Consider the following 57671-nt stretch of genomic DNA (forward strand, 5'->3'; position numbering starts at 1 on the left):
GATGATTATTTTCTCGGGCCGCGGATTTCAACCATGCGGTCGCGCTGGGCCAGTTTATCGAGAATACCGTTAACGTACTTATGGCCGTCGGTGGCACCAAAGGTTTTTGCCAGTTCAACGGACTCATTAATCACAACTTTGTATGGTACGTCGAGACGATGCACCATTTCGTAAGCACCAAGGCGAAGAATCGCCAGCTCAACAGGGGTTAACTCGTCGAGGCGCCGATCCAGCAGCTTTTCAATTTTGGCGTCCAGCTCGGATTTTTCGCGTGGCACTCCATGCAGGATATCGTGGAAATATTCCAGATCCACTTTGCTCATATCGTTATCGGTACGGAATTCGGCTTCAATAGCGGCCAAATTAGCACCAGCCAGTTGCCATTGGTAAATGGCCTGAACGGCAAACCGTCGCGCTTTACGACGAGCGGCCGGGCTGGATTTTTTGCCACCCTGCTGAGGGTTACCGGGAGTGCGTGACATCGGGCTTACGCCTCCAGAGCTTGAATCAGATTAACCATTTCAAAAGCAGACATCGCTGCTTCTTCGCCTTTGTTGCCGGCTTTGGTACCTGAACGCTCGATGGCCTGTTCGATGGAATCAACCGTCAGTACACCAAACGCAACCGGAATACCGGACTGCAGAGAAATCTGCCCCAGACCTTTGGTGCATTCTGCTGATACGTATTCAAAGTGTGGCGTACCGCCACGGATAACCGCACCCAGAGCAATAATCGCGTCGTACTTACCGCTGTCAGCAACTTTTTTGGTAGCCAGTGGAATTTCCATCGCTCCCGGTACCCGGATAACGGTGATGTTTTCTGGTTCTACGCCGTGGCGGGTTAAGGAATCAACCGCACCTTCCAGCAGGCTTTCAACCACAAAGGCATTCCAGCGGCCAACAACAATGGCGTATTTACCGTCGTTTGGCGTTAAATCGCCTTCGATAATATGTAAGCTCATAGTTTTTCTCTCGTATAAAAGTTCAGGTTTTTAAACGCTTGTCTGTGTTATTCGCCGTAGGGCAAATATTCTTCAATTTCCAGGTCAAAACCCGACAAACCGCTGTAACGGGTTTCGCTGCTTAACAGACGCATTTTTTTAATTCCCAGCTCACGCAGAATCTGTGAGCCGGTACCAATGGTTAAAAATGCACCTGAGCTGTCGGTGTTCGGGCTGCGTGGTGGCCGTACCCGGCCAAAATGCTGATCCAGACTGTCGCAGATATCTTCTCCCTGACCGGCGGATAACAGCACCAGCACGCCGTTGCCTTCTTCAGCAATGCGCGCCATCGCTTTGGTGGATGACCAGCTTTCAGAACCCTGTTGCCGTACACCTAACACATCACGCAGCGCGCTGGTGTTTTGTACCCGTACCAGGGTGGCCTGTTCTTCGCGGATGTCACCCATGGTCAGTGCCAGATGAGTTTCGTTCTGGATATTATCGCGGAAGGTGTGCAGCTGAAATTCACCGAACTCTGTGTGTACCGCTTCTTTGCTGGTCAGCTCCACGGTTTTTTCATTGGCGATGCGGTAATGAATCAGGTCGGCGATGGTACCGATTTTAATGCCGTGTTTTTCGGCAAAAATTTCCAGATCCGGACGGCGTGCCATGGTGCCATCCGCATTCATCACTTCAACGATGGCGGCCGACGGAATCAGACCAGCCAGACGTGATAAATCACAACCGGCTTCGGTGTGGCCGGCGCGACTTAACACACCACCCGGACGGGCGCGCAGCGGGAAGATATGACCAGGCTGAACGATATCGTCCGGTTTGCTGTTCGGGTCGACGGCAACACGGATGGTTTGCGCCCGGTCGGCAGCCGAGATACCCGTGGTCACACCTTCTGCGGCTTCAATGGATACCGTAAACGGAGTGGAGAATTTAGCACCGTTACCACTGACCATTGCCGGCAGGCCGAGGAAGTCACAGCGCTCACCGGTTAATGTCAGGCAGATCAGGCCACGTGCTTCGGTGGCCATAAAGTTAATGATCTCAGGGGTGACTTTTTCCGCAGCAACAATAATGTCGCCTTCGTTTTCACGGTCTTCGTCATCCATCAGGATAACCATTTTACCGTCGCGGATATCTTCAATAATGTCTTCGATCTTATTCAGGGGCATGGTGCTCACCTATTTCCAGAAACCGTTTTTCGCCAGGAAAGCCTGGTCGATGCTACTTGCTGTAGCCTGTGTTTTGCCACTGTGGTCAGCGTGGGATTGCCCGCCGTGCAGCAGCTGCTCTAAATAGCGTGCGATAATATCAACTTCCAGGTGGACTTTCTGGCCAACCTGAGCGGAATGCAGTGTTGTTTCGGCCGCGGTGTGCGGCACGATATTCAGTTCAAAACCTTCGCTGGTCAGGGCGTTGGCCGTCAGGCTGACACCATCGACCGTGATCGAGCCTTTTGCCGCAATGTACTTTTGCAGAGAGGCCGGCGGCGCAATTACAAACCGCACCGAACGGGCGTCGGCCTGACGTTGCTTAATGGTGCCGAGGCCATCGACATGGCCGGTGACAATATGGCCTCCCATGCGGGTGGTAGGCAACATGGCTTTTTCCAGATTGACCCGGGTGCCTTTGCTCCAGCTGCCGATCTGAGTATGGGCCAGGGACTCACGCGATACATCGGCGACAAAACCGTCGCCGGGCAGTTCAACGACGGTCAGACACACGCCGTTGGTAGCAATGCTGTCGCCTAAGCGTACGTCACTCAGGTCGAGCGCCGCGGTATGAATACGCAGGCGGATATCACCTTGCTGGTTGTCTACGGAAGTCACACTTCCGACGGCTTCAATAATTCCGGTAAACATTCAGGCCTCTTTCGCCGCAGTCGGGTTGTGCTCAGGCGTCAGGGTCAGGCGCAGGTCGTTGCCGACCATCCGCACGTCCTGCCATTGCCAGCGCAGCTGTTGCTGCATCTGACTGAAATTCAGTTGCAGCAGCGGCCGCGCATCGCTGCCCAGCAGCGTCGGTGCGCAATACAACACCAGTTCGTTCAGTTGTTGCTGTGCGGCAAATGCTCCTGCCAGCCGGGCGCCACTTTCGACCAGTACTTCATTATGGCCCTGCTCCGCCAGATAGCGTAACAGCGCGGTCAGATCGACCTGGCCACTGTTGCTGGCCGGTGCCTGCCAATAGCGCAGTGCGCCACTGTTGGCTGGTCGTTGGGGGGGCTGTTCGGGTTCCTTCAGGGTGGCAACCAGAATATCGCCGGCCTGTTGCAGCAGCTTGGCCGTTGCCGGTAAACGGTTGCGGCTGTCGATCACCACCCGCAGCGGCTGGCGCCATAAGTGTGATGGTTGTTCGATACCGGTTTCAGCCGGACGTACTGTCATTGATGGATCGTCGATTAATACCGAATCAACACCGGTAATGATCACACAGCTGCGCGCGCGTAAACGCTGAACATCACGGCGCGCCTGAGGACCGGTGATCCACTGACTTTCACCACTGGCCATGGCGGTACGGCCATCCAGGCTGTGGGCCAGTTTGGCGCGGACATAGGGCAGACCAGTGCGCATACGTTGCATAAAACCAACATTAATGGCTTCCGCTTCGTCTGTCAGGCAGGCTTCAGTCACGTCGATACCGGCATCACGCAACATCTGGTAACCCCGGCCAGCAACCAGCGGGTTCGGGTCGCGGATGGCGCCTACTACCCGGGTGATACCGGCGTCGATTAAGCCCTGGGCACAAGGCGGGGTGCGGCCAAAATGAGAGCAGGGTTCGAGGGTGACATAAGCGGTTGCGCCGCGAGCCCGGTCGCCGGCTGCGCGTAAGGCATTCACCTCCGCATGGCCTTCACCGGCTTTCTGGTGCCAGCCTTCGCCAACAATGGTGCCGTTGTTGACCAGCACACAGCCCACTCTGGGGTTCGGGCTGGTGGAATACAGGCCGCGGCGTGCCAGCTGCAGTGCGCGGCTCATATAACCGGCATCGGTCATTCGCCATCTCCCTGCTGAGAGGAGTTGGCCATACGTTCAATTTCGGCCTGAAACTCCGACACATCCTGAAAACTGCGGTAAACCGAGGCGAAGCGTACGTAAGCCACCTGATCAAGCTGGTTCAGTTCAGTCATCACACATTCACCCAGAATGCGGCTGTCGATTTCGCGTTCGCCTTTGGTGCGTAATACGTGTTTGATGCGGGAGATAGCGGATTCAACATCCTCGACGCTGACCGGGCGTTTTTCCAGTGCGCGCTGGATGCCGGAGCGGAGTTTGTCTTCGTTAAAGGGTTCCCGTGTACCGTCTTGTTTAACGATACGGGGCATCAGTAATTCTGCGCTTTCGAACGTGGTAAACCGTTCGCCACAACTGATGCATTCGCGACGGCGCCGGGTTTGTTCGCCGTCTGCTATCAGGCGTGAATCAATCACTTTGGTATCGGGGTGAGAGCAAAACGGACAACGCATAACTGATAAAGAGCTGTTTAAACATCCCGGCCCGACATGGGCATGGGCAAAAGTTGCGCGATTTTACTGTATTTAACCCTTGTTAGCCAGCGATTCGCGGCTTTCAGGCCGGTTCCGGCAGAAAGTGCTGATTGAGAATATCGGCCAGCGCCGGGGTCGCCTGGCAATACTGATCGATGTTGCCCCAGTCGCGGAAGCTGCTGAGACAAAAACCACCACGGATATCATTGAAATAGATACAGCGGCGACCGAAGACAGCCACCACCCAGAAGCCACAACCTTCATCGCCCCAGGGGTGTTGTTGCCATAGCTCTGGCTGTTCCAGGCGCACTTGTTGCCAGATCCGGCGGCCATCGTCATCCATCTTCTGCTGCGCCTGTTGCAATAACAGCAGCAGGGAAGATTCCCGTATCGGTGTCCATTGTGGTGTTGTCATCGATATCCGAACCTGTGCAGGGCGTTAAAACCACGTCATTGTGTGACAGCGGTATGACAGCCTGATGACAACGGCTGATGCTGTACGGAGAACGGATAAAAAAACAGGCCTGCCGTAAAACGGCAGACCTGTTCGAGGTGTGACTGCTGACTGACGTTATGGCCCTGGCAGAGGTAGGCCATAACGCCGGGTATTAACCGTTAACGTCGTTAAAGGTTTGCAGCAGTTCTTCTTCGGGCTCAGCCGTCGCCAGACTGACCCCAACAATCGCGATGGTCGCGAAAATAAAGCCGGGTACAATTTCGTACAGGTCAAACAGTTCGAACATATCACCGCTCAGCTGTTTCCAGACCACCACAGTGATACCACCAACCAGAATACCGGCCAGACAGCCATAGCGGTTCATGCGTGACCAGAACAGTGACAGAATCACAGCCGGACCAAAGGCGGCACCAAAGCCTGCCCAGGCATAAGACACCAGGCCCAGTACTGAACTGTCCGGATTAAGCGCCAGTGCCCAGGCGATTACCGCAATACCGGCAACGGCAAAACGGCCAATTTTCACCAGCAGCGCGTCGTCGGCTTCTTTGTTGAACAGTTCTTTGTAGATGTCTTCGGTCAGTGCGGAAGACGATACCAGCAGCTGAGAATCCGCGGTGGACATAATTGCTGCCAGAATAGCAGCCAGCAGGATACCGGCGACCAGTGGGTGGAACAGGGCCTGTACCAGATCCATAAACACGGTTTCGGAATCGGCCAGTGGTGTGTCGAAATAACCAATACCGGCAACACCCACCAGGAACGCACCCACCAGACCAATCAGAGTCCAGCTGACGGCGATACGGCGGGCCTGGGGAATATCTGCGCGGCTTTTGATGGCTTTAAAACGTGCCAGGATATGAGGCTGACCAAAATAACCCAGACCCCAGGCCGCCAGTGACACAATACCCATCCAGCCTAAGGTGCTGCCGTCGGCTTTGGAAAAGGCATCCAGTAATTCCGGATTTTTTGCCAGCAGCAGTTCGTTCGGACCGGAACCAACGGCGCTGAAGGCGGCAATCGGTACAATGACCAGTGCAGCAGCCATTAACAGGCCCTGTACCAGGTCGGTCCAGGAAACGGCCAGAAAGCCGCCGAAGAAGGTATAAGACACGACCGCAATGGTGCCAATGGTAACGGCCATGGTGTAATCCAGGCCGAAGACGGTTTCGAATAATTTACCGCCTGCTACCAGGCCAGAGCTGGTATAGAACAGGAAGAACAGCAGGATAAAGACGGCGGAAATCGAACGGATCAGGACTTTATCGTTAAAGCGGTTGCTGAAGTATTGCGGCAGCGTCAGGCTGTTGCCGGCCGCTTCGGAATAGTCGCGCAGACGAGGTGCGACAACCAGCCAGTTGAGGTAAGTACCCAACAGCAGGCCACCACCCAGCCAGGAGGCTTCCCAGCCCGCGGCGTAGGCATAACCCGGCATACCGAGTAACAGCCAGCCGGACATGTCGGAAGCACCGGCGGATAATGCCGATGGCCAGGCACCGAGTGAGCGGCCACCCAGAATATAGTCAGAAAGGTCGTTGGTTTTACGGTATGCCCAGACACCAATCCAGAGCATGGCTCCGAGATAGGCGATAAAGGTAATCAGCGTCGATACATTGATACTCATGCTGCGCTCCTGAAATTGTCGTTTTTATTGGGTCGTTTCTTATAGTAGTAGAGCCGGTTACCCGGCTCATATTGGTTGGCGCCATGCTGACGCCGGATTGCAACGGAAGGTCAGTCTTCCGAATTCAGTGACAGCAGGGTGGCGTTACCACCAACCGCTGTGGTGTTAATAGTGCGCACCCGTTCTGTCGCGAAACGCTTGAGGTAGTTCGGGCCACCGGCTTTCGGGCCGGTACCAGACAAACCACGTCCGCCAAATGGCTGAACACCGACCACCGCACCGATCTGGTTGCGGTTAATGTAGCAGTTACCGACCCGAACGCGACTTTCGATATAGGCGGCGGTCGCTTCGTTACGGCTGTGAATCCCCAGAGTCAGGCCATAACCCGTGCCATTGATGGCGCTGATCAGGTTGTCCAGTTCGTTCGCTTTGTAACGTAAAACGTGTAATACCGGGCCGAATTGTTCGCGGCCCAGATCGGCAATATCCGAGATTTCGATAGCAACCGGGGCGACAAACTGACCATGAGCACAGCTGTCCGGCAGTTTGGCTTCGGCTAATACGCGGCCAGCTGCACGCCAGCGTTCGATGTGATTAACCAGCCCACTGCGTGCCCGTTCATCAATCACCGGGCCACAATCACAGCTGTATTGTTGCGGATCACCCATTTCCACCCGTTGCAGTGCGCCGTCGATCAGTTCAATGATGCGGTCGGCGATGTCGTCCTGCACACACAGTACCCGCAGAGCGGAACAACGCTGACCGGCAGACGCAAACGCAGAGTCCATGACATCGGCAACCACCTGTTCCGGCAGAGCGGTGGAGTCAACGATCATGGCATTCTGACCACCGGTTTCGGCGATAAAGGTAGCCAGTGCACCTTCGCGGGCAGCCAGAGTACGGTTGATATGTTGTGCCGTCTCGGTGGAGCCGGTGAAGGCAATGCCGGTAATCCGGCTATCCGGAACCAGTGCATTACCAATCGTGGCACCGGCGCCACACAGCAGCTGAACGACGTTGCCCGGTACACCTGCCTGGTGCAGCAGTTGTACGGCACGGCCGGCAATCAGCGAGGTCGATTCAGCCGGCTTGGCCAATACCGTATTACCGGCAACCAGAGCGGCCACCACCTGACCGATAAAGATCGCCAGCGGGAAGTTCCACGGGCTGATACACAGGAAGACGCCACGGCCTTCGTAATAATGTTCGTTACTTTCACCCGTTGGCCCAGGCAGCCGGGTTGGCAGTTGCATGTTGTCGCGCGCCTGCTGGGCGTAATAGCGGCAGAAGTCTACGGCTTCACGGATTTCGTCGATGCTGTCCTGCAGGGTTTTACCGGCTTCGCGGGCACACAGGGCCATCAGCTCGTCGGTGTGTTGTTCCATCAGCTCGGCCATGCGCTCAAGGCAAGCCGCCCGTTCAACAATCGGGGTACGGTTCCAGTCAAACCAGGCGGCATCGGCGATATCCAGTGCCTGAGTGGCCTGTTCAGCGGTTGCCCAGGTGACTTCACCCACGGTCTGACGCTGGTCGTAAGGGCTGAGCACCGGATGGACATCGCCACCGGCTACGGCTTTGCCGCCAATCAGGGGTTGTTGTTGCCATTGAGTGTCGTCAAAGGCACGGATGCTGCTGAGCAGGGGGGTGCGTTCGAAAGCCACGGCTAAGTTGTATCCTTGAGAGTTTTGCCGGTCGCTGAACAGTTCTGCAGAACGCGGAATTTTCGGGTTGCGGAATACTGCATGGCGGCTGGCCATCGCCACCGGAGATTGTACCAGCTCGGATACCGGGGTATCGGCATCCACCAGGCGGTGCACAAATGAAGAGTTGGCACCGTTTTCCAGCAGCCGGCGTACCAGATAAGGCAGCAGATCTTTATGCGCACCCACCGGGGCGTAGATACGGACATCGATCCGCTCTTCGCTCAGCAGGCGGTCGTACAACGCGTCGCCCATGCCGTGTAAGCGCTGGAATTCGAAGGCCCGGCCCGGATTCAGCTGCGCCAGTTCGGCAACGCTGGCCACGGTGTGGGCATTGTGGGTGGCGAACTGTGGATAAATATTGCCACGGGTTTGATCCGACAACAGATAACGGGCACACACCAGATAAGAAACATCGGAGTTTTCTTTGCGGGTAAAGACCGGGTAATCGGCCAGACCCAGCTGCTGCGCGTGTTTGATCTCGCTGTCCCAGTAGGCGCCTTTCACCAGCCGAATCGGAATTTCGTCACCCTGTTCTGCTGCCAGAGCGTTGAGGAATCCGAGTACCGCGGTGGCGCGTTTGGAATAGGCCTGAACCACCAGACCAAACTTGTCCCAGCCGCGGGCTGCCGGGCTCTGGTAAACCTGCTTAAACAGGCGCAGTGACAGTTCCAGACGGTCGGCTTCTTCGGCATCGATGGTCAGTGCGATATCGTGCTGGCGGGCTTCTTCCACCAGGCTGATCACCCGGGCACCCAGTTCTGCCATCACCTGATGCTGGTGGGATTCTTCGTAACGTGGGTGCAGAGCGGATAATTTGATCGAAATGCTGGGCGCCGGTTTGTCATCGCGCCACTGGGATTTGCTGTTGGCCAGCGTCCGTAACGCATCGCGGTAAGCGATAAAATAGCGTTCGGCATCGGCGTCGGTAAACGCCGCTTCACCCAGCATATCGAAGGAATAGGTATATCCTTTGGCACGGTAGTTTTTACTGTTTTTGATCGCTTCATCAATGCTGCGACCTAATACAAACTGCTTGCCCATGATTTTCATCGCCTGGTTCATGGCGGCACGGATCACAGGTTCGCCGGCGCGCTGAATCAGGCCCGACAATAAATTGCCCGGTGAGGTTTCACGGTTGGAAATACCGGTCACTTTACCGGTTAACATCAGACCCCAGGTTGAGGCGTTAACCAACAGGGAATCGGAACGACCCATGTGTTCGTCCCAGGCGGCAGCGGATAATTTATCGCGGATTAAAGCGTCGGCGGTTTCGGCATCCGGCACCCGCATCAGCGCTTCGGCCAGACACATCAGGATGACGCCTTCTTCATTATCCAGGCTGTATTCCTGCAGCAGTTTATCCACCGCGTGGGCAACGTCGCCTTCGGCACGAATGGCTTCAACCATCTGACGCGCGCGCATTTCGCTTTTATGGCGATGATCGGCATCGGGTTCGGCCAGGGTGACCAGTTGGGCCAGATAAGCATCTTCATCAACGGCGTATTGTTGTTCAATCGCCTGATACCAGTCCTCAGGACTGAGCTTTGCCTCGTCTGAGAACAGCACGGCTACATCAAAATCGCTCATCGCGCGCTCCTGTTTTTGTTGTTTGGGTGGCTTTTACCACCGTGAAGTTTCGGATAATGAGATAAAGGTACGCGTTCGGCAGGGTCAAAACTTGTGGAAAAATCCGGGGCTTTTGTCAAAAACTCCGGCATTTGGCAAAAATAACCCGACCTTTACGACCTTGGTCGCAAATACCACTTCTGTTGATAAAAGACGGCTTTATTTACCGGGGCGCTGCCTGATTGTTATTGATGGATTAAAAATTAGTGTTGTTGATACTGTTGTTATTATTGGGCGACGGGTATTTACGACTGTTGCCGCAACTGGCCGGGTGACATATTAAAGCGGGCTTTAATGGCGTGATTCAGCGCACTCTGATTAGCGAAGCCGGTTTCAGCGGCGACAGCACCAATGGTCATCGAAGAGTTCTGCAGCAGCCAGGCGGCCTGTTGTACCCGTTGCTGTAAAATGTACTGGTACGGCGTCATCCCGGTTAACTGGCGAAAACGCAAATGAAACTGACTGCTGCTCATATGGCAGGCGTTGGCCAGCTCCTCAACGCTGAGCTTCTCCGTCAGCCGGTTGGCAATCAGCTGATCGAGCAGGGCCAGATCAATCCGCCCGGCGGCACTCTGTTGCGGGTCCTGGTAGGGGGCTACCCGGTGGAACAGGCTGTGTAATAACAAACCACTGACGTGCTGTTGCAGCTGTACATCGTGTGGCCGCTGACTCAGCTCATGCGCCAGGCTACGCACCAGCGTGATCAGGTTATCGTCGAGATCGATAAAGCGTGGCTGGGCAAACAGCTGATCGAATAAACCGGCGTCGATCAGATGATTGGAACCATCATGGCTGCTGACGTCGATGATCACCACCGCGTTGTCACTGTCACCATGAAACGAGTGTTCGCAGTTGCCCGGTAACAGGCAGCCGTGCCCCGGGCCAAAACGCTGTTGCTGGCGCGGCGGCAGTTCAAACCAGACCTCACCGTGCAGGCCAAGCACCACCTGATGATGGTGATGATGATGGCGATGCGGCTGTGCATCTAACGACTGTACCCGGCTGGCACCGATGGTCCACATGTGAAATCCCGAAGTTACTGTCCTTTAACACTAAGGCTTGTTGCGTCTTTTTGCCATTCGGGAAACTACGCAGGTTGTATATATCTGAATGATAATGCCGTTACCTTGACCGAGTGCTGTGCGGCCATTAAAGTGCCTGCCATCCGACACTTCTGCTTTCAAGGACGATAGAGCTGTTGTTATGGCCGAACTTATTTCCCCCGCGATGCTGGCATGGCGTCATTTACCCCAATTAGAAGATCCCTTCTTTGTGCGCTCACAGGTTGAGGCAGCCGCCAACCATCACCAGGCTGGTGTTCAGAGTTACAATCGTCACTCGGTATCTAACTTCAGTGACTGGTTAAGGCAGAGCGGTGTCAGCACGGAAGAACTCTCGCAATATGTGTTACGCAGCCTGGAACAGGGCGAGGCATTTTATGTTCATACTATTAACGAGAAACCGATCCGCCCCTTAGTGTTCTGGCAAGAGAGTGAGGAGACTCAGGCGTCAGACAGCTTTTATGGTTACAACGGTCACTGGCAGGTGTATAGCTATGTTAAACCGGCGATCCGCAATAAACTGCAGTTTCTGCTGCAGACTCTGCGTCCACCTAAACCCGTTGTGGTGCGTAAAGCAGCTCCATCGGCGGTTCAGAAGAATCCGGCAGCACAGCCGAAGGTAAAAGAAAGACATCAGTTCGTTGTCAACATCGAAGCAGCCAAAGGTTGTGAGCTACCCGCAGAAGTGCCTGTGACTCTGGTGGTGCTGAACACCAATAAAGAACGGGTTCCTGTTAAACAGATCAACGACTTAATCTGGAATAGCGAAAGCCGGGTATTCCGGGCTGAGCAGGGTGACAGTTTTGAAGCTTTTGTTATCCGCGAGCGGCAGAAAGACGTTCGTAAAGACCTGAACGATAATAAAAACCTTAAAGCGTCGGTTGCTGCCGATCTGATTGCTCCTTTAAGTATCAGTAATACCTATACCCGTAATGATGACGTGATTGTGCATGAAGTTACCTATGAAGTGCCTAATCATTATCTGGAGATAGAACTGGTTGATGAGGATGATATTCCAGAGGCCTTTGCCCGTTATCAGGTGTTTGATCTGAATGACGAGCTGTATGCCGAAGGGGAGCTGGATGATCAGGGACGGGCCAGAGTAGAAGGGATTGATGAGCTGGAGGCGCAGGTTTTCTTTCCCGGGTTTGATGGGGCCGGTGTAATGACAGAGCAGGAGGCTCAGCAAGCATGAAAACGCATACAGTCCGGCAGGGAGAATGCATGATGACGATTGCTCGTCAGTATGGTTTTTCCGATTGGCGGATAATATATGATACACCAGAAAATGAATCTTTCAGGAAACTGAGGACTAACCCCCATTGTTTATTACCGGGTGATAAAGTTCATATTCCTGATAAAGACAAGTACCGTAAAACGGCGCAAACGAATAAAAAACATAAATACGTTCTTAAAAACCGTAAAAACTATCTTTCTGTCAGGTTAGTTGATCGTAAATTGAATCCGCTCGCTGATATCCCATATAACATTTCTTTTTTTGATGATGGAAATAAGGATGCGATCACTACGGAAGAAAACCAGACAACGGATAGCGATGGTTTTATACAAAAAAAAATACCTGCTAAAACAACAAAAGCCGTCGTAAGCTATTTTCCATATAAGAATCAACCGTCTTTAGTGCGGTATCTGACGTTGAAATTGTCGGAGCTTGACCCTGTTGATGAAGAGAGCGGAAAGCGGGAAAGAATGAGGCAGTTAGGATTTCCGGTTGAGAGAACTGTTGCATCCGATATGAATCGGTACTCAGGGCAAATCAACAATATTAGTGAAAGATTTTCATTGGCAGGCAGTAAAGACGTCGAAGATTTTCTGGAAAATCCAAATTTATAACTGTCATATATAGTATTAAAGGAACTGATATGTCCAGCTCTCTGGAAGAAATAATACGGAATTTTGAATATTATCGTAAGAAAATTGCATTTTATGACGTGTTGATAAAAACAGCTGAAACTCAGCTCGAAGAAAGAAAAGAAGAATATGGTGATAATGATATTCTGCGTCAGCGTTACATAAAAATTGTTGATAACAACAAGCATCGGTTGAATTTTTATAAGAAAACACTGGAAAAAATGAATGATATTACCAAAAATGGTGATTATCCACTGGAGGAGCTTTGTTCATATCAATATATTGAAAGTTCAGATCTGGAATACCAGCTGGAAGAATTTACACGTGAGCTTCAAAAAACCGCGTATATTGGTAATGGCAGTTCACCTGACTGGAAGCAATTACAGCAGGAGGACATACCGGCGACAGAAAAAGACAAAGGATGGTTCAAAAAATTTCTGAAGCCGATGGCTATTGGGGAATATAATCGGATTCATATGGTGTCGCAGCTATCAGATCCATCGGATAATCTGGAGATCCTCGCAGGGAGTTGTCATATTGCTGTCGAACAGCTGAGTACCCGGGTCAGATTTGTATACGACGACAATCCTGATGAGCCAGTGGCAGATACCTATATCCTTTATTGGATGTATGGAGAAGACAAACTTCAGGATCAATTGGCTACTGCAGAAATTGATCTGGATTTTTTCCAGAAAACAAAAACAATGCTACCACTTGGCATTGGTCTGACTGATGAATATGGCTATCTCATTCAGTCGCTGGAAATTGCTGATTTAGAAAAAAAGTTTCATGATATCGATATTGATAATGCAACCATCGAAATTAAGCCGAATAAAATATATGGTGGATGGGATATACGGAGCATTGCGAAAGATCTGGGGTTCTTTGATCTTAAATCAGGTAATCTGGATCCCGATTACGCTAAAAAAACGCGTGAGTATCTCGAAAATTCATGGTCTGAATGGTATGACTCTAAATATATAGAAAGGCTGTTGTCAGATTACAATCAGATTGAGAGGCTTGGTCAGAATAAAGAAATGCCAGCACTGAATACGCCTGTTCGGATTCTCCATAGTTACATACGGCATGGGTATTACCATGGAGATAAAGAGAAAATTGAAGAGGAGCTTTCTTTGCAGGACGACTCATATTTTAAATCTATGAGTACACAATATTTTTACACTGATCGTAAGTATGGTTTTTTTGCTTACCCGGTAAATCGTGGAAATTTCAAGACAAAAAATCTGATTGAGATGGCAGAAGAAGATAACTCTCCTGCCTGGAGTGGGTTTGTCCCGGTTAGCGATAATGAAGAGAAAGAGCCGGAAGCAATCCGGTTGCACTGCACTCTGCCAGAGTGGGATCGGCGTATAACAAAAAAGCTGGATCGTCTTAATGGCGAAATAAAAAATCTGGAGCTTAAAGTTAAAGTTCATTCTGAGAATCTGGAAACACTCAGCGCCATGCGCATGACCGCTCAGATGCATTACGATTTTCCGGGAGGGAGGCGGGACTCAGAAGAGTATGCGACTAACGGGAAGTTACTCGAAGAAATAGATAAACTCTACGCCGGGATTACAGATCGTCTGGTCAATGTTGACGATGATGCAGAGTTTATTCATACCTCAGATGTAGAGGAGCTTGAAGCCGCCGCCGAAGAACTGTGGAAAACGATAAAAAATGATGAGTTTCTGGAAGAACTTCGCCTGTATCTGAAGCACTCTAATACTCAAAACGAAGAAAGTTCAGAGCCGGAATCATTGCTGAATTCCGGACCCTATATGGAGAGAGAGCCATTCTGGGGGCATATATTTGAAACACTGAAAGAGTGTTTTGTGGCGTTATCAAAAACCAGTTTAAGGGAAGATGTATGGAATACCTGGATTGAGGATGCGTTTGATCTGATTTCCAGAATAAATGATGTTGAAAATATTTCTGAAGAGGAAGATGTACGATCGGATTTTAATAAAACAATTTTAAAAGGTAAAAAATATATTGAAATTACCGGGTATACTGATTCTGGATTTAGAAAAATAAATTTAGCTGTTAAGGATTCATTGAATAAAGAAAGGGAAAGACTGTCTGATATTGAAGATGATCATCTTCATCCGGATAATTGTAATCCGGTTCTCTGGGCTTTATTTCAGTGGAAAAAATACGCATCCGGTATTTTTCATAATTCTCCCGGACCTCAGAGCCTGGTTCAGAGTCTGATTAATCTTTATAATAATGAAATAGCATTAAAAATGTCGCGTGATAAAGGAGGGTTTGAAATACGATTTCCACTGGCGTTATTTCGTTTGTGTGGCATTTCTGAAATCGATGGCAAGCGGCTGCCCTTTTCATTTTTACAAAGTATCGTTATTACCGGTTATATCGCGAGTGCCCCAGGAGATAAGAAAAAAGATTATATAAAATCACTACGCAGGATAGATGGTATAAGTAAGATCAGAGTCGATAGTGAAACACGATCTGTTCTCAATAGCCTTGCTTCTGATAACATTCGTGGGAATCCCTCTCCGGATCTGGCAAGTACCATTTATAAGGCTAATAGCCAAAGCTGGTATAAGATTCTAATGCAGGTCGTTACACTGAGTTATCATTTTCATGCATTAAAAACAGCTAAAGATTCATTTGACAGTGATAATTATATTGAATCGTCAATGAAAGCAATGCTAGCTGTATCCGAGCTGATTTACTCCGTTGGAGTTGCTCATCGTCTGTTACAGACGATGACAGGTTTTGATATCAGCAGGCATATTCTGGGTAAAGAATATTCATCAGCATTGGCGGCTATAAATCCAGAAAAAATAGCACCGTATATTGGTGCATTAGCCGGGGTGTTGTCTTACTTTGCAGCGATTGAAGAGTATGTCAAAGGTGAAGATGCTAAAGCGAATATTAAAGTAGCAGAAGGCTCACTGATTATATTAAGCCATGCATTAGAAGCCGTCAGTAAAAGAGTTGCACAAAAATCTGCAGTCACTGCATTAGGTTATGCGATTCCTGGTGTTAATATCGTGTTATTTTTATTGACGGTATATGATGGTTACACCATTTACCAGGAGCTTACCCGGGAAAACTTGCACTTTATATATAATCACTATTTTGACAAAATAAAAGAATCAGAGGTTTCATATACAGGTCGAAAATGCCATGATCTGTATGAAGATAACTTACCGCCTGACTACAATGAATCTTATAATAGCGTTTTTTCATTATCAAAAGATATTAAGTGGTTAACATTAAGCTGGCGAGCGATTGTGCCTATGTATCTTCAGGGATATCCTGTTGCTATGATTGAAAAAATTGTCGATATCGGTGTCGCTCCTACTGAAACAACCCGGGTTTATCCAAGGCACAAGTCGGCCGATGTTCGGCTTACTGCAAATGTTAAAGATATAGTTGATTTTTATAATCATATATCAGACCCGGTTAATGAAGGTCATGGATTCTCCAGTGGCAAGCGTTATTCTGAAGTAGCCCGGGAAATGATTCGGGGTGAATATATTCCGGCTGATGGTATAAGCGAAGAGCTTGAAATAAAAGACCGGGAAGGCGCAAAGATTATATCAATGGATCATGAATACTTCAGAAATCAGGATGCAATTTATGGTGAATCCTGGGAAGAATTTAATAAATTGAGTTTTGAAAAATACCCGGCTAATTATCTGACCTGAATAAAATGATTTTTATAGTTTTTTGTTAAATAAGTGGTGTTTATATGAGTAGTGTTTATATGAGTAGGAGAGTTTTTATAGTATTTATCTATCTGCTGCTGGCTCCATATGCCTGGTCTCAGAAATTTATGCACCATGATGTGCCCATTTCCGAACATGACGCAGCACAAATAAAAAAGTTAGCAGCACATTTAGGTGTGCCGGAAGAAAAGTTCGGTCCGGCAACTGATGCATCAGGGAAGGTTTTTATATCTAATAGTAATGGTAACTTGTTACGTGATAAAAATAACAATGACATTATGGATGAAGAAGAATCAGTTCTTGAATATAAAGCAGGTGTTTTTTTAAGTTATTTGATGCCGTATCAATATGCATTAAGTGATGATGGTGATATCTGGTATCTTAATATGAGTTTTTCTGACTTCTCAGATCTTAGTATGTTATCAGGTTTTAAAAATCTAAAAGTTTTTGAATGTGACCCCTGTAAAATTAAAGATATTGATGTAAAGAAAGAGTCTTCTATTGAATATATAAACCTGGGGGAGACGGTGATAGATAGCATCACGGATGTTTCCGGATTTAAAAAGCTACAATATATTTCACTGGATTATTATGGTAATGACTTATCAAATTTTAAACTTGATAATATTAGGTGGCTGGATCTCAAAGCTCGTAATATCAATAATATATCTTTCTTAAAAAGCTTTGAGAGGCTCAAATATCTATATCTATGGGTTAATGACGATGATGAGTATGATTTGTCAATGTTACCTGAGGGGTTAACCAGATTCATACTCAGCGGTGGCGAAAAATCAACTAATTTCAGTAGTATCGGAAGATTAACTGATTTAAGAGATCTAGACTTGAGGTCGGATGCATTATCAAATACCAGTTTTTTGTCAAAGCTTAAAAACTTAGAATATTTATTTATTAGCGATTCTCCAAATATTAATAAAGTTGATGGATTGGAATTTCTTGATAATCTGGAAGAAATCTATTTAGTCCGGATCCCTATTGACAGTATCTCGGCTATACGATCATTAAAAAATCTTAAGCATATAGATATTTCAGATACGAATATTACATCACTGGATGGTGTTCAGAATAAACCCTTTTTGAAGACGATCAGTGTGATTGCATCGCCAATAAAACGGATTGAGCATCTGGAAGGTCTGCCAAAACTGAATGAGCTGATTCTAGTGAACACCGATATCAAAAAAATAGAAGGTCTGGAAAACCTGAACTGCCTGGAAGATCTTAATCTGTACGATAATGATATCTCGGTATTTGAGAATATATTCCACCTTCCGCTGTTATCAGAAATGAACTTAGATAAAACCAAAGTATATGAGTTTCCGGGGTGGGAGAAAACCCAGCGCTTACGGATTATTCATATGAATGAAAGGGAGTTTAAAAAGCGCCAGACCGACCCTGACTACTGGTATAACTATGTTCCCTATAAGGATTTTGACTGGAAGCTTAGAATGACTCCTCTTATAAATAATAAAGAGAGAGAAAAGTACGGCTGTTATCTCAAGGAAGATTGATTATTATCAATAACTAAATTTCAGTGAACATTTATGGAAAAATTTAATTTTAAATCAATACTCGTTTTTACCTTATTATTGCTGGTATCGGGTCTTGGTCATGCTCAGAAATTTATGCACCATGATGTGCCAATTTCCGAACATGACGCAGCACAGATAAAAAAGTTAGCAGCACGTTTAGGCGTGCCGGAAGAAAAGTTTGGTCCGGCAACTGATGCATTAGGGAAGGTTTTTATATCTAATAATAATGGTAACTTGTTACGTGACAAAAATAATAATGACATTATGGATGAAGAAGAATCAGTTCTTGAATATAAAGCAGGTGTTTTTTTAAGTTATTTGATGCCGTATCAATATGCATTAAATAATAATGGTGATATCTGGTATATTGACCTGAGTTTTTCTGATTTTTCAGATTTTAGTATGTTGTCGGGTTTTAAAAATCTAAAAGTTTTTAAGTGTCACTCCTGTAAAGTCCGAGATATTGATTTAAAACGAGAATCTTCCATTGAATATTTAAGTCTTGGGGTGACAGCGATAGATAGCATCACTGATGTTTCCGGATTTAAAAAGCTACAATATATTTCACTGGATTATTATGGTAGTGACTTGTCAAATTTTAAACTTGATAATATTAGGTGGCTGGATCTCAAATCTCGTAATATCAATAATATATCTTTCTTAAAAAGCTTTGAGAGGCTCAAATATCTATATCTATGGGTTAATGACGATGATGCGTATGATTTGTCAATGTTGCCTGAGGGGTTAACCAGATTCATACTCAGCGGTGGCGAAAAATCAACTAATTTCAGTAGTATCGGAAGATTAACTGATTTAAAAGATCTAGACTTGAGGTCGGATGCATTATCAAATACCAGTTTTTTGTCAAAGCTTAAAAACTTAGAATATTTATTTATTAGCGATTCTCCAAATATTAATAAAGTTGATGGATTGGAATTTCTTGATAATCTGGAAGAAATCCATTTAGTCCGGATCCCTATTGACAGTATCTCGGCTATACGATCATTAAAAAATCTTAAGCATATAGGCATTTCAGATACGAACCTTACATCACTGGATGGTGTTCAGAATAAACCATTTTTGAAGAAAATCAGTGTGATTGCATCGCCAATAAAACGGATTGAGCACCTGGAAGGTCTACCAAAGCTGAATGAGCTGATTCTAGTGAACACCGATATCAAAAAGATAGAAGGTCTGGAAAACCTGAACTGCCTGGAAGATCTTAATCTGTATGATAATGATATCTCCGTATTTGAGAATATATTCCACCTTCCGCTGTTATCAGAAATGAACTTAGATAAAACCAAAGTATATGAGTTTCCGGGGTGGGAGAAAACCCAGCGGTTACGGATTATTCATATGAATGAAAGGGAGTTTAAAAAGCGCCAGACCGACCCGGATTACTGGTATCGTGATGTTCCTTATAAAGAATTTGATCTTAAGCTAAGAATGAACCCATATATTACAAATGATGAGCGTAAGAAATACGGCTGTTATCTCAAGGAAGATTGATTATTATCAATAACTAAGTTTCAGTGAATATTTATGGAAAAATTTAACTTTAAATTAATACTCGTTTTTACCTTATTATTGCTGGTTTCGGGTCTTGGTCATGCTCAGAAATTTATGCACCATGATGTGCCCATTTCCGAACATGACGCAGCGCAGATAAAGAAGTTAGCAGCACGTTTAGGCGTGCCGGAAGAAAGGTTTGGTCCGGCAACTGATGCATCAGGTAAGGTTTTTATATCTAATAGTAATGGTAACTTGTTACGTGATAAAAATAACAATGGAATTATGGATGAAGAAGAATTAGTTGTTTTTGATAAGGCAGGTATTTTTTATAATTATTTAATAACATATCAATACGCATTAAATAGTAATGGTGATATCTGGTATCTTAATATGAGCTTCTCTGACTTCTCAGATCTTAGTATGTTATCAGGTTTTAAAAATCTAAAAGTTTTTGAATGTCACTCCTGTAAAACTAGAGATATTAATTTAAAACGAGAGTCTTCCATTGAATATTTAAACCTGGGAGGGGCATCGATAGAAAGCATTACTGATGTTTCCGGATTTAAAAATCTACAACATCTTTCAATAGATTTTTATGGTAATGACTTGTCGAAATTTAAATTTAATAATATTAAGTGGCTGGATCTTAAAGCTCATAATATTGATAATATTTCCTTTTTAAAAGACTTTGATAGCCTTAAATTTCTATACCTGTGGGTTAATGATAATGATGAGTATGATTTGTCGATGCTACCTGAAGGTTTAACCAGGTTTATACTTGGCGGTGGCGAAAAATCAACTAATTTCAGTAGTATTGGAAGATTAACTAATTTAAAAGATCTAGACTTGAGGTCGGATGCATTATCAAATACCAGTTTTTTGTCAAAGCTTAAAAACTTAGAATATTTATTTATTAGCGATTCTCCAAATATTAATAAAGTTGATGGATTGGAATTTCTTGATCATCTGGAAGAAATCCATTTAGTCCGGATCCCTATTGACAGTATCTCGGCTATACGATCATTAAAAAATCTTAAGCATATAGGCATTTCAGATACGAACCTTACATCACTGGATGGTGTTCAGAATAAACCATTTTTGAAGAAAATCAGTGTGATTGCATCGCCAATAAAACGGATTGAGCATCTGGAAGGTCTGCCAAAACTGAATGAGCTGATTCTAGTGAACACCGATATCAAAAAAATAGAAGGTCTGGAAAACCTGAACTGCCTGGAAGATCTTAATCTGTATGATAATGATATCTCGGTATTTGAGAATATATTCCACCTTCCGCTGTTATCAGAAATGAACTTAGATAAAACCAAAGTATATGAGTTTCCGGGGTGGGAGAAAACTCAGCGGTTACGGGTTATTCATATGAATGAAAGGGAGTTTAAAAAGCGCCAGACCGACCCTGACTACTGGTATAACTATGTTCCTTATAAGGATTTTGACTGGAAGCTTAGAATGACTCCTCTTATAAATAATAAAGAGAGAGAAAAGTACGGCTGTTATCTCAAGGAAGATTGATTATTATCAATAACTAAGTTTCAGTGAACATTTATGGAAAAATTGAATTTTAAATCAATACTCGTTTTTACCTTATTATTGCTGGTATCGGGTCTTGGTCATGCTCAGAAATTTATGCACCATGATGTGCCCATTTCCGAACATGACGCAGCGCAGATAAAGAAGTTAGCAGCACAATTAGGTGTGCCAGAAGAAAAGTTTGGTCCGGCAACTGATGCATTGGGGAAGGTTTTTATATCTAATAATAATGGTAATTTGTTACGTGATAAAAACAATAATAAAATTATGGATGAAGAAGAGCCAGTTTTTTATGATAAGGCAGGTATTTTCCATAACTATTTAATAACATATCAATACGCATTAGATAATAATGGTGACATCTGGTATCTTAATATGAGTTTTTCTGACTTCTCAGATCTTGGTATGTTATCAGGTTTTAAAAATCTAAAAGTTTTTGAATGTCACTCCTGTAAAATTAGAGATGTTGACATAAAGAACGAGTCTTCTATTGAATATTTAAATCTTGGGGTGACAGAGATAGAAAGAATCACGGATGTTTCCGGATTTAAAAATCTACAACATCTTTCAATAGATTTTTATGGTGACGACTTGTCGAAATTTAAATTTAATAATATTAAGTGGCTGGACCTAGAGGCTCGTAATATCTATAGTATATCCTTTTTGAAGGGGCTTGAGAGACTAAAATTTCTATACTTATGGGTTAATGACAACGATGAGTATGATTTGTCGATGCTACCTGAAGGTTTAACCAGATTCATATTCAGCGGTGGAAAAAAATCGACTAATTTCAGTAGCATTGAAAGATTAACTGATTTAAAAGACCTTGAAATTAGGTCGTTTGAGATATCAGATTCCAGTTTTTTGTCAAAACTTACAAAGCTTGAGTATTTGTCTATTCGAAATTCTCCAGGTATGACTAAAATTGATGAGTTGAAATACCTTAAAGAATTGAAAAATCTACGATTATTCAAAGTCCCTATAAAAAGTATATCGGCTATTCGGTCTTTAAAAAATCTTAATTATATTTTTATTTCATATGCAAACATTACGTCACTGGATGGTGTTCAGAATAAACCATTTCTGAAGACGATCAGTGTAATTGAATCGCCGATAAAACGGATTGAGCATCTGGAAGGTCTGCCAAAACTGAATGAACTGATTTTAGCGATCACCGATATCAAAAAGATAGAAGGTCTGGAAAACCTGAACTGCCTGGAAGATCTTAATCTGTACGATAATGATATCTCGGTATTTGAGAATATATTCCACCTTCCGTTGTTATCAGAAATGAACTTAGATAAAACCAAAGTATATGAGTTTCCGGGGTGGGAGAAAACCCAGCGCTTACGGATTATTCATATGAATGAAAGGGAGTTTAAAAAGCGCCAGACCGACCCGGATTACTGGTATCGTGATGTTCCTTATAAAGAATTTGATCTTAAGCTAAGAATGAACCCATATATTACAAATGATGAGCGTAAGAAATACGGCTGTTATCTCAAGGAAGATTGATTATTATCAATAACTAAATTTCAGTGAACATTTATGGGAAAATTTAATTTTAAATCAATACTCGTTTTTACCTTATTATTGCTGGTATCGGGTCTTGGTCATGCTCAGAAATTTATGCACCATGATGTGCCCATTTCCGAACATGACGCAGCACAGATAAAAAAGTTAGCAGCACATTTAGGTGTGCCGGAAGAAAAGTTTGGTCCGGTAACTGATGCATTGGGGAAGGTTTTTATATCTAATAATAATGGTAATTTGTTACGTGATAAAAATAACAATGAAATTATGGATGAAGAAGAATTAGTTGTTTTCGATAAGGCCGGTTTTTTTTACGAATATTTTTTACCATATCAATATGCATTAAATAATAATGGTGATATCTGGTATCTTAATCTGAGTTTTTCTGAATTCTCTGATCTTAGTATGCTATCGGATTTTAAGAATATAAAAGTTTTTGAATGTGATCCCTGTAAAATTAGAGATATTGATGTAAAGAAAGAGTCTTCTATTGAATATATAAACCTGGGGGAGACGGTAATAGATAGCATCATGGATGTTTCCGGATTTAAAAATATACAACATCTTTCAATAGATTTTTATGGTGACGACTTGTCGAAATTTAAATTTAATAATATTAAGTGGCTGGACCTAGAGGCTCGTAATATCTATAGTATATCCTTTTTAAAGGGGCTTGAGAGACTAAAATTTCTATACTTATGGGTTAATGACAACGATGAGTATGATTTGTCGATGCTACCTGAAGGTTTAACCAGATTCATATTCAGCGGTGGAAAAAAATCGACTAATTTCAGTAGCATTGAAAGATTAACTGATTTAAAAGACCTTGAGATTAGGTCATTTGAAATATCAGATTCCAGTTTTTTGTCAAAACTTACAAAGCTTGAGTATTTGTCTATTCGAAATTCTCCAGGTATGACTAAAATTGATGAGTTGAAATACCTTAAAGAATTGAAAAATCTACGATTATTCAAAGTCCCTATAAAAAGTATATCGGCTATTCGGTCTTTAAAAAATCTTAATTATATTTTTATTTCATATGCAAACATTACGTCACTGGATGGTGTTCAGAATAAACCATTTCTGAAGACGATCAGTGTAATTGAATCGCCGATAAAACGGATTGAGCATCTGGAAGGTCTGCCAAAACTGAATGAACTGATTTTAGCAATCACCGATATCAAAAAGATAGAAGGTCTGGAAAACCTGAACTGCCTGGAAGATCTTAATCTGTATGATAATGATATCTCCGTATTTGAGAATATATTCCACCTTCCGCTGTTATCAGAAATGAACTTAGATAAAACCAAAGTATATGAGTTTCCGGGGTGGGAGAAAACCCAGCGGTTACGGATTATTCATATGAGCGAAAGGGAGTTTAAAAAGCGCCAGACCGACCCTGACTACTGGTATAACTATGTTCCCTATAAGGATTTTGACTGGAAGCTTAGAATGACTCCTCTTATAAATAATAAAGAGAGAGAAAAGTACGGCTGTTATCTCAAGGAGGATTGATTTGTTATGAGTTTTAGCTACCAGGAGTTATGTTGGAAGAATTCCTGTAATAAATAAACTGTCAGATAACTAATAACCCTAACGTAACTAAAAACACCCCGGCAGAATAATCTGGCGGGGTGTTGTTTAAACGGTTCTGAAACCAGAGGTCGGTTTATTTGTAAACCGGCAGCTTCTCACAGACAGCCAAAACTTTGGCTTTTACTTCTGCTTCTACAGCTTCTGAATTGCCGTTTTCCAGCGCATCCAGTACGTCGCAGATCCAGTTCGCCAGGTCGGTACACTCGGCTTCTTTGAAACCACGGCTGGTTACGGCTGGGGAACCGATACGCAGGCCAGAAGTAACGAATGGAGAACGAGGATCGTTTGGAACAGAGTTTTTGTTCACAGTGATGTTGGCACGGCCCAGAGCGGCGTCAGCATCTTTACCTGTGTACTCTTTACCAATCAGGTCAACCAGGAACAGGTGATCGTCGGTACCGCCGGAAACCACGTTGATTCCGCGGCTGATGAAGGTGTTGGCCATCGCCTGAGCGTTTTTAACTACCTGTGCCTGATAAGTTTTGTACTCTTCAGACATAGCTTCTTTGAAGCACACGGCCTTAGCAGCGATGACGTGCATCAGTGGGCCACCCTGAGATTCAGGGAATACCGCAAAGTTCAGCTTCTTGTTCAGCTCTTCGTCTTCTTTCGCCAGGATCAGACCACCACGAGGACCACGCAGAGTTTTGTGAGTCGTTGTAGTTACAACGTCAGCGATACCAACCGGAGAAGGGTATACGCCAGCAGCGATCAGACCAGCAACGTGGGCCATATCAACGAACAGGTAGGCACCTACGGCATCGGCGATTTCGCGGAACTTGTTCCAGTCCACCACGCGCGAGTAAGCCGAGAAACCAGCCACAATCATCTTAGGCTTGTGTTCTTTAGCCAGACGTTCAACTTCAGCGTAATCGATTTCGCCGGTTTCCGGGTTCAGACCATACTGAACAGCGTTGTAGATACGGCCAGAGAAAGATACCGCCGCACCGTGAGTCAGGTGACCACCGTGTGCCAGGCTCATACCCAGAATGGTGTCGCCTGGTTGGCACAGAGCCATATAAACGGCAGCGTTGGCCTGAGAGCCGGAGTGTGGCTGTACGTTGGCGTACGGTGCGCCGAACAGTTCTTTGGCGCGGTCGATGGCCAGCTGTTCGATCACGTCAACGTGCTCACAACCACCGTAATAACGCTTGCCTGGATAACCTTCGGCGTATTTGTTGGTCAGCTGGGAGCCCTGGGCTTCCATTACACGAGGGCTGGTGTAGTTTTCAGACGCGATCAGTTCAATATGGTGTTCCTGGCGTGCGTCTTCTGCCTGCATTGCTTCCCATAAGGCTGGGTCGAAATCGGCAATGTTCATATCACGGCTAAACATGCAGCTATCCTCTTAGGTATGGCTCGTATGAAAAATTGACTCAATGGTTGAGTTTTTTAGGAGAAAATTTCAGGCGGGCATTCTACCCCAAAGTCGCGCCGCTGGCACTTGAGAAACAATAAAGTTCAAATTGAAAATCCTTCACGCCGATACTCTGGTCGTTAATGGTATCGACAGCCAGACCAATGCCCATCAGGCCAGCAATTCCCGCTGGCGGCGGAAAATATCCGTTTGTTTGGCTGATGTTTTTATTTTTCTGTGCCGGGTGATTGAGCTTGGTGAACACGGCACGTAAAGTGAGGTTTTATTGTCAGGGAAGAAGGTTATGCCCGCCGCAAATTATCATTCCGGCTCCTGTTTATGTGGTGCCGTTGCGTTCGAAATTCATGGCTGCTTTGAGCAGTTTTATTTATGCCACTGCCAGCATTGCCGCAAAGATACGGGCTCGGCTCATGCCGCCAATTTGTTTTCTACCACCGCCCGGCTGAGCTGGCTGAAAGGTGAGGAGCTGTACCGGGTGTATACCCTGCCAGGCAGTGCTCACAGTAAGCAGTTTTGTATTAACTGTGGTTCGGCTCTGCCTGGGTTGCAGCTGGACGGCAGGCTGTTGGTGGTGCCGGCCGGAAGTCTCGATACACCACTGAGGCAAACCGCCGATGCCCATTTATTTATGCAATCCCGCGCGGAGTGGGATAACCAGCTGGAGCAGGCAGAGAAAAAAGCGCGCCTGCCATGAGCTGATGCAGATCATGATAAAGTACTTTATTGATAAAAAAGCAGATTAAGGCCGGAACTCTGCCACTTGCCTTCTATACTGATCGGAATGATAAAAATTCAGGATAGTCAGTATGAATTTTCTCAGCCATATCGGCGTACGGAATAAATTATGGGGGCTGGTGGCCGTGGCACTGGCCGGTGCCTTACTGGTGCAGTTATTTGCGGCTTATCAGAGTCGTTCGTTATTAATTGATGGCCGCCAGCAGCAGATCCGCCATCTGGTGGATAACGCCGTGGCGCTGGTGGATCATTATTATCAGCAACGTGATCAGCTTGGTGACGAGCTGGCTAAGCAACGTGCTTTTGAGGCGTTGCGGGCATTACGTTACGACGAGGGTAAAGGGTATTTCTGGGTTAATAATCACCAGCTGACCTTGCTGATGCATCCGATGAAACCCCAGCGTGAAGGCAAAGATATGAGCCAGGTACGGGATGGTGATGGTCAGCTGCACTGGCAGGCGATGCGCGACGCTGTGTTAGCCGCTGGTGGCGGCTTTGTGAATTACCGTTATCAGGGCCCGCAGTTTGATCAGCCGGCGGATAAAGTGTCGTACGTTAAAGAATTTGCGCCCTGGGGCTGGATTATTGGTACCGGGGTGTATCTGACCGACGTGCAGGCGCAGTTTATCGATTTAACTCAGCGTTCGTTGTTGATATTTATTCTGGTCATTGCAGCGGTACTGCTACTGGCTGCGCTGTTAGCGCGTAATATTATTCAGCCGCTGGAAGCTATGGTGGCGCTGATGAGTCAGGTGGCGCAGGGTAATCTGCAGGTGGAGGCCAGTGATCAGCGGCGTAAAGATGAACTGGGCAAACTGAATCGTTCCTTCAGCCAGTTACTGGTGACTTTCCGTGAACTGATTCGTCATAACCGGGACGCCAATGAGCGTATTGTTGCATCGGTGGAGCAGGCAGAAGTAGTGGCAGCCCAGACGGAAGGCGGAATGGATCAACAGTACGCTGAAACCGATTCCCTGGCATCGGCGGTGGAAGAGCTGTCAGCAACCCTGCAGGAGGTGTCGGCTAACACCAGCGATACTCATCAGCTGACGGCGGCGGTCAGGCAGCAGATTGGTGATTCTAACGATAAAATGAACCGTACCGTAGAAGCTGTGACACAGGCTTCTGAATCGGTTGATCATGCGGCGGCGGTGGTCAGTAAACTGGAACAGGACCTGCAACAAATCGACAGCATCCTGGATGTTATCCGTAATATTTCTGAACAAACGAATTTGTTGGCGTTAAATGCGGCGATCGAAGCCGTCCGGGCGGGGGAATCCGGGCGCGGCTTTGCCGTGGTGGCCGATGAAGTACGCTCGCTGGCACAACGTACTCACGAGTCGACGGAAGAGATTCAGAGCATGACGGAGGCGCTGCAAAGTGAGGCATTAAAAGCGGTAACTGTGATGCAGCGCAGCGTACAGCAGGCCCATGACGGACGCGGTTTTGCTGAAACCACCGGCGATGGCTTGCAGCAGGCCACCGACGATGTAAATGCGGTGGCTGCGCGCATCGCTCAGGTCGCGGATACGGTATTGCAGCAAAGTAACGTCATTGAAGAGGTCAGTCATAATGTTGCCCGTATCCGCAACATTGCCCGGGAAACGCGTCAGGGCAGCGAGCTGGTATCGGCCAATCGTCAGGTGTTAAGTGATCTGGTGCGCTCCGGTGGTGAATTATTACGTGGTTACCGTTATTAGTTGCGGCCAGAAAACGTGGCTAATAACGGTAACGAATGGCGACAGACCAGAGGTCGTAATGAATCAGCGTCGGGGTTTCCCGGTTATCACCCGCCGGCCCCCAGTCTTCGCTGCTGCGATACGATTGCCAGTCAAAACTCAGCTGGGTAGCCGCCAGCGTCAGATCAATACCGGTTGACCATTGCAGCGCGCCATAGGCTGATAACCGGGCGTCGTTCGTCTGGTGGCGACTGGTCTGAGTGGCGTCCAGCGAATAAAACCCGGCTTGTTGCTGGCGGTAATAACGGGTGCCGATACGCCAGCGCAACCAAGAGTTAATATCCTGTAACCAGGACAGTTTCAGCGTGTGTGAACGCACCTGCCAGTCATCCTGATAATAACGGTAATCCAGATGGTAAGCGCCGCTCCAGGGTTTCATATAAAAGCGATAATTGACGCCACTGATGGTGGCCAGACGTTGTGACGGGCGGCTGTCGATATTGCGATAAGGGTCGTCCAGATAACCGCTTATTTGTTTACGGCCAATACTCAGCTGCACGACTTCGTATTTATTTAATACCTGAGTCAGGCTGATATAACCTTCACTTTGTTGTTTGATTTCACCACGAGCCTGCTGCCGTTTGACGCTGAGTTGTGGCTCACTCGGATTCAGCCGGTCGCGTGAATAGGCATAAGAAGCGGCCAGTGTGGTTAATGCCGAATTCAGTTCCAGTTCGGCGCGCAGGTTACCGGCTTTGGCCTGGTAATCGTTTTCGTCTGACTGGTAATAACCCGCTGCCAATAATCCCCGGGAAAAATAATGTTCACTGCTGAGGCGGAAGTCGCGGCGCTGCTCTTCAATGCTGGCGCCGCTCATAATCACCTGACTCTGGCCACTGCTGTTGCTGAAGGTTTGCAGTGGGGATGCACCACTCATGCTTTCATAGCTGGCGGCGCCGGTTAAGACCCAGTTGTCGGCCAGTTTCTGCCGCCAGCCGAGTTGCTGAATATCAATCTGATAGGCCTGGGTTGAACCTGAACTGACCCGGTTTGCGGGAAAATCCCGCTGCTGATAATGACTGATGCGATACCGGATTTCGTTATCATCCGGCGCACTTAACGCCTGGCTCTGGCTGGCAGCAGCGAGTGCTAACAAGGCACTGGCGGGCAGTCCGTTATTCATCATCCTGAGTGACCTCTGATGCACTCTGATCCGTATTCAGGCAGTGCAATAATTCACTTTCAGGCAGTGGCTTGCTGAATAAAAATCCCTGAACTTCTTCACACTCAGCGTCCTGTAAAAAGCCCAGTTGCTCCACCGTTTCCACCCCTTCGGCGATAACCCCTAGCCTCAGATTGTGGGCCATGGCGATAATGGTTCGGGTAATTTGTGCATCGTCGGTATTATCCGGCAGGTTGCGAATAAAACTCTGATCAATTTTTAATGTATCGACGGTAAACTGTTTCAGGTAATTAAGTGATGAATAGCCGGTTCCAAAATCATCAATCGCAGTACGTACCCCGACATTGCGCAGTGCGGTTAACACTTCCAGCGTCAGTTCCAGATCGTCAATCAGGATACTTTCTGTCAGTTCCAGTTCCAGTTGTTGTGGTTCGATCCCTGCCTGCTGAATGGCGTGTTCCACTTCCTGAATAAAATCGTATTGCTTAAACTGCCGGGCCGACACATTGACAGCAACGCGTTGCAGCTGGCTGCCTTGTTTTTTCCAGTCAGCAAATTTCAGACAGGCCTGCTCCAGTACCCAGCGGCCAATCGGAATAATCAGGCCGGTATCTTCAATGATCGGGATAAACAGTCCGGGAGAAATCTGGCCTTTACGGGCATGATTCCAGCGTAATAACGCTTCGACACCAACTACCTGTGCGGTTGCCGACTGATATTGTGGCTGGAAGTAAAGTTCCAGCTCGTCACGCGCTAAGGCATGGCGTAAATCGTTTTCCAGCTCCAGTAATTCAACCGCTTTCTGGTTCATCTTCTGATCGAAGAACTGTACGTTATCACGCCCCAGTTCTTTGGCGTGATACATCGCCATATCGGAATTTTTTAACAGCTCAATCACACTGTCGCCGTCGTGGGGGAAAATGGAAATACCGATACTGGCGCTGATAAACACTTCGCGCTGGCCGAGCTTAAAGGGCTGGTTGATGGCGTGTAAAATACGTTCACCCACTTTAACGGCGGTATCGGCAGCACTGTCGCCGTTTTTCTGATGGCCCAGTGCTACGGTAAATTCATCGCCGCCGATACGGCATACCAGATCGTGTTTTTTCACGCACTGCATTAATCGTTCAGACACCTGTTTCAGGACCTGATCGCCGGCCGGGTGTCCCATGGAATCATTAATTGGTTTAAAACGATCCAGGTCGATAAATAACAGCGCTACGGATTCATCTTTGTGGCGTGCCTGGGCGACCAGCACGTCCAGTTGTTCATGCAGCTGACTGCGGTTAGGCAATCCGGTTAACGGATCGTAATAGGCCAGTTTGTGGATACGCTCTTCGATGGCTTTCCGTTCGGTAATATCTGACATAATAATAATCAGACTCTGTACTTCCCGGTGTTCATCGCGAATGGCACTGACCCCGGCCCAGCCGGTGCGGACGTCGCCATCTGCCCGCTGATAAAAGATCTCTCCCTGCCAATAACCGTCGATCACCAGAGCCTCTCCGATTTCTTCAAAGAAACTGATGTCGTGACGCTCGGGAGAAATGAGAAAGTCCGGCGTATGGCCAATCACATTCTGAGGGTCGTAACCGGTAATGGCCTGAAACGCTTTGTTGGTACTGGCGATGTTCATCGAACGATCGGTGATCAGGATGGCTTCGTTGGAATTTTCAAAAACCTCGGCTGCCAGCTGCAGTTCCTGTTCCAGCTGGCGGGCTTCGGTCACATCACGGGAAATACCGGAAATACCCTGCAACTCTCCCTGATCATTCCACAATAAGCTGGCCTGAATCTCCATGGTAATGATGTTGCCTGCTTTGGCCGTGGCAATCAGGTCCTGACGAATCACGATGTTTTTCTGTGGCAGGCCAGTCGGGCGGCGTAACGCGATATTGATATGCTGGCGCAGGGTTTTCATTAAACGGCGCAAATCGTTATCGCGGAAAACGGTTAACAGGCCTTTATTGAGTAATTCATCCGGCTTATAACCGAGGGTTTTTTCCACCGAAGAGCTGACGAAATTAAAATTCAGTTGGGCATCCGTGGCCCAGATCACATCGGTGATATTTTCGGCTAATAAACGGTAGCGGCGCTCACTTTCAACAATCTGCTCCTGTTTCTCAATATCGCCGGTCACATCCCGTGCTGTGCCGACAATACTTTCGACGTCGCCGTTCTGGTTCCGGGCAAAACTGGTGTACGTAAAATTAATAATATGCACGCTGCCGTTGGCATGGATAAAACGAGCAGTAAATTCCCCGGTTTCATCCTCCAGCAGATTCGTCAACTGGCTGCCATGGCTTTTCAACCAGCTGGCATCTTCCGGATGGGATAACGAGAGCCAGTCTTCACTGGTTTGCGGGTGATAGGAATAGCCGAGAAAGTCAGCCAGCGAGCGATTGTGGAAAATCAGCTCCGGTTGCTGATCGGTCGGACGTAACACATATACCAGATCGGGCATGGCTTTCATGACCTTGCCCCAGAACGCTTCGCGCTCACGGGTTTCTTCAGCAATACGATTGCGTTCAGTGATGTCGAGCAGCGTCATCAGCGCGATGCCTTCGGCACCGGAGCGTAATGACAAATTGGCCCATACATCGATATGTTCACCGCGGAAGGTGGTCAGCTGTAATTCGAATTCAGTGGTGTCCAGTTTGAGCTTCCGGCCACGATCAATAGCTTTGCGGAAGTCCCCGAATGAGGAGCTGATCAGCGATTGATAATCGCGTAATAAATGTTGCAGATCCCGGGCCTGGGTCAGTTGCACTGCGGCGTCGTTGGCGCTGACCATGATCAGGTCTTTAACGTCGCCCTGATAGCGGTTCATATCAATCAGGCAGTGGGCGACGCCGGCTTCTTCAAACAAGGCTTTGTAACGTGAGCGACTCTCAGATAACGCCCGGGTGGCCTGTTCGGCTTCGGTGACATCGCGTAATAACCAGACGATGCCTTCAATCTGACGACCGTTGTATAACGGGTTATAACTTTGTTCGAAAATCCGTTCCTCGTCACCGACACGGGCGCTGAGTTTACGGCCATTTTCATGTAATAACTCCAGCTCTTCACTGTCCAGGCCGCGGTTCCATAACGCTTCTGGCTCCGGCCAGGCCTGACTGAGGGGAAGGCCAATAAACTCGCCCAGGCCATTTTCGCGGATTAACGCGGCGGCTTTTGGGTTGGTGTAGTTAACAAGGCCTTTTTCATCGGTTGAAATCAGTGCCTCGTCGATAGAGAGCAGGGCTTTGTCTGCTCGTTTTTCTGTTTCTCTGCGAATGTTTTCCAGCCGCCGGGCTTTACGTTCATTGCCGCGTAAATAAAACCACAACACCAGTGCCAGTACGCTGAATATCAGCAGCACCAGTGCCGGTTGTTTCAGGCGGTTCCACAAACGTTCGTTTTGCTCCTGTTGTTCCGGCAGTGCGATCACATCCCAGGGGGTGTGTGCCAAGGCTTGCCGGGTGATGATATTTTGTTGTTCCTGCGGCAGCAGTTCAGGCGCAGAGTCTGAATTGGCGTAATAGAATTCGCGCATCGAAATACGGTTGTTACGACGATCGATAATGGCCATCTCAAAGCCGGGAAAATTGCCCTGATAAACAATGGCCGACATCTTGCTGTATGAGCGCCGGATCACCAGTACATAACGCTGCTGGCGCAGCTGAAAGCTGGTGTAAATGTAATAGCCGCCGCGGCTGCCATAACGTAATGAAAAGATTCCTCCGTCAGGCCCCTGACTGAGTATTTCATGGCCGATTGCCGCCGGCTCTTCGGCATTCAGCAGTTGACCATGGTGATTCAGCTTCTCGCCGTTGGGGGAATAAATAAAAAAGCCGGTCAGGTTAAAAAACGCCGATGTCATATCCTGCCACAGTTGCTCTTCAACCTCGGCATCCGGGGCTGCCAGATAGCGACCCAGGCGTTCGGCATGGGTGCGGGCAAAGGTCTGGTTGGCGTGCAGGCCGGCCTGTGCCAGCAGGTTGACCTGCTCACTGTAGTTTTTCACCGTAGTGGTAACTGTTTCCGTAAATCGTGCCTGATCCTGTTGCCATTGCTGGTATGCATTGTGAAACAGTACAAACACCAGAAAAACAAAACTGAGCAGAAACAGTGACAGATTAAGGCGTGTACGGGAGCGTTCCTGCGGCTCAGGACTGGAACTGTTAGACGAATAAAAATCCATTAATACCGGGTCTTAATTATAAATATATCCCCCAAGTATAGACGGCCTTTCAGGCATTGGTGGCTGTCAGCGGGGCGGACAATCGGTGATTGACCAGGTCTGATAGCTGTCTGCATCCAATATTACACGTCGGGCACTATTGTGTGGTGATGCTGACGTAAGTTTGAACAGCTTTACTTTTACCTGCTTTGCCGTTGACTGGCTGTTTTCCCCTGGCAGGCCTGATACCATACCGGCGATATTCTTTTACAGGTAGGTGGGCATGGCTCAATACGTATTTACCATGAACCGCTTAGGCAAAATTGTGCCGCCTAAGCGTCAGATTCTGCGCGATATTTCGCTGTCTTTTTTCCCCGGTGCCAAAATTGGTGTGCTCGGCCTGAATGGCGCGGGTAAATCCACACTGTTGCGCATTATGGCGGGTGTCGATAGCGACTTTATTGGTGAAGCCCGGCCACAGCCGGATCTGAATATCGGTTACCTGCCGCAGGAGCCGGAGCTGGATCCGGATAAAGACGTTAAAGGCAACGTCGAAGACGGTCTGGCGGAACTGATGAATGCCAAAGCCGAACTGGATGCGGTCTATGCGGCCTACGCTGAGCCGGATGCCGATTTCGATGCGCTGGCGAAAAAGCAGGGGCGGCTGGAAGCGATTATCGAAACCGCCGGTGGTCATGATGTCGACCGTCAGATGGAAATTGCTGCGGATGCGTTGCGACTGCCACCCTGGGATGCCGATGTTAGCAAATTGTCTGGTGGTGAACGTCGCCGGGTGGCCTTGTGCCGTTTGTTGATGTCGAAGCCGGATATGTTGTTGCTCGACGAACCGACCAACCATCTGGATGCGGAGTCGGTTGGCTGGCTGGAGAAGTTCCTGGAAGAATACCCGGGTACTGTGGTGGCGATTACCCACGACCGTTATTTCCTCGATAACTGTGCGGAGTGGATTCTGGAGCTGGATCGTGGCCACGGTATTCCGTATCAGGGCAATTACACCACCTGGCTGGAAGCGAAAGAAAAACGCTTAGAGCAGGAAAAGAAAGAAGAAGATGCGCACGCCAAAGCCATCAAACACGAGCTGGAGTGGGTGCGTAAGGGCGCCAAAGGTCGTCAGGCGAAAAGCAAAGCACGTTTGGCCCGTTTCGAAGAAATGAACTCGCGCGAGTTCCAGGCACGTAACGAAACCAACGAAATCTATATTCCACCGGGTCCGCGCCTGGGTGACAAGGTGATTGAGTTCCATAACGTCAGCAAATCGTTTGGCGACCGGATGCTGATCGATGATCTCAGTTTTAGCGTTCCGGCCGGCGCCATTGTTGGTATTGTCGGTGGTAACGGTGCTGGTAAGTCGACCCTGTTCCGGATGATTAACGGCAGTGAAACCCCGGATGGCGGTGAAGTGGTGCTGGGTGAAACGGTTAAGCTGGCGTTTGTCGAGCAGTTGCGGGATGAACTGGATGACAGCAAAACCGTATGGGAAGCCATCTCAGATGGTATGGATATGCTGAACATCAATGGCAAAGAATATCCAAGCCGTTCGTATATTGGCCGCTTTAACTTTAAAGGTGGCGATCAGCAGAAGCGCGTCGGTGATCTGTCGGGGGGTGAACGTGGCCGTCTGCAGCTGGCGTATACCCTGAAACAGGGTGCAAACGTGTTGCTGCTCGATGAACCGTCCAACGACCTGGACGTCGAAACCCTGCGGGCGCTGGAAGAAGCGATTGATGCTTTCCCGGGTGCGGTGATGGTGGTGTCTCACGATCGCTGGTTCCTGGATCGTATCGCTACCCACATTCTGGCCTACGAAGGCGATTCTAAGGTGACCTTCTTTGAAGGTAACTACAGTGAATATGAAGAAGACCGTAAGAAGCGTCTGGGAAATGATGCGCAGCCAAAGCGGATGAAATATAAGCGTCTGGCTTAACTTTCAGTCGCCTTGGCAGTCAGCAGAATCGCCGGCACATCCCTGTGCTGGCGATTCTGCTGCAAGGCCAGGTTGTTGCTTTAAAAAGCAAGCAACTCTTCCGGCCGTTAATAACCCTTAATTCCTATCATTTATCCCAGCTATCAGATAACAGTCGTTTGCTAAATCCCCTGAATCAGCTAAACCTAAGTCATAAGTATCAGCCAAGAGTTCTCATTCATGGAGCAACGCCACTTTCAGCGCGTCCATTTTTTCAACCGGGTGCAGGTCACTGTGGCCGCTCAGACGCTGGAAACTCATTGCCTGGATATCAGTCTGCGTGGCATTTTGCTGGTGCTGCCGGAAGGGGTTAACTGGCATCTGGAGCAACAGATCGATATTTTGCTGGAGTTATCCGCCGAACAAACCATTGCCATGCAGTGTTCCGTGGTCCATATCGACGACGATGTGGTGGGTTGTGCCTGTGATTCGATGGATCTCGACAGTATGACCAGTCTGCGCCGCTTGCTGGAGTTTAATCTCAGTCCGGAAGCAGTGAACCGCGAGCTGAGTGAACTCATCCGCAACCATTAACGTTATACTGGGGCCTCTGTGATACGAGGTCTGTTATGTTTTTCCCCAGAATTAATGGTCATATCGCCGAGATGCAAATCGGCAAAGTTGTGTGTGTCGGGCGTAATTATGCCGCCCATGCCAAAGAGCTGAATAACCCCATCCCATCACAACCTATCCTGTTTATGAAGCCGGCATCGGCGCTGGTGGACATGGCATTGCCGCTACGTATTCCACAGCATCAGGGCAGTGTGCACCATGAGCTGGAAATTGCCATCCTGATCAATGAATCATTGCATAACGCCAGCGAAGAAGACTGCCGTGCGGCCATTGCCGGTGTTGGCCTGGGGCTGGACCTCACGCTGCGCGATGTGCAGGATCAGCTGAAACAAAAAGGCCACCCGTGGGAACGGGCCAAAGCCTTTGATGGCTCCTGTCCGTTGTCTGCTATGGTCAGTGCTGATCAGATAACGGACTGGCACAACCTGTCGCTGAAGCTGGTGCGTAATGGTGAGCTGCAGCAGGATGGTAACAGCCGCGATATGTTGTTTCCGGTGTTGCCACTGTTGGCGCATATCAGCTCGGTGTTCACACTGGAGCCGGGCGATCTGGTGTTAACCGGAACTCCGGCGGGCGTGGGCCCGTTACACAGCGGTGACCGGCTGGAAGCATCACTGGCTGAGCTGATTCAGGTATCAACCGAGGTCGAATAACTGCTGTTCCAGCGACTGACCATGACTGAGCTGGCGGTAGCGGATGTCCAGTCTGGCCAACAGCTGTAACAGCTGCTGGTCGAGTGCCGGATTGTGCTGCTGGTCGTAATCGATCTGCAGTTGCTCCCGTTGCTGTTTCACCTGACGGACGCCGCTCAGCTGACGGATGGCATCGGGTAGCTGAGCGTGACTTTGCCACAACTGTAAAGTCAGCAGGTTGCTGTGTTGTTGCTGCAGGTTCTGCTGCAGTTGTAACCGTCCCTGATTAAGAAATAACACCTGAGAACAGAGCTTTTCCAGTTCGCTGAGGTTGTGCGAGCTGATAATAAAGCGGGTGTCATCGGCCAGCTGTTCGATACAACGGCGGATGTTCAGGGCATTTTCCGGGTCCAGTCCGGCGGTGGGTTCGTCCAGTAACACCAGTTTGGGTGAGCCAATCAGTGCCTGGGCGATACTGAGGCGTTTTTTCATACCATGGCTGAGCTGCGATGGTAAAACCTTATGCTTATCGGCCAGTCCCATCAGCTCGCATACCCGCTGTGCTTCGGTTAATGCCGGAGCCCGGCTGAAGCCCTGTAAGCGCGCCAGAAATTGCAGCTGCTGCAATAACGCCAGATCAGGGTCGAACAACGCATCCTGCGGTAATGCGCCAATCTGACCACGCAATGCGGCCGAGCCGGGAGCGTGTCCCATGACCCGGATCGTGCCGCTGTCAGCGAACTGGTAACCACAAATAATACTGAACAGCGTGCTTTTACCGGCGCCATTAGGACCGATCAGGGCCACCGGTTGCTGGCTGTGCAATTCGAAGCTGAGCTGGTCGAGCGCGGTCTGGGCAGCAAAACGTTTGCTCAGTTGCTGGCATTCGATTAATGCAGTCACAGTGTTTGCCTCCGTAATGTCAGCCAGCAGCCGCCGCCCAGCACCAGACTCTGCAGAACAGGCCAGAGCAGCAACGACCAGCTTTGTTGTGGCATCTGATTCAGCATGTCAGATAACTGGTTGCCGGGAATCAGGTAGGCCAGATAAGCGGCACCGGGTAACAGCTGGTTCAGCCAGTGCAGCAGGTTATCGCCCAGCAAAAACAGCAACGCGGCAATAAACACGGCATTAAAAACCTTGTTCAGACGCAATGACAGCAACGCCATTAGTAAGATAAAGGGCAGGACAACAATCAGCAGCTGTAGCCAGCAGAGCATTACCAGCAGCAGTTGTTGTGCGATGATCAGAGGATTATCGAGTCGCACTGCGGCCAGCAGGGTCGCTCCCAGGAGGGAAAATAAAATCAGCCCGGCCTGAACCGCCAGCTGACCTGTAACCCGTCCGGATAACAGCTGCAGCCGGCTGCAGCGCAATAATAAAAACCGCAAGCTGCCACGTTGGCGGTCGCTGATAAACAGATCGGCGGCAATAAATAAGGTAAACAGCGGCACCAGATACAGCGCCAGCGCCCAATAAGCTCCGAGTTCCGGCACGGCCCAATAACTGAGATTTTCCAGTCCGAACATATTCAGAATACCGGCGGTATGGCCGGTATTCTGCAGAGCAGCGGCACTTTTTCGTACCGGATACCACAACAGCAATAGCCAGATCAGCAGGCATAACAGGATGCTGAGAGAGCCGGAGCGGCTGTAAAACGGTTTACTGATTTGCTGCTGGGCCAGCAGGAGCCAGGTATTCATGCGGCATCACCGTAGAAATAATTATTGGGGTCGGTGGTTGTTGCTGCTCCACCCCCACCAGGATGGGGGGAGGCAGAGCGTGGCATTGTGATGCGAAAGACGCGGTGACTCAGAACGGAATGTCGTCGTCGAAATCGTCGAAGCTATTGCTTGGCTGAGGCGCTGGCTGCTGTTGTTGCGGTGGTTGTTGTTGCGGCGGTTGCTGTTGCTGATAGCCACCCTGTTGTGGCTGTTGCTGCGGTGCCTGCTGGTAGCCACCCGGAGCAGCCATCGGCTGCTGAGGCGCCTGTTGCTGCTGTGGCGCCTGTTGCTGTTGAGGAGCCTGTTGCTGCGGAGCAGGCTGCTGATAGCCCTGTTGTGCTGCCCCCATCTGACCCATGCCTGCCATCGGCGCATTATTTTGTCCCATCATTTGTGATGGTGACTGGTAACTTTGCGCTGAGCCCATGTTATCGCCACGGCTGTCGAGCATCATCATATCGTTAGCAATGATCTCGGTGGTGTAACGTTTGATGCCGTCTTTTTCCCATTCACGGGTACGCAGCTTTCCTTCGAAGTAGGCTTTGCTGCCCTTTTTCAGGTACTGCTGCACAATTTCGGCCAGTTTGCCGTAGACAGTAATGCGGTGCCATTCGGTTTGTTCAACCTTCTGGCCGGTCTGTTTATCGTTGTAGCTTTCGTCGGTAGCCAGTGACAGGTTGGCTACGGCGTTGCCGTTGGGCATAAAACGAACTTCAGGGTCACGACCCAGAGTACCGATGAGTGTCACTTTATTAACGCTGCGACCCATGTTGTTCTCCGTTTGCAGAATTCACGATGGCTGTTGCCTGTTGCATATCAAAGGCATCAGCACTGACTTTTAAATAAATGGCGCCTTCACTGGCCAGCGGACTGACCTCCGACACCCCGGGTAATGCCATCAGTTGCTGCAGCTGCTGGTCGCTGCATTGACGAATGGCCAGACGGACGCTGGTCAGGTGTTGCGGCGCCTTAGTGCGCCAGATAATAAACGCCCAAAATACCATTAACAGCCCCAGCGCGACAAATAATGACGCACTGCCGTATTGCGCCAGTAACCAGCCCCCGATACTGCCGCCAACAAAGGCGCCGAGAAACTGCATACTGGAATAAATGCCCATGGCACTGCCTTTCGCACCCGCCGGTGCCACCTTGCTGAGCCAGGATGGCAGGCTGGCTTCCATCAGATTGAAGCCCCAGAAGTACAGTAACAGCAGCAGTACCCATTGCCACAGAGTGCTGGCTAATGCCATCAATAACAGAGCTGTGGCGATCACCACGGCCCCCGTCAGTACCACACTTTTCATTTTGCGGCGTTTTTCCGCCACGATAATAAAGGGCACCATTAGCACAAACGCAGCCAACAATACCGGCAGGTACACCCAGCTGTGCTGATCTGCCATCACTCCCTGTTGTTGCAGTTGCAGCGGAATGGCAACAAAAATGGCGACCATCACCGCGTGCAGGATAAAGATGCCGCTGTTCAGCGGCCATAAGGTGCGGTTGCCCAGTTGTTGCCGTACCTCGCTTAATACCGCTCTGGAGTCGCGATGAGGCAGAGGGGCCGGGTTGGGAATCAGCAGCAGGGTGACCACAACGCCGGCCAGCGCCAGTATTGCAGTCAGGGTGAAAATGGCGTTCAGCCCGCCGATCCCGGCCAGCCAGGGGCCCAGCACCAGCGCCAGCGAAAAGGACAGACCGATACTGGCACCGATGGAAGCCATGGCTTTCATCCGGTTTTCTTCACGGGTGAGGTCGGTTACCAGAGCCATGATAGCGCTGGCGATAGCACCTCCCCCCTGTAATGCACGACCTAGAATCACGCCATAAACGGATTCGGCGCTGGCGGCAATCGCACTGCCCAGAGCAAAAATTAATAGCCCGGCCACAATCACCGGCTTACGGCCGATACGGTCGGACAGGCTGCCGGCAGGAATCTGCAGCAGCGCCTGTGTCAGGCCATAAACACCCATTGCCAGACCCAGCAGTTCCGGCGTGGCGCCGGCCAGCTGCTGGCCGTCCAGCATCATCACCGGTAACACCATAAACAGGCCAAGCATACGCAGCGCGTACAGCGAGGCCAGTGAGATCACGGCTCGTTGTTCAGTGGTCGACAGTACTGCCTTGCTAGTCAAATCAGTAATCCAGCTGTGCTCGAAAAAAAGGGGCGTCAGTTTAGCAGCTCGGACCGCATTTGATTAGAGCCGGATGCAATTGCCGACCCGCCTTATGCGACGTGGCCGGGTGATGGTCAGTTTCTGACCATCCTGATTCCAAAGTATGAAAAAATTTTTCCGGACATATAGCATTTTGTTGCAGATTGCGTACACTGATTTGACCTGATTCGGATTGATCAGGGGCATGGAGCAGTTGTGTCGGCAGACATTTGGTTAACGGATAAACATTACAAGGAGTCTTCTTATGGAAAAGACCAATACCCTTCCCGGACGTCGCATCATTCTGTTTGGTCAGCAAAACCTGCAGAACTCAATTCTTATCGGCTTTATCCATCAGCGCACCAATATCGACTGTCAGCTGGTCAATCAGACCCAGTGGCGTGATGACTGGAGCAGCTATCCGTGCAAAACCCTGGCGCTGATCGACGCTGAGTGTGCCCGGCCGGAAAAAATTCAGGAGCTGCTGGAAACCATTTATGAGCAGCCGATGGATATTATGGTGGCCTTCTTTAATACGCCCCAGGGACATGCGATGGAGCGGATGATTGTCTGGCCGATGGTGAATGGCCTGTTTTACCGGGATTCATCCCAGCAGCAGCTGAGTAAAGGCATTCTGGGCATGTTTAACGGTGATTACTGGTTGCCGCGGCCGCTGATGGCACAATATCTGGAGCGTACCCGCCATAAACCACGCCGTATGTCAGCTCATGCCGCATTGCTGACCAAGCGAGAAAAACAGATTCTGAAACTGACCGCGACCGGCGCGACCAACACTGAAATAGCCGAACAGCTGAGTGTCAGCATGCATACAGTAAAAACTCATATTTATAACCTGTTTAAAAAGATTGGTGCCAGCAACCGTATTCAGGCGGTGAACTGGGCGCAGGAAAATATGGACGAGTTGTTGCACGAGATGGCGGAATAAACCCGGCCAGGCTGCTGATACTGCCTGATAGTTAGCATACAATGGCGGACTTTGTTTTAACCAGCAGTGACAGCCATCTATGGATAAGATTCAGGTACGGGGTGCCCGCACCCATAACCTCAGGAATGTCGACCTCGATATTCCGCGCGACAAACTGATCGTTATTACCGGATTAAGCGGTTCCGGTAAATCCTCCCTGGCATTTGATACCCTGTACGCAGAAGGGCAGCGGCGTTATGTCGAATCCTTATCGACCTACGCCCGCCAGTTCTTATCTATGATGGAAAAGCCCGATGTCGACCTGATCGAAGGTTTGTCACCGGCGATTTCGATTGAGCAGAAATCCACCTCCCATAACCCACGCTCCACCGTGGGTACGGTGACGGAAATTTACGACTACCTGCGTTTGTTATTTGCCCGGGTTGGTACCCCGCGTTGCCCTGATCATGATGTGCCGCTGGAAGCACAAACCATCAGCCAGATGGTGGACTCGGTGATGGATCTGCCGCTTGATGGCAAATACATGATTCTGGCGCCGGTGATCCGTGACCGCAAAGGTGAGCACCTGCACGTGTTTGACAGTTTGCGTTCCCAGGGGTTTATCCGGGTGCGTATTGATGGCCTGGTATGTGACCTGGACGATGTCCCGGAACTGGATAAACGTAAAAAACACAGCATTGAAGTGGTGGTGGACCGCTTCAAAGTGAAAGAAGGCATTGAGCAACGTTTATCGGAATCACTGGAAACCTGTATCGAACTCAGTGGTGGTCTGGCGCTGGTGGCGTCTATGGAAGATGACCGCGCTGAGCCGCTGTTGTTTTCTTCACAGTTTTCCTGTCCGCATTGTGGTTATAGTTTATCGGAGCTGGAACCGCGGCTGTTCTCCTTTAATAACCCGGCCGGTGCCTGTCAGAGCTGTGATGGCTTAGGGGTTAAACAATATTTTGATCCACAACTGGTAGTGCTGGACGAAACCCTGACCATTGCTGAAGGAGCCATTCGTGGCTGGGACCGCCGCAGTGTGTATTATTTTCAGATGATCAGCTCGGTTGCTGAGCATTATGGTTTTGATATTGATAAACCCTTCAGCAAACTGGCAAAAAAATACCAGAAAATATTGCTGCAGGGATCTGGCGATGATTCTGTGCGGTTCAGCTATGTGAACTCCCGTGGTGATCAGATTTTTAAGGAGCATCCGTTTGAAGGGGTGTTGCCGAATCTGGAGCGTCGCTACCGGGAAACGGATTCACAGATGGTGCGTGAAGAGTTATCCAAATATCTCAGTGTACAGCCTTGTCCGGCATGTGATGGTTCGCGACTGCGGACCGAGGCACGAAACGTGTTTGTCGGGGAAAAAACCATTCACGCCTGTACCGCGATGCCGGTGGAAGAAGCACACGAATATTTCAGCGCTCTGCATCTGGATGGCCACCGCGGTGAAATTGCCGAAAAAATCCTCAAAGAAATCCGTGAGCGGCTACAGTTTCTGGTGAACGTCGGGCTGGAATATCTGACATTAAACCGAAGCTCCGACACGTTATCCGGTGGTGAGGCACAGCGGATCCGGCTGGCGTCTCAGATTGGTGCCGGGCTGGTAGGGGTGATGTATATCCTTGATGAACCGTCGATCGGTTTACATCAGCGCGATAACGACCGTTTATTAAAAACCCTGTTTCACCTGCGCGACCTGGGCAATACCGTCATTGTGGTCGAACACGATGAAGACGCGATCCGCAGTGCCGATCATCTGATTGATATTGGCCCGGGGGCGGGGGTTCATGGTGGTCAGGTGATTGCTCAGGGCACACCGAACCAGGTGATTAAAAATAAAGCGTCGGTTACCGGCCAGTATTTATCCGGTAAAAAAGCGATTGCCGTACCGCCGCAGCGGACTCCCTATGATGCCGCCAGGGTACTGACCTTAACCGGTGCCAAAGGCAATAATCTCAACGATGTCGATCTGACAATTCCGTTAGGTTTAATGACCTGTGTGACCGGTGTTTCCGGTTCCGGAAAATCGACTCTGATTAACCGTACCTTATACCCGCTAGCCGCTACTGCACTGAACGGCGCCACGACATTAAAAGCAGCGGAACACGACACCATCGAAGGGTTAAAGCAGCTGGATAAGGTGGTGGATATTGACCAGAGTCCGATTGGTCGTACCCCTCGTTCTAATCCGGCCACATACACAGGTATTTTTACGCCGGTGCGGGAACTCTTTGCCGGTACTCAGGAAGCCCGTTCACGGGGTTATAAGGCCGGGCGTTTTTCTTTTAATGTGAAAGGAGGACGTTGTGAAGCCTGTCAGGGCGATGGTGTGATTAAGGTCGAGATGCATTTCCTGGCCGATATTTATGTTCCCTGCGATGTGTGTAAGGGCAAACGTTATAACCGTGAAACACTGGATATTCGTTACAAGGGTAAAAATATTCACGAAGTGCTGGAAATGACGGTGGAAGATGCGCGCACATTTTTTGATGCCATTCCGGCGGTGGCGCGTAAATTACAGACCTTAATGGACGTTGGCCTGAGCTACATTAAGTTAGGGCAGGCGGCCACAACGTTATCCGGTGGCGAAGCTCAGCGGGTAAAACTGGCGAAAGAATTATCCAAACGTGATACCGGTTCAACGCTGTATATTCTGGATGAACCCACCACCGGATTACATTTCCATGATATTGAACAGCTGCTGGCGGTGTTGCACCGGCTGCGCGATCACGGTAATACCATTGTGGTGATCGAGCATAATCTGGATGTTATTAAAACCGCTGACTGGATAGTTGACCTCGGTCCGGAGGGGGGCTCCAAAGGAGGTTATATTATTGCTGAAGGTACACCGGAGCAGGTAGTAAAAGAAAAATCGTCACACACCGGGCATTTTCTTAAACCATTGCTGAAAGCTGCCAAATAATATGCCAGCGGGTTCGCCAAAACGTGTGCTGTGCCAGGGATGTGGCAGGCCGCAGCGGGTGTGTTTGTGTCAGGCGCTGGTAGCGGTTCATGCGGATATTGAATTGATTATCTGGCAGGACCCTACGGAAGCAAAACACAAGTTGTCGACTGCCCCCTTATTACATAAAAGCCTGCCTAACAGTCAGTTACTGGTAGGTGAACGGTTCAGTTATGAGCAGATTTTTGCAGCGACGGAACCGGCACATTGTGCCTTGTTATATCCACTGGAGGCGGGGCAACCGGTTTCAGTGGCGAGCCGTCATAAAGTAACCAAACTGTTGCTGCTGGATGGTACCTGGAAAAAAGTACGACGGCTGTTGCACCTTAATCCCTGGTTACGGGAATTGCCGTTTGTGCGTCTGGCTCCGCAATCTGTCAGTCGCTATGCCATTCGTAAATCACCCCGTGAGGATGGTTTATCGACCATTGAAGCCGGGGTAGCGGCACTGTCCTGGCTGGACACAGGGCAGGATTATTCAGTGATTCTCGGGGTGCTAGAGCGACTGGTGGAATTGCAACAACAACATACACCGGAAAACCGGCGTTATCGCCGTTCCTGAAGGTATATCGGTTGGAATTCACGGAAGGCTGAAGAAAAAGTATTTCTCTGCCGGGCGGCAGAGAAATACCGGAGTGCTGCAGGAGATCTGAAATGAGTCAGATCAGAACTTATAAACCACTTTGACGGATCCATCGACAACAGCACTGTCGACGTAACCAATCAGATTCGGGTTGTTGGCCACCAGGTTTTTGACCGCTGCATCATCACCGGATTCTTTGGGTGGTGTGCCTTTGCCGGTAAAAATCAGCCGCGACCAGTAAGCTTTTAACTGGCTGGAACTTTTGCCTAATACTGTGCTGCTGAACGCTTCGCGACTATCGGAGCCGGCGGTTTGATCAACCGGCACAGCCTGGCTGCCATCCGGGAAGGTTTTACTTTTGCCGAGGAAAACCCGGGCGATGGTGTCCTGATCCAGATTGCCATTGGCATTACTGGCACTGACGATGACAGCGATCTCTGCCTGCGCCAGACCCGCAATCAGAACAGAAGATAATGTCAGCGCCTTAAGGATATTGTTGAATATTTTCATTACAGCGCTCCTTAAAAGACTAAGCTTAAGCCGACATTGTACAGTACACCTGACTCTTCTGTCAGAGAGAGATTACGGGCTCCATTGATATCCGCCGGGTTAGAGGCGATAGCCGCGAGGCGTTTATCCGAGCTTTTATCGGTCAGGTGCTGTACCTCAAACTTAATGGTGGCGGCGCTGTCATAATCGTATCGCAGACCGAGGATAATGCTGTCGTTTTCACTTTCCGTAAAGCTCTGGGCGATGCCGGTAGCGCCGGATTTCAGCTGATCTTCGCTGTGGGCATAGGTCAGGTGTAAGGCGGTGGCTGCGGTAATGCGTTGCGAAGCACCAACCATCCAGGCGTCGTCGTCGTTCAGTAAAGCTGAATCGTGACGTAATGCGGTGTATTCCGCCAGTAGTGCGGTGTCGCCATTATCCCAGCTGAGAGACGCCTGATAAAAATTGGATGTTTCGCCGTCCGGCACAAATTCTGAGGTGATATCGGTGCCGTTCGCCATGTCGTAACCCGTTGCCAGAGCAATTAACTGATCGAGTGCCCGGTCGCCCGTGGGGTCGAGTCCGTTAATATAAAAGTCGGCTTTGTGGTAGCTGATACGGCTGCCGAAATTGTCGTAGTTCAGGCTGACGACGGCACCACCGGCGCGGCGTAACTCCATTTCATAGCTGTCGCCAGACAGAGTGAAGTCATCGTTGTAACGGCCGGCGTAAATTTGTACCGAGCCATCCAGAGAACCGGCACTGAAACGGTGAGTCATATCCACACCGGTTATCGAGGACATATCGTTCAGTCGGTAAACCACCGATGGCGGGCTGACCCAGTTAAAGGCGTAACCGACTTCAAGGAAGTCGGAATAATGGAAAAAGGGAGTTCTTAAGCGTCCCGCCCGCAGATCGGTGTTTTCACTGGCGGCATAAGTAATATAAGCCCAGGCGGCTTCGGTCTGATATCGTTCTGAACCGCGGGAAATCAGCTGCACCGTTGCGGAGGTGGTATCATTGACCTGTTGTGATAACTGCAGACCTACCAGAGTTCCCTGATCGAAGTTAACTCCATCTTCATAGCCTGTGACACCAACATCCTTGTTGTCGAGATAACCGGCGGTCACATTCATAAAACCATTGATATTAAGATCCCCGGCAACGGCAAGCTGACTGCTGGCCAGCAATATTGCCGTGGCTAAAGAACGTTTGCGACTTACCATGAAATAACCCCTTACTTGGTTCGGTTTAATAAAAGCTTAGTAAAGGGCCAAAATAGTGCAAACAATAAATAAGCGATTAGTTATGTGGTTTCGCTTCAGGCCTGCTCGGTCATGGCTGTGATGTGTTTAATCTGGCGCGCAATTAAGGACTGATTTTTTTCCGGTAACTGATTCAGCCAGTAGCTGAGTTGTTCGTTGCCACTCAGGTCGCTGATTGCCGGGCCGTCCTGCCAGTGAATATCGTTGTGGTTGCCGATCTGGTCGATAATGGCCTGGCTGGCTAATAAGCGCCGTTCTTCACCATTTTGTGCCAGTTGGCTGGCCCAGTGGATGGTATCACCAATCAGGTTGCCCTGAATGTTCTGGCCATCGTGAATCGGTGCCAGCAATACCGGTCCGAAGTGAGCAGCAATCCGGAATTCCAGTGGTAATAACCGGCTGTCGTGCTCGCGCAGATGATCGACCAGACCGAGAAATAATATGGCGGCATATAAACTGTGTAAGGCATCCTGAGAGTCAGATGAAGGCAGGCCAAATAACATCACAATGCCATCCCCCTGAAAGCGGTCGAGCTTGCCGTTATACAGTTTGGCGGCCTGGCTGAGCAGATAATGATACTGGTTCAGCAGTTGTGACAGTTCGTTGGCAGACAACCGTGACTGCAATATTTCCAGCTCCTGAATTTCGATATAAAGCAGTGCGCAGTTGTGGTAGCGGAATTTGTCTGCCGGGTCATGCAGCGGTTCATTGCTGATGAACTGATCGAGTGCCTGTTCCAGAGAGCGTCTTTGTTGCTCGGCGGCCGACATCTGTTCCAGTACCTGATAAAGCGCCCGGAAGTCCGGGATGAGAGGTTCGGTGAGAGTCAGCTGATCACCATGCTGCCAGCGTTGCAGCCGGGTTGATAACTCACGGATAAAGCGCAATACCCGTTCACACAGGTAATAGGCCAGCCAGGCACCGAGTAGCGCCAGCAACGAACTGACAAACAGGCTGATGGCGAGGTAACGCCGGGCTGCTGCGGAAACCGCCGAAAGATCAATGCTGGCCTGCAGCATACCTACGGCGAGATCATCCTGAGTAATGGCCTGAGTCATAATATCCCGGGCCCGGGACATGCGTCCGGTTTCGGCGACCACCTGCTGATCGTTGTTGAGAATACGGACGGCGGGTACTGAGGCATCGAGTTGCCATTCATTCAGGGTCAGATTCAGGCTGACTCTGTCTTCATTAAGAATACTGGGGGCCAGTGTTAACGCCAGGCGCTGCAGCTGCAGACGGATATGTTCACGACCGTTGTGTTCGCCCTGTTGCAGCTGATGCTGGTAGGTCAGCAGGCCGACGGTGACCCCGGTCAACAGGATAAAGAACGCAGCCAATAAGCCACAGGCTTGACTCAGGTTCAGCTTTTGCCAGATCACACTGGAATTCGACATGCTATTACTCAAACAATTCTCTTCTTTGATGCTATTATATGCGCCGCCTGACGTAACGCCAGCGGCTGAACAGTCGTCAGCGTGCAGTATTTTGACCAATTATTTGATGATGGGGATTCACCATGAGTGATGTGAAACAGTCTCTGCAAGAGAAACTGGAACAACTGGAGAAAGGCCTGTTCCTGATGAGCCTGGATCGTGTACGTGCGTTATCAGTACATGAAACCGTGGACCTGATTGAAGAACTGCGTGGCGTGGTAGCGGCTGCTAAAGCGGACGCAGACAAACTGTAATTGGTCGAAGCAAAGGGTTTTTCCGTGACTGAACTGGTTCTAATCCGTGTGACTGGGGCCGATAAGCCCGGGTTAACCGCTAACATCAGCGCCATTCTGGCGCAGTATGATGTGACCATCCTTGATATTGGCCAGGCCGAAATTCACGATACATTAACATTGGGAATTCTGGCCGCCATCCCAGACCGGGCTGAATCGGCTCCGGTTCTGAAAGACGTATTGTTTAAGGCTCATGAACTGGGGCTGTCGGTACGTTTCACTCCTGTAACTCCGGAAAGTTACGAAAACTGGGTAGCCGGACAGGGCAAATCCCGGCATATCGTTACCTTGCTGGCACGCACCATCGAAGCCAAAGCCATTGCCGCGATCACCGCTATTGTGGCCGAGCATGGCCTGAATATCGATCAGATCAATCGTTTGTCCGGCCGCGTACCGCTGGCTCAGAATGAAGAAAATACCCGCGCCTGTGTGGAATTTTCAGTTCGTGGTGAAGCGGACCAGAGTGCCATGCGAGCACAGTTTCTGCAGGCAGCCAACGACCTGGGAGTGGATATCGCCTTTCAGGAAGATGATAAATACCGTCGCAGCCGTCGTTTGGTGGCGTTCGATATGGACTCCACTCTGATTGAAGCGGAAGTGATTGATGAGCTGGCTGCTGCTGCCGGAGTCGGCCAGCAGGTGGCCGAAATTACGGAACGGGCGATGTTGGGCGAACTCGATTTTAATCAGAGTTTCGAACAACGTGTTGCTTTGCTGAAAGGCCTTAACGGTGATGTGTTGCAGGGCATTGCGGAACGTTTGCCTGTGACGGAAGGGGCGGAGCGTCTGATCCGCAACCTGAAAGCACTGGGGTATAAAACGGCTATCCTGTCTGGCGGCTTTAATTATTTTGGCCGTTATTTACAGCAAAAACTGGGCATCGATTATGTCTATGCCAATGAGCTGGAAATGGAAAAGGGAATTGTTACCGGACGGGTGACCGGCAAAGTGGTTAACGGTGAACGCAAAGCTGAGCTGCTGCGTGAACTGGCTGCTCAGGAAGATATCACTCTGGAGCAAACCATTGCGGTAGGGGATGGTGCTAACGACCTGCCGATGTTAAGCATCGCCGGTTTGGGTATTGCTTTCCGCGCTAAACCTCTGGTGAGGGAAAATGCCAAAAATGCCATTACCACGCTGGGTCTGGACGGCATTTTGTATTTGCTGGGTTATCGCGATCGCGATATCGGTTAACGGCGCAGTGATGCTGATAACAAGCCCCGGGTCGCCAGACTGCGGGGCTTTTTTTTGTGGCGTTATTCGTCGGTAAAGTCGAAGACCATACCGGACTGAGGTGCCTGAACATAATGGCCCTGAATAAAGTGAGCACCCATTTGCCACAGGCTGGCGACCGATGAGGCGCTTTCTACCAACGGTACAATGGTGCGTTTTTCTTCTTCATGCAGCTGCGCCAGCATTTCTTTCAGGTGTTTCTGGGCATCGCTGTTCTGGCTCAGTTCGCGGGTAAATGAACCGTCGATTTTAACGTATTCCACTTCCAGGTGTTGTAACGCATGGAACGGATTCAGGGCACAACCAAAGCGTGACAGAGCCGTAGGAATACCACGTTCCAGCAAGCTGTGGGTAAAGTCCTGACATTGTTTCAGCGTCCGTCCGGCGTCTTCTTCGTTAAACTGGAAGATGGCTGCACCTTTCGGCAGTTTGGCGGCATTCAGTGCAACGCCAATCCAGTTAGCCAGGCTATCATCGGCCAGTGACGCAGCCGACAGGTTAATAAACATCCGCGTATTGTGACCTTTGGAGCGATGTTCACTGAGCAGTTTGGTGGTGTGCAGAATAACCCAGCGGTCGATTTTTCGTTTCAGGTCGTCGCTGATTTCAGTTGAGTTAAGGAACTCGCCGGCAGAAATATCGTCGCCGTTGTCCTGAGGTAAACGCAACAGGGTTTCGTAATGTTCGGTTTCGTCACCCCGCAGGTTAATCAGTGGCTGGAATAACAAGCGGAAGCGGTTGCCTTTCAGTGCGTCTTTCAGCTGTTGTTCCAGCTGGAGGCTGTTATCTTCATCTTCGGCTTCTTTCGGCAGATACAGGTGAACGCCGTTACCGCGCTCGTGCCCTTCCTGCTTACGTACATCATCCGCAGCATGGTGTGCCTGCTGCAGAATATCTTCCGGCCGCGAGCTGTTTTCAGTAATCAGCGCGATACCGATACTGGATGTGACTGTGATGGTGCGTTTATTCGCCTCAATCAGCATCTTCTCAATGTGTGCGCGCAGCTGTTCGGCTCGCTGTAACGCATGTTCGGCATCAATACCCATCAGAATAAAGGCAAAAATATCTTCGCCGATGCGTGCCAGCCGGGCGTTGTCTGGCACCTGTTTACGCAAAGCGTCGGCCAGAGTGGTGATGACGGTATCCGAATGATTGATACCAATTTCACTTTTCACCTTATTAAACTGGTCGATGTTGATATAAAACACCGCGCCGGTTGCGCCTTTGATCACGGCGCTGTCGACGGCGTGTTCCAGCTGTTCATTAAAGAAGCTTTTGTTATACAGGTGGGTCAGCATGTCGTGGCTGCGCACTTCCTGTAATTTTGCTTCCAGTTCCCGGCTGTTGGACTGGCCACGAATCACCACCTGGGTGCACTGTTCCTCGGCGTAGGTCGCCGGAGTAAATTGCATGGTCATGGCAAAATCGGCGCCACTACCATCAACTCCGGTCAGGTTCAGTTCGCCGGACTGTTGTGACTGTTCGTATTTTTTCAGGAAGGCTTTGAATTCTTTCTGAGCGTTGACGTGCACCATATCCATGATGGGCATGCCTTCCAGTTCTTCAGCCGACTGGTAGCCAAATAGTTCGAGGTAAGCATCGTTCGCGTAAACGTGCATGCCGTCGTGAATATAGGCGACCGCATCTTTGGAGCTAGCCAATAATGCCTGGCTGCGCTTTTCCGCTTCGCGCAGCTTAACCTCAAGCAGCCGTTTTTCACGGCGATTGTGCAGATGCTTCAGTTCACGCTGAATCACCATCAGCATGACATTGGTTTCTTCCAGTGGAACGACGCTGGATGCGCCTTTTTTGAAGGCCGCTTCGAAGGTAATGGCATCCAGATCTTCATGGGTCACCAGAATTAACGGCAGGTCTTTATTAAGACGCTGAATCTGCTTTTGCAGCTCAGTCCAGTCGATTTCGTTGGCCTGAGGCTGGGTAATCACCAGATCCCAGGACTTCTCCTGCAGCTGCTCGACGAAGTCCGCCAGAGAAGTAATCTGATGTGCACGGGTTGCATTACCTGAATTGCGTAACATGCTGACGATGTTTTCAGCGTGGTTATCAGTTTCAGTTAGCAGCAGCAGGTGCAGTGTTTCTCTGTTTACGGACATACCGGGCTCGGAAAATTTAAAAGACACGATTATAAATATCGCGGGGCAAAAAAAAATGTCCGAATCAGGCCTAATTAGTCAGTAACTGACATAACTCGTCATTTTTTACGTCCTTTTACAGCTTATTCCAGATAGAGTCAAAGTCGTCGTCGATACTCGTTGGTGTGCTCTGCAGATTGGTGTGGCGTTGCTGGGCGCCACCGGTGGCCCGAAACTGGAACTGGCCAAAGCTGCTGGTTGAGGCCAGACGTTTGGTCAGCTGATAACGACCCTGCTCCGTTTCAAACATAAGCTCAATTTTATTGCCGGTACGGAACGGCATACGGGGTAATAACAAGGTGGCTGGCTGGGCAATCGCTTTAATCGCCGGCAATAACAATGCCCGCATCAGAGGGCCGTTGCTGCCGGTTTTTTGCAACAGCCGGGCCGCGCCGATTTCTGCTTTTGGGGCCAGCAATTCGATGCCCAGCTGGGTGCCTTCGTTGCGCAGATGGCGAATCCAGCGAATCACACCAATGGACCAGTGGCGGATACCACCTTCCTGAATACCAATCAGTTCTCCGGCCTGAATGCTGGGTGGCACATTGCCATTCCAGTGCAGGCAATAGCCTCCCGGGCTGCTGTTAATCAGGTCTACCTCATGAGAGGGGTATTTAATTTGTTGTTCGCCGTCGTCATCGTCCTTTTTGTGTTTGTTAATAAACTCAATGGCGTCGATGTTCATGGTGGGGTTGTCGGCGATGCGGGAACCACCGGCGTCAAAGGCGTTAGCCCAGACATCGTCGGTGCTGGTTTTACCGGTATCCGGTTGTGTTGCATCCCCCTCCACCGCTTTCGGCTTCAGGCGCGCCAGCATCAGCTCGAAGTCGGTCATGCCACCGCTGTAATAATGGGTCGCAGACAGGCCGATGCAGAGCCGGATCTTTCCGTCGCTGGGGCTGCGGCGGAATGAGCGCTGCCAGTGGATGCCCCACGATTGAATGGCATGGGACAGCAGGTTGTCGCTCAGTTTGCCCGGTACGGTAATTTTATGGCTGCCGCCTGGGTTCGCTGCCCACAGCTTCAGTGCTTTTACCAGTTCTTCGGTGTTGAGGCTGCGGAATAATGGCTTCTGGGCATCACGCAGGTGCTGACGGTATTGTCCGGGGCGGTCACGGTGCAGGTTGATGATAAACAGCGCACTTTCATCGTCGGCGTCGGTCAGGCTGACATATTCGGCCCACAGCTCACTGGCATCGTACAGCTGCGCCAGATCCTGCTGGCGCAGATTATTCGGCTTGGCGGTGCCGAGTAAATGAGCCCGGACAAACACATCTTTGATGGTGGAACTGGATAAAAACCGGGTTTGACGATCACTGACCTGGTACGCCGTCAGGCCGTTCATTTCGGCCAGCAGCAACAGCTGGTTTACTTCCAGCCAGGCGTGTTCCGGTGGCTGACAATACAGCTGAAAGGCCCGAAGTATGGTCTGACTGGTATCTGCAATGGCGCGATGAATCGCCAGGGTGACAATTTTTGAGGGTTTATCGGCTGCGCTCAGCCGCGCGATGCTGTGTGCCACCACCAGTTTGTAACCGGTGGCCAGGTGGCCTTGCAACGCCTGGCTGAGATTGGCAATTTTCAGTTGCTTTTCGTTCAGCGAAATCGATGACTGCAGGAAATGTTTGTTCAGTAAAGTGCAGATGGAGTAGATGTAAGGACGGATCACTTCCAGCACTTTAAAACGTAATAACGGGTCGGTATCCCACTGATTCAGTTCACGAATCGCATGATATAAACGACGAGCGGACTCACCGGTATTCGCCATAGGCAGTTCTTTAGCCCAGCGGGTGATACCTTCAACGTTTCCGGCACAAATCGTTGGCTGAGCCAGCGGAGTGGCCGGAATATGTAGTTTGATTGGCGCTTTCGGGCTGTCCATGCGTTCCTACTATTGGTTATAAAACAAACAATTAACCGATAATCTGCTGCGTACAGTTAAACCCCAGTATAGCCAATTTGCCTTAAGTGCATGTGAGCATTGACAAAAGATTGCGGCGTATCGGGTAAAAGAGTGTAAAACCGTCGCGGATTCCTTTCCCAGGCAGCTTTTCCGCTCAGCTTGGCAGCAGGGTTTTGTGGCGTTTGCCACCTTCCTCCCGAACCAGTCGCGGAATCAGGTAACCGGGCAATATTTGCTGTAATTGTTGGTGCAAATGCCGGGCCTGGGATTCCGGCACATCATAGTGGGCTGCCCCTTTGACCGGATCCAGTAGGTGAAGGTAATAAGGGACTATGCCAAATTCAAACAGTTGTTTGTTTAACTCAGACAAATCTCTGAGTGAATCATTCACTTGTTTCAGCAACACCGCCTGGTTCAGCAAAACTACGCCACTGTGCTGCAGTTGTTTAAAACGGAACAGGTCGTTTTCTGACAACTCGTTGGCGTGATTGATATGTAATACACAACTAACGGCTAACCGGCTGTCCGCCAGCATATGGCAAAGTGCGGTGGTAATTCGCTGCGGAATCACTACCGGCAGGCGGCTGTGAATGCGTAACCGGCGCACATGAGGAATGGCTTCAATCTGTTGCAGCAGTTGTTGCAGGTGCTCGTCCTGCAGCATCAGGGGATCACCGCCGCTGAGAATGACTTCTTCGATGCTGTTATCGTTGCGGATGTAGTCCAGTGCCTGTTGCCATTGTTTGCGGCTGAGACGGTTGTCCTGATAAGGAAAGTGGCGACGAAAGCAGTAGCGGCAGTTGACCGCGCAACCCGAAGCTGCCAGCAGCAACACCCGGCCATGGTACTTGTGGATAATTCCCTGCTGGATATTGGCGTGTTTTTCAGCCAGTGGATCAGTGATGTAACCAGTGACTTCCAGCGTCTCTGCCTGTTGCGGCAGTACCTGTAGCAGCAGTGGGTCCTGAGGGTTACCTTTTTGCATACGGTCTGCGAACGGGCGGGGCACCAGCAACGGGAAATCGCGGCAGGCCTGCTCGCTCAGCTCAACATCCGCCGGCTGCAGATTGAGGTAATGCAGCAGCTCACTGGCCTGACGGAATGAACCGGCCAGCAGCTGACGCCAATCTTGTGGCTCTACAGCGTCGCTGGTTCGGGTTATGATAGACACTTTGATACGAATTCCTACAAGTAATCAGGTTTTAACATGGCGAATTATTCTACCAACGAATTTAAATCAGGTCTTAAGGTGATGCTGGACGGTGATCCGTGCTCTATCGTAGAGAACGAATACGTTAAGCCCGGTAAAGGACAGGCATTTAACCGGGTTAAACTGCGCAACCTGAAAAACGGCCGGGTCTGGGAACGTACTTTCAAATCCGGTGAATCGCTGGAAGGCGCGGATGTGATGGAATACGACATGGAATACCTGTACACCGATGGTGAATTCTGGCATTTCATGGCGAAAGACGGCTCGTTTGAGCAACACGGCGCGTCTGAAGAAGCGTTGGGTGATACCGTCAAATGGCTGAAAGAGCAGGAGACCTATGTGGTGACCCTGTTTAACGGTGCGGTGTTGACCGTTGCACCACCTAACTTTGTTGAACTGGAAGTGACTGAAACCGATCCGGGCCTGAAGGGCGATACCGCCAATGGTGGCTCTAAGCCAGCGACACTGAGCACCGGTGCGGTGGTCAAAGTACCGCTGTTTATTAACATTGGTGAAGTACTGCGGATCGATACCCGTACCGGCGATTACGTCGGTCGTGCGTAACCGATAAGCCATTTAAGCATTCGATTTTCAGGGAGCGTTCGCGCTCCCTTTTCTGTTTTGGGAGAACGCCGATGATACCGGACTGGCGTCCCGGGGCCTCTGTGGCCAGCCTGCAGCTTCGTGCCCGGCTAAACGGCCTGATACGGCAGTTTTTTGCTCAGCGTCAGGTGCTGGAGGTGGAAACCCCTGCGTTGTGTCAGGCACCTGTGTGTGATCCGAATATCGATCCCATCCCGGCTGATGGCCGCTATTTGCATACCTCACCGGAATACGCCATGAAGCGTTTGTTGTGTGCCGGGGTGGGCGATATTTATCAGTTATGTAAGGTATTTCGCCGGGCTGAAGCGGGCAGTCGTCATAATCCGGAATTTACCATGCTGGAGTGGTACCGGGTTGGCTGGCACCACCGGCAGCTAATGGATGAAGTGCAGGCGCTGCTGCAGCTATTGCTGGCTGAGCGGGTTAACGGTCGGCTGGACCTGAGTTATCGCCAGGCGCTGCAGCAATTTGCCGGACTCGACTGGCTGTCTGCCAGCGATGCCGACATTGCTGAGCGTGGCCGGCAACTGGCCGGCGCTGATTTACAACTGGGGCGCGATGGCTGGCTCGACCTGATTATGAGCCACCAGGTAGAGCCGCAACTACCGGCCGATAAATTGGTTTTTATCTCTGATTACCCGGCTTCTCAGGCGGCACTGGCGAAGATTCGTGGTCAGGGACAGGCGGCGGTAGCGGAACGTTTTGAGGTGTATTTTAACGGCATCGAGCTGGCCAATGGTTACCACGAGCTGACCGATGCTGCTGAACAGCGGCAGCGCTTTGAGCAGGAGGCGCAGGGACGTGCTGTTGATCAGTCGTTACTGGCAGCGATGTCCGCTGGTATGCCGGCGTGTGCCGGGGTTGCACTGGGGATCGATCGTTTATTGATGCTGCTACTGGATAAACCGATGGATCAGGTGCTGAGCTTTTCCTGGGATCGTGCCTGATCGTTTTCAGCCCGGCAACCGGGCTGAAAACCGTTCGCGGCTGATCAGCCAGCGTTAATTTCACCCAGCTGTTCACCCATACGTAAAGGTGAACCGGCGCTGAGATTTTCCTGCCATTGCATTTTGTCTTTTTCAAAACACAACACAACCGTCGAACCCAGCAGGAAACGACCCATCTCTTCACCTTTTTCCAGGGTGATCGGTTGTGGGCTCGGGTACGAGGTGACACGCAGCTCACGCTTCGGCGGCGTGACCAGGCCATGCCAGACGGTTTCTACCGCTGCCACGATCATGGCACCCACCAGTACCATCGCCATTTGCCCCAGTTCGGTGTCAAAAATTGCCACCACCCGCTCGTTACGGGAAAACAGCCGCGGTACATTTTCGGCTGTGGTCTGGTTAACGGAAAATAAATCGCCAGGCACGTAAATCATTTCGCGCAGGGTGCCGGTAACCGGCATATGCACCCGGTGGTAATCTTTTGGTGATAAATAAATGGTGGAAAACTCGCCGCCCATAAAAGGTGCGGCACGATCGCTGTCACCCCCGAGCAGTTCAATCAGAGAATAATCCTGACCTTTAGCCTGAAAAATGCGGCCATTCTCGATTGGACCTAACTGCGACACCGCACCATCGGCGGGCGAGACCAGAACGTTTTCACCGTCTGCAACAGGTCGTGCCCCGGGTTGCAATTCACGGGTGAAAAAATCGTTAAAACAGCGGAAGTCTTCCGCCTGCTGGCGTTCGGCTTCGTCCATATTAACGTCGAACTGTTTAATAAACCCTTTAATTAACGGGTTTTTAATCCAGTCGATTTCTGTCGCTGCCAGTGCACCAACTGTACGAGACAGCAGGTGTTGGGGAACCAGATACTGGCTGGCAATAAATAATTTATCTTTTACAGAAGTACTCACAATAATGTCCTCAGGGCTGTTCGCCGGTTGTGATTGGGGTCTGTTCATCGTTACCCCATTCGGCCCAGGAGCCCGCATACGCTTTGATATTAAAATTCAGAAGTTTACCCACCAGATAGGTAAAGCCAGAACGGTGGTGAGTCTGGCAATGGGTGGCGATTTCTTTGCTGTTGTCGAGGCCCATGCCAGCCAGCAGCTGGCGGAAGGCGTCCAGATCACGAATGCGCATGCCATTATCTGCATCCATGCCGCGGGTCCACTCATAGTTCACTGCCCCGGGGATATGGCCACCACGGGCAGAAACCACTTTTTCGCCGCTGTATT

At 49.4% G+C, this 57671-nt stretch carries 47 protein-coding genes (1 of these 47 only partly in view); 21 read left to right on the forward strand and 26 right to left on the reverse strand.

Annotated elements, in window-relative coordinates; all coding sequences use genetic code 11:
• Positions 1–5: 5 nt before the first annotated feature.
• The 9 genes from nusB to putA form a co-directional block, all read right to left on the reverse strand.
• Positions 6–482, reverse strand: a complete 477-nt coding sequence (gene nusB / locus ACFOMG_RS01130; RefSeq protein ID WP_376864261.1) for a transcription antitermination factor NusB — start codon at positions 480–482, stop codon at positions 6–8.
• Between the two features lie 5 nt (positions 483–487).
• Entirely contained in the window at positions 488–961 is a 474-nt protein-coding gene (ribH, locus tag ACFOMG_RS01135) for a 6,7-dimethyl-8-ribityllumazine synthase (RefSeq protein ID WP_376864262.1), read from the reverse strand.
• 47 nt (positions 962–1008) lie between these two features.
• A complete protein-coding gene (gene ribBA, locus ACFOMG_RS01140; protein WP_376864263.1) occupies positions 1009–2124 on the reverse strand; it encodes a bifunctional 3,4-dihydroxy-2-butanone-4-phosphate synthase/GTP cyclohydrolase II in 1116 nt (371 codons plus the stop codon).
• A 9-nt stretch (positions 2125–2133) separates the two neighbouring features.
• The gene (locus ACFOMG_RS01145; protein ID WP_376864264.1) at positions 2134–2814 is read right to left on the reverse strand and encodes a riboflavin synthase; all 681 of its coding nucleotides are present in this window, start codon (positions 2812–2814) and stop codon (positions 2134–2136) included.
• Entirely contained in the window at positions 2815–3948 is a 1134-nt protein-coding gene (gene ribD, locus ACFOMG_RS01150; RefSeq protein WP_376864265.1) for a bifunctional diaminohydroxyphosphoribosylaminopyrimidine deaminase/5-amino-6-(5-phosphoribosylamino)uracil reductase RibD, read from the reverse strand.
• On the reverse strand, positions 3945–4418 hold the full coding sequence (gene nrdR / locus ACFOMG_RS01155; RefSeq protein WP_376864266.1) for a transcriptional regulator NrdR: 474 nt from the start codon (positions 4416–4418) through the stop codon (positions 3945–3947). The genes ribD and nrdR overlap by 4 nt, the downstream gene beginning before the upstream one ends.
• 103 nt (positions 4419–4521) lie before the next feature.
• On the reverse strand, positions 4522–4854 hold the full coding sequence (locus ACFOMG_RS01160; protein ID WP_376864267.1) for a hypothetical protein: 333 nt from the start codon (positions 4852–4854) through the stop codon (positions 4522–4524).
• Between the two features lie 193 nt (positions 4855–5047).
• Complete coding sequence (gene putP, locus ACFOMG_RS01165) at positions 5048–6517, reverse strand: sodium/proline symporter PutP (protein ID WP_376864268.1); 1470 nt, start codon at positions 6515–6517, stop codon at positions 5048–5050.
• Between the two features lie 110 nt (positions 6518–6627).
• Positions 6628–9807 (reverse strand): bifunctional proline dehydrogenase/L-glutamate gamma-semialdehyde dehydrogenase PutA, encoded by a 3180-nt coding sequence (putA, locus tag ACFOMG_RS01170; protein ID WP_376864269.1) that lies wholly within the window; start codon positions 9805–9807, stop codon positions 6628–6630.
• Between the two features lie 91 nt (positions 9808–9898).
• Between putA and ACFOMG_RS01175 the strand changes: the two genes are divergently transcribed.
• Positions 9899–10129, forward strand: a complete 231-nt coding sequence (locus ACFOMG_RS01175) for a hypothetical protein (RefSeq protein ID WP_376864270.1) — start codon at positions 9899–9901, stop codon at positions 10127–10129.
• Here the strand turns inward: ACFOMG_RS01175 and ACFOMG_RS01180 are convergent.
• Positions 10092–10868 (reverse strand): helix-turn-helix domain-containing protein, encoded by a 777-nt coding sequence (locus ACFOMG_RS01180; RefSeq protein WP_376864271.1) that lies wholly within the window; start codon positions 10866–10868, stop codon positions 10092–10094. The genes ACFOMG_RS01175 and ACFOMG_RS01180 overlap by 38 nt on opposite strands.
• Before the next feature lie 181 nt (positions 10869–11049).
• Between ACFOMG_RS01180 and ACFOMG_RS01185 the strand changes: the two genes are divergently transcribed.
• Genes ACFOMG_RS01185 through ACFOMG_RS01220 form a run of 8 tightly spaced genes read left to right on the forward strand, consistent with a single transcriptional unit; the run spans position 11050 to position 24135 of the window.
• Positions 11050–12102 (forward strand): hypothetical protein, encoded by a 1053-nt coding sequence (locus ACFOMG_RS01185; RefSeq protein ID WP_376864272.1) that lies wholly within the window; start codon positions 11050–11052, stop codon positions 12100–12102.
• A 29-nt stretch (positions 12103–12131) separates the two neighbouring features.
• Entirely contained in the window at positions 12132–12758 is a 627-nt protein-coding gene (locus tag ACFOMG_RS01190; RefSeq protein WP_376864273.1) for a hypothetical protein, read from the forward strand.
• A gap of 29 nt (positions 12759–12787) precedes the next feature.
• Positions 12788–16456 (forward strand): hypothetical protein, encoded by a 3669-nt coding sequence (locus ACFOMG_RS01195; protein WP_376864274.1) that lies wholly within the window; start codon positions 12788–12790, stop codon positions 16454–16456.
• Between the two features lie 44 nt (positions 16457–16500).
• Entirely contained in the window at positions 16501–18003 is a 1503-nt protein-coding gene (locus ACFOMG_RS01200) for a leucine-rich repeat domain-containing protein (protein ID WP_376864275.1), read from the forward strand.
• Positions 18004–18036: 33 nt separating this feature from the next.
• A complete protein-coding gene (locus tag ACFOMG_RS01205) occupies positions 18037–19536 on the forward strand; it encodes a leucine-rich repeat domain-containing protein (RefSeq protein WP_376864276.1) in 1500 nt (499 codons plus the stop codon).
• A gap of 33 nt (positions 19537–19569) precedes the next feature.
• Positions 19570–21069 carry a leucine-rich repeat domain-containing protein gene (locus tag ACFOMG_RS01210; protein WP_376864277.1) on the forward strand — a complete coding sequence of 500 codons (1500 nt, stop codon included), beginning with the start codon at positions 19570–19572 and terminating at the stop codon, positions 21067–21069.
• A gap of 33 nt (positions 21070–21102) precedes the next feature.
• Entirely contained in the window at positions 21103–22602 is a 1500-nt protein-coding gene (locus tag ACFOMG_RS01215) for a leucine-rich repeat domain-containing protein (protein ID WP_376864278.1), read from the forward strand.
• Positions 22603–22635: 33 nt separating this feature from the next.
• Positions 22636–24135 carry a leucine-rich repeat domain-containing protein gene (locus ACFOMG_RS01220; protein WP_376864279.1) on the forward strand — a complete coding sequence of 500 codons (1500 nt, stop codon included), beginning with the start codon at positions 22636–22638 and terminating at the stop codon, positions 24133–24135.
• A gap of 154 nt (positions 24136–24289) precedes the next feature.
• Here the strand turns inward: ACFOMG_RS01220 and glyA are convergent, their stop codons facing one another.
• A complete protein-coding gene (glyA, locus tag ACFOMG_RS01225) occupies positions 24290–25552 on the reverse strand; it encodes a serine hydroxymethyltransferase (protein ID WP_376864280.1) in 1263 nt (420 codons plus the stop codon).
• 82 nt (positions 25553–25634) lie between these two features.
• The gene (locus tag ACFOMG_RS01230) at positions 25635–25838 is read right to left on the reverse strand and encodes a hypothetical protein (RefSeq protein ID WP_376864281.1); all 204 of its coding nucleotides are present in this window, start codon (positions 25836–25838) and stop codon (positions 25635–25637) included.
• Between the two features lie 39 nt (positions 25839–25877).
• Between ACFOMG_RS01230 and ACFOMG_RS01235 the strand changes: the two genes are divergently transcribed.
• Positions 25878–26288 (forward strand): GFA family protein, encoded by a 411-nt coding sequence (locus ACFOMG_RS01235; protein WP_376864282.1) that lies wholly within the window; start codon positions 25878–25880, stop codon positions 26286–26288.
• 112 nt (positions 26289–26400) lie between these two features.
• Complete coding sequence (locus ACFOMG_RS01240; RefSeq protein ID WP_376864283.1) at positions 26401–28029, forward strand: methyl-accepting chemotaxis protein; 1629 nt, start codon at positions 26401–26403, stop codon at positions 28027–28029.
• A gap of 19 nt (positions 28030–28048) precedes the next feature.
• Here ACFOMG_RS01240 and ACFOMG_RS01245 read toward each other — a convergent pair whose 3' ends face one another.
• Both ACFOMG_RS01245 and ACFOMG_RS01250 read right to left on the reverse strand, forming a co-directional pair.
• A complete protein-coding gene (locus ACFOMG_RS01245; RefSeq protein ID WP_376864284.1) occupies positions 28049–29194 on the reverse strand; it encodes a DUF3570 domain-containing protein in 1146 nt (381 codons plus the stop codon).
• Positions 29184–33374 (reverse strand): sensor domain-containing protein, encoded by a 4191-nt coding sequence (locus ACFOMG_RS01250; RefSeq protein WP_376864285.1) that lies wholly within the window; start codon positions 33372–33374, stop codon positions 29184–29186. The genes ACFOMG_RS01245 and ACFOMG_RS01250 overlap by 11 nt, the downstream gene beginning before the upstream one ends.
• A gap of 262 nt (positions 33375–33636) precedes the next feature.
• On the opposite strand from ACFOMG_RS01250, the gene ettA reads away from it, so the two are divergent.
• The 3 genes from ettA (at position 33637) to ACFOMG_RS01265 (ending at position 36563) form a co-directional block, all read left to right on the forward strand.
• Positions 33637–35298, forward strand: coding sequence for an energy-dependent translational throttle protein EttA (gene ettA, locus ACFOMG_RS01255; protein WP_376864286.1), 1662 nt, complete (start codon positions 33637–33639; stop codon positions 35296–35298).
• A gap of 219 nt (positions 35299–35517) precedes the next feature.
• The gene (locus ACFOMG_RS01260) at positions 35518–35871 is read left to right on the forward strand and encodes a PilZ domain-containing protein (RefSeq protein ID WP_376864287.1); all 354 of its coding nucleotides are present in this window, start codon (positions 35518–35520) and stop codon (positions 35869–35871) included.
• 35 nt (positions 35872–35906) lie between these two features.
• A complete protein-coding gene (locus ACFOMG_RS01265; RefSeq protein ID WP_376864288.1) occupies positions 35907–36563 on the forward strand; it encodes a fumarylacetoacetate hydrolase family protein in 657 nt (218 codons plus the stop codon).
• On the opposite strand, the gene ACFOMG_RS01270 is transcribed toward ACFOMG_RS01265, so the two are convergent.
• From ACFOMG_RS01270 to ACFOMG_RS01285, 4 genes are all read right to left on the reverse strand, one after another.
• Positions 36546–37445 (reverse strand): ABC transporter ATP-binding protein, encoded by a 900-nt coding sequence (locus ACFOMG_RS01270; RefSeq protein ID WP_376864289.1) that lies wholly within the window; start codon positions 37443–37445, stop codon positions 36546–36548. The two genes, ACFOMG_RS01265 and ACFOMG_RS01270, sit on opposite strands and share 18 nt — an antisense overlap.
• Positions 37442–38245: a hypothetical protein gene (locus ACFOMG_RS01275; protein ID WP_376864290.1), complete on the reverse strand. Its 804-nt coding sequence runs from the start codon at positions 38243–38245 to the stop codon at positions 37442–37444. Before ACFOMG_RS01275 ends, ACFOMG_RS01270 begins: the two co-directional genes overlap by 4 nt.
• A gap of 109 nt (positions 38246–38354) precedes the next feature.
• Positions 38355–39035 carry a single-stranded DNA-binding protein gene (ssb, locus tag ACFOMG_RS01280; protein ID WP_376864291.1) on the reverse strand — a complete coding sequence of 227 codons (681 nt, stop codon included), beginning with the start codon at positions 39033–39035 and terminating at the stop codon, positions 38355–38357.
• Complete coding sequence (locus ACFOMG_RS01285) at positions 39019–40398, reverse strand: MFS transporter (RefSeq protein WP_376864292.1); 1380 nt, start codon at positions 40396–40398, stop codon at positions 39019–39021. The genes ssb and ACFOMG_RS01285 overlap by 17 nt, the downstream gene beginning before the upstream one ends.
• 286 nt (positions 40399–40684) lie before the next feature.
• On the opposite strand from ACFOMG_RS01285, the gene ACFOMG_RS01290 reads away from it, so the two are divergent.
• From ACFOMG_RS01290 to ACFOMG_RS01300, 3 genes are all read left to right on the forward strand, one after another.
• The gene (locus ACFOMG_RS01290) at positions 40685–41365 is read left to right on the forward strand and encodes a LuxR C-terminal-related transcriptional regulator (RefSeq protein ID WP_376864293.1); all 681 of its coding nucleotides are present in this window, start codon (positions 40685–40687) and stop codon (positions 41363–41365) included.
• 79 nt (positions 41366–41444) lie between these two features.
• Entirely contained in the window at positions 41445–44279 is a 2835-nt protein-coding gene (uvrA, locus tag ACFOMG_RS01295; protein WP_376864294.1) for an excinuclease ABC subunit UvrA, read from the forward strand.
• A gap of 1 nt (position 44280) precedes the next feature.
• A complete protein-coding gene (locus ACFOMG_RS01300; RefSeq protein ID WP_376864295.1) occupies positions 44281–44880 on the forward strand; it encodes a tRNA-uridine aminocarboxypropyltransferase in 600 nt (199 codons plus the stop codon).
• Between the two features lie 102 nt (positions 44881–44982).
• On the opposite strand, the gene ACFOMG_RS01305 is transcribed toward ACFOMG_RS01300, so the two are convergent.
• The 3 genes from ACFOMG_RS01305 to ACFOMG_RS01315 all read right to left on the reverse strand — a co-directional run bounded on the left by ACFOMG_RS01305 (position 44983) and on the right by ACFOMG_RS01315 (position 48052).
• A complete protein-coding gene (locus tag ACFOMG_RS01305; RefSeq protein WP_376864296.1) occupies positions 44983–45411 on the reverse strand; it encodes a phosphate ABC transporter substrate-binding protein in 429 nt (142 codons plus the stop codon).
• 11 nt (positions 45412–45422) lie between these two features.
• The gene (locus ACFOMG_RS01310; RefSeq protein ID WP_376864297.1) at positions 45423–46616 is read right to left on the reverse strand and encodes a porin; all 1194 of its coding nucleotides are present in this window, start codon (positions 46614–46616) and stop codon (positions 45423–45425) included.
• A 95-nt stretch (positions 46617–46711) separates the two neighbouring features.
• Positions 46712–48052 (reverse strand): adenylate/guanylate cyclase domain-containing protein, encoded by a 1341-nt coding sequence (locus ACFOMG_RS01315; RefSeq protein ID WP_376864298.1) that lies wholly within the window; start codon positions 48050–48052, stop codon positions 46712–46714.
• Between the two features lie 122 nt (positions 48053–48174).
• Here ACFOMG_RS01315 and ACFOMG_RS01320 point away from each other — a divergent pair, with 122 nt between their 5' ends.
• Together ACFOMG_RS01320 and serB are read left to right on the forward strand one after the other, a co-directional pair.
• The gene (locus ACFOMG_RS01320; RefSeq protein ID WP_376864299.1) at positions 48175–48345 is read left to right on the forward strand and encodes a hypothetical protein; all 171 of its coding nucleotides are present in this window, start codon (positions 48175–48177) and stop codon (positions 48343–48345) included.
• Between the two features lie 24 nt (positions 48346–48369).
• Positions 48370–49578, forward strand: a complete 1209-nt coding sequence (serB, locus tag ACFOMG_RS01325; protein WP_376864300.1) for a phosphoserine phosphatase SerB — start codon at positions 48370–48372, stop codon at positions 49576–49578.
• A gap of 62 nt (positions 49579–49640) precedes the next feature.
• On the opposite strand, the gene ACFOMG_RS01330 is transcribed toward serB, so the two are convergent.
• From ACFOMG_RS01330 to epmB, 3 genes are all read right to left on the reverse strand, one after another.
• Positions 49641–51731: an EAL domain-containing response regulator gene (locus ACFOMG_RS01330; RefSeq protein WP_376864301.1), complete on the reverse strand. Its 2091-nt coding sequence runs from the start codon at positions 51729–51731 to the stop codon at positions 49641–49643.
• A 115-nt stretch (positions 51732–51846) separates the two neighbouring features.
• Entirely contained in the window at positions 51847–53652 is a 1806-nt protein-coding gene (locus ACFOMG_RS01335) for a GTPase (RefSeq protein ID WP_376864302.1), read from the reverse strand.
• A 175-nt stretch (positions 53653–53827) separates the two neighbouring features.
• Positions 53828–54844, reverse strand: a complete 1017-nt coding sequence (gene epmB, locus ACFOMG_RS01340) for an EF-P beta-lysylation protein EpmB (protein ID WP_376864303.1) — start codon at positions 54842–54844, stop codon at positions 53828–53830.
• 36 nt (positions 54845–54880) lie between these two features.
• Between epmB and efp the strand changes: the two genes are divergently transcribed.
• Positions 54881–55447 (forward strand): elongation factor P, encoded by a 567-nt coding sequence (gene efp / locus ACFOMG_RS01345; protein ID WP_376864304.1) that lies wholly within the window; start codon positions 54881–54883, stop codon positions 55445–55447.
• Positions 55448–55518: 71 nt separating this feature from the next.
• Positions 55519–56433, forward strand: coding sequence for an EF-P lysine aminoacylase EpmA (gene epmA, locus ACFOMG_RS01350; RefSeq protein ID WP_376864305.1), 915 nt, complete (start codon positions 55519–55521; stop codon positions 56431–56433).
• A 44-nt stretch (positions 56434–56477) separates the two neighbouring features.
• Here epmA and asd read toward each other — a convergent pair whose 3' ends face one another.
• Both asd and ACFOMG_RS01360 read right to left on the reverse strand, forming a co-directional pair.
• Positions 56478–57347, reverse strand: coding sequence for an archaetidylserine decarboxylase (asd, locus tag ACFOMG_RS01355; protein ID WP_376864306.1), 870 nt, complete (start codon positions 57345–57347; stop codon positions 56478–56480).
• A gap of 10 nt (positions 57348–57357) precedes the next feature.
• Positions 57358–57671, reverse strand: partial view of a sulfurtransferase gene (locus tag ACFOMG_RS01360; protein ID WP_376864307.1) — the end only. The gene runs 511 nt beyond the window's last position; 314 of the gene's 825 nt are visible here — the last part of the coding sequence; the start codon falls outside the window, past its right edge — the gene reads right to left on this strand; the stop codon is at positions 57358–57360.

Source organism: Bacterioplanoides pacificum (assembly GCF_042648445.1).
Taxonomy (GTDB): Bacteria; Pseudomonadota; Gammaproteobacteria; order Pseudomonadales; family Oceanobacteraceae; genus Bacterioplanoides; species Bacterioplanoides pacificum.

What these genes read in the sequence shown, in the direction of transcription:
- nusB (WP_376864261.1), bottom strand. Translation starts at nt 482, where the DNA reads ATGTCACGCACTCCCGGTAACCCTCAGCAGGGTGGCAAAAAATCCAGC.
- ribH (WP_376864262.1), bottom strand. Translation starts at nt 961, where the DNA reads ATGAGCTTACATATTATCGAAGGCGATTTAACGCCAAACGACGGTAAA.
- ribBA (WP_376864263.1), bottom strand. Translation starts at nt 2,124, where the DNA reads ATGCCCCTGAATAAGATCGAAGACATTATTGAAGATATCCGCGACGGT.
- ACFOMG_RS01145 (WP_376864264.1), bottom strand. Translation starts at nt 2,814, where the DNA reads ATGTTTACCGGAATTATTGAAGCCGTCGGAAGTGTGACTTCCGTAGAC.
- ribD (WP_376864265.1), bottom strand. Translation starts at nt 3,948, where the DNA reads ATGACCGATGCCGGTTATATGAGCCGCGCACTGCAGCTGGCACGCCGC.
- nrdR (WP_376864266.1), bottom strand. Translation starts at nt 4,418, where the DNA reads ATGCGTTGTCCGTTTTGCTCTCACCCCGATACCAAAGTGATTGATTCA.
- ACFOMG_RS01160 (WP_376864267.1), bottom strand. Translation starts at nt 4,854, where the DNA reads ATGACAACACCACAATGGACACCGATACGGGAATCTTCCCTGCTGCTG.
- putP (WP_376864268.1), bottom strand. Translation starts at nt 6,517, where the DNA reads ATGAGTATCAATGTATCGACGCTGATTACCTTTATCGCCTATCTCGGA.
- putA (WP_376864269.1), bottom strand. Translation starts at nt 9,807, where the DNA reads ATGAGCGATTTTGATGTAGCCGTGCTGTTCTCAGACGAGGCAAAGCTC.
- ACFOMG_RS01180 (WP_376864271.1), bottom strand. Translation starts at nt 10,868, where the DNA reads ATGTGGACCATCGGTGCCAGCCGGGTACAGTCGTTAGATGCACAGCCG.
- ACFOMG_RS01185 (WP_376864272.1), top strand. Translation starts at nt 11,050, where the DNA reads ATGGCCGAACTTATTTCCCCCGCGATGCTGGCATGGCGTCATTTACCC.
- ACFOMG_RS01190 (WP_376864273.1), top strand. Translation starts at nt 12,132, where the DNA reads ATGATGACGATTGCTCGTCAGTATGGTTTTTCCGATTGGCGGATAATA.
- ACFOMG_RS01195 (WP_376864274.1), top strand. Translation starts at nt 12,788, where the DNA reads ATGTCCAGCTCTCTGGAAGAAATAATACGGAATTTTGAATATTATCGT.
- ACFOMG_RS01200 (WP_376864275.1), top strand. Translation starts at nt 16,501, where the DNA reads ATGAGTAGTGTTTATATGAGTAGGAGAGTTTTTATAGTATTTATCTAT.
- ACFOMG_RS01205 (WP_376864276.1), top strand. Translation starts at nt 18,037, where the DNA reads ATGGAAAAATTTAATTTTAAATCAATACTCGTTTTTACCTTATTATTG.
- ACFOMG_RS01210 (WP_376864277.1), top strand. Translation starts at nt 19,570, where the DNA reads ATGGAAAAATTTAACTTTAAATTAATACTCGTTTTTACCTTATTATTG.
- ACFOMG_RS01215 (WP_376864278.1), top strand. Translation starts at nt 21,103, where the DNA reads ATGGAAAAATTGAATTTTAAATCAATACTCGTTTTTACCTTATTATTG.
- ACFOMG_RS01220 (WP_376864279.1), top strand. Translation starts at nt 22,636, where the DNA reads ATGGGAAAATTTAATTTTAAATCAATACTCGTTTTTACCTTATTATTG.
- glyA (WP_376864280.1), bottom strand. Translation starts at nt 25,552, where the DNA reads ATGTTTAGCCGTGATATGAACATTGCCGATTTCGACCCAGCCTTATGG.
- ACFOMG_RS01235 (WP_376864282.1), top strand. Translation starts at nt 25,878, where the DNA reads ATGCCCGCCGCAAATTATCATTCCGGCTCCTGTTTATGTGGTGCCGTT.
- ACFOMG_RS01240 (WP_376864283.1), top strand. Translation starts at nt 26,401, where the DNA reads ATGAATTTTCTCAGCCATATCGGCGTACGGAATAAATTATGGGGGCTG.
- ACFOMG_RS01245 (WP_376864284.1), bottom strand. Translation starts at nt 29,194, where the DNA reads ATGATGAATAACGGACTGCCCGCCAGTGCCTTGTTAGCACTCGCTGCT.
- ACFOMG_RS01250 (WP_376864285.1), bottom strand. Translation starts at nt 33,374, where the DNA reads ATGGATTTTTATTCGTCTAACAGTTCCAGTCCTGAGCCGCAGGAACGC.
- ettA (WP_376864286.1), top strand. Translation starts at nt 33,637, where the DNA reads ATGGCTCAATACGTATTTACCATGAACCGCTTAGGCAAAATTGTGCCG.
- ACFOMG_RS01260 (WP_376864287.1), top strand. Translation starts at nt 35,518, where the DNA reads ATGGAGCAACGCCACTTTCAGCGCGTCCATTTTTTCAACCGGGTGCAG.
- ACFOMG_RS01265 (WP_376864288.1), top strand. Translation starts at nt 35,907, where the DNA reads ATGTTTTTCCCCAGAATTAATGGTCATATCGCCGAGATGCAAATCGGC.
- ACFOMG_RS01275 (WP_376864290.1), bottom strand. Translation starts at nt 38,245, where the DNA reads ATGAATACCTGGCTCCTGCTGGCCCAGCAGCAAATCAGTAAACCGTTT.
- ssb (WP_376864291.1), bottom strand. Translation starts at nt 39,035, where the DNA reads ATGGGTCGCAGCGTTAATAAAGTGACACTCATCGGTACTCTGGGTCGT.
- ACFOMG_RS01290 (WP_376864293.1), top strand. Translation starts at nt 40,685, where the DNA reads ATGGAAAAGACCAATACCCTTCCCGGACGTCGCATCATTCTGTTTGGT.
- uvrA (WP_376864294.1), top strand. Translation starts at nt 41,445, where the DNA reads ATGGATAAGATTCAGGTACGGGGTGCCCGCACCCATAACCTCAGGAAT.
- ACFOMG_RS01300 (WP_376864295.1), top strand. Translation starts at nt 44,281, where the DNA reads ATGCCAGCGGGTTCGCCAAAACGTGTGCTGTGCCAGGGATGTGGCAGG.
- ACFOMG_RS01305 (WP_376864296.1), bottom strand. Translation starts at nt 45,411, where the DNA reads ATGAAAATATTCAACAATATCCTTAAGGCGCTGACATTATCTTCTGTT.
- ACFOMG_RS01310 (WP_376864297.1), bottom strand. Translation starts at nt 46,616, where the DNA reads ATGGTAAGTCGCAAACGTTCTTTAGCCACGGCAATATTGCTGGCCAGC.
- ACFOMG_RS01315 (WP_376864298.1), bottom strand. Translation starts at nt 48,052, where the DNA reads ATGTCGAATTCCAGTGTGATCTGGCAAAAGCTGAACCTGAGTCAAGCC.
- ACFOMG_RS01320 (WP_376864299.1), top strand. Translation starts at nt 48,175, where the DNA reads ATGAGTGATGTGAAACAGTCTCTGCAAGAGAAACTGGAACAACTGGAG.
- ACFOMG_RS01330 (WP_376864301.1), bottom strand. Translation starts at nt 51,731, where the DNA reads ATGTCCGTAAACAGAGAAACACTGCACCTGCTGCTGCTAACTGAAACT.
- ACFOMG_RS01335 (WP_376864302.1), bottom strand. Translation starts at nt 53,652, where the DNA reads ATGGACAGCCCGAAAGCGCCAATCAAACTACATATTCCGGCCACTCCG.
- efp (WP_376864304.1), top strand. Translation starts at nt 54,881, where the DNA reads ATGGCGAATTATTCTACCAACGAATTTAAATCAGGTCTTAAGGTGATG.
- epmA (WP_376864305.1), top strand. Translation starts at nt 55,519, where the DNA reads ATGATACCGGACTGGCGTCCCGGGGCCTCTGTGGCCAGCCTGCAGCTT.